This window comes from Ensifer adhaerens, assembly GCF_001270265.1.
GTDB lineage: Bacteria > Pseudomonadota > Alphaproteobacteria > Rhizobiales > Rhizobiaceae > Ensifer > Ensifer adhaerens_B.
Genome location: NZ_LGAP01000021.1, coordinates 1 through 57,671, shown reverse-complemented (window position 1 = coordinate 57,671; position 57,671 = coordinate 1). Strand labels below are relative to the sequence as shown.

Annotated in this window: 45 protein-coding genes and 1 pseudogene (1 of these 46 running past the window's edge); 27 read left to right on the top strand and 19 right to left on the bottom strand. The window is 62.6% G+C overall.

Annotated features, from left to right (window positions below):
- Both AC244_RS24190 and AC244_RS24185 read right to left on the bottom strand, forming a co-directional pair.
- Positions 1-279 carry the 5' portion of a DUF4142 domain-containing protein gene (locus tag AC244_RS24190; protein ID WP_053251376.1) on the bottom strand. 246 nt of this gene lie to the left of the window's left edge, so only the first 279 of its 525 coding nucleotides appear in the window; its start codon is at positions 277-279; its stop codon lies beyond the left edge, outside the window.
- Positions 280-370: 91 nt separating this feature from the next.
- Complete coding sequence (locus AC244_RS24185; protein WP_053251375.1) at positions 371-1,066, bottom strand: RNA polymerase sigma factor; 696 nt, start codon at positions 1,064-1,066, stop codon at positions 371-373.
- 346 nt (positions 1,067-1,412) lie between these two features.
- Here AC244_RS24185 and AC244_RS24180 point away from each other — a divergent pair, with 346 nt between their 5' ends.
- The 6 genes from AC244_RS24180 to AC244_RS24155 all read left to right on the top strand — a co-directional run bounded on the left by AC244_RS24180 (position 1,413) and on the right by AC244_RS24155 (position 8,350).
- Positions 1,413-2,303, top strand: a complete 891-nt coding sequence (locus AC244_RS24180; RefSeq protein ID WP_053251374.1) for a substrate-binding domain-containing protein — start codon at positions 1,413-1,415, stop codon at positions 2,301-2,303.
- Positions 2,304-2,478: 175 nt separating this feature from the next.
- Entirely contained in the window at positions 2,479-4,002 is a 1,524-nt protein-coding gene (locus AC244_RS24175; protein WP_053251373.1) for a sugar ABC transporter ATP-binding protein, read from the top strand.
- Positions 3,999-4,961: an ABC transporter permease gene (locus tag AC244_RS24170; RefSeq protein WP_053251372.1), complete on the top strand. Its 963-nt coding sequence runs from the start codon at positions 3,999-4,001 to the stop codon at positions 4,959-4,961. The genes AC244_RS24175 and AC244_RS24170 overlap by 4 nt, the downstream gene beginning before the upstream one ends.
- A 21-nt stretch (positions 4,962-4,982) precedes the next feature.
- Positions 4,983-5,924: a sugar kinase gene (locus AC244_RS24165; protein WP_053251371.1), complete on the top strand. Its 942-nt coding sequence runs from the start codon at positions 4,983-4,985 to the stop codon at positions 5,922-5,924.
- A 5-nt stretch (positions 5,925-5,929) separates the two neighbouring features.
- Positions 5,930-7,210, top strand: a complete 1,281-nt coding sequence (locus tag AC244_RS24160) for a D-tagatose-bisphosphate aldolase, class II, non-catalytic subunit (RefSeq protein ID WP_053251370.1) — start codon at positions 5,930-5,932, stop codon at positions 7,208-7,210.
- A 123-nt stretch (positions 7,211-7,333) separates the two neighbouring features.
- Positions 7,334-8,350 (top strand): LacI family DNA-binding transcriptional regulator, encoded by a 1,017-nt coding sequence (locus tag AC244_RS24155; protein ID WP_053251369.1) that lies wholly within the window; start codon positions 7,334-7,336, stop codon positions 8,348-8,350.
- A 39-nt stretch (positions 8,351-8,389) separates the two neighbouring features.
- On the opposite strand, the gene AC244_RS24150 is transcribed toward AC244_RS24155, so the two are convergent.
- From AC244_RS24150 to AC244_RS24125, 6 genes are all read right to left on the bottom strand, one after another.
- Entirely contained in the window at positions 8,390-9,631 is a 1,242-nt protein-coding gene (locus tag AC244_RS24150; RefSeq protein ID WP_053251368.1) for an MFS transporter, read from the bottom strand.
- On the bottom strand, positions 9,631-12,042 hold the full coding sequence (locus AC244_RS24145; RefSeq protein ID WP_053251367.1) for a TonB-dependent siderophore receptor: 2,412 nt from the start codon (positions 12,040-12,042) through the stop codon (positions 9,631-9,633). Before AC244_RS24145 ends, AC244_RS24150 begins: the two co-directional genes overlap by 1 nt.
- Positions 12,043-12,148: 106 nt before the next feature.
- Positions 12,149-13,099: a FecR family protein gene (locus AC244_RS24140; protein WP_053251366.1), complete on the bottom strand. Its 951-nt coding sequence runs from the start codon at positions 13,097-13,099 to the stop codon at positions 12,149-12,151.
- Between the two features lie 96 nt (positions 13,100-13,195).
- Positions 13,196-13,690 carry a sigma-70 family RNA polymerase sigma factor gene (locus tag AC244_RS24135; RefSeq protein ID WP_234717022.1) on the bottom strand — a complete coding sequence of 165 codons (495 nt, stop codon included), beginning with the start codon at positions 13,688-13,690 and terminating at the stop codon, positions 13,196-13,198.
- Positions 13,691-14,084: 394 nt separating this feature from the next.
- The gene (locus AC244_RS24130; protein ID WP_053251364.1) at positions 14,085-15,107 is read right to left on the bottom strand and encodes a serine hydrolase domain-containing protein; all 1,023 of its coding nucleotides are present in this window, start codon (positions 15,105-15,107) and stop codon (positions 14,085-14,087) included.
- Between the two features lie 109 nt (positions 15,108-15,216).
- Positions 15,217-15,801, bottom strand: coding sequence for a TetR family transcriptional regulator (locus AC244_RS24125; protein ID WP_053251363.1), 585 nt, complete (start codon positions 15,799-15,801; stop codon positions 15,217-15,219).
- 89 nt (positions 15,802-15,890) lie between these two features.
- Here AC244_RS24125 and AC244_RS24120 point away from each other — a divergent pair, with 89 nt between their 5' ends.
- Complete coding sequence (locus AC244_RS24120) at positions 15,891-16,799, top strand: SDR family oxidoreductase (protein WP_053251362.1); 909 nt, start codon at positions 15,891-15,893, stop codon at positions 16,797-16,799.
- Positions 16,800-16,830: 31 nt separating this feature from the next.
- Here the strand turns inward: AC244_RS24120 and AC244_RS24115 are convergent, their stop codons facing one another.
- The gene (locus tag AC244_RS24115; RefSeq protein WP_053251361.1) at positions 16,831-22,620 is read right to left on the bottom strand and encodes an alkaline phosphatase D family protein; all 5,790 of its coding nucleotides are present in this window, start codon (positions 22,618-22,620) and stop codon (positions 16,831-16,833) included.
- Between the two features lie 472 nt (positions 22,621-23,092).
- Here AC244_RS24115 and AC244_RS24110 point away from each other — a divergent pair, with 472 nt between their 5' ends.
- From AC244_RS24110 to AC244_RS38270, 3 genes are all read left to right on the top strand, one after another.
- Positions 23,093-24,805 (top strand): adenylate/guanylate cyclase domain-containing protein, encoded by a 1,713-nt coding sequence (locus AC244_RS24110; RefSeq protein WP_053251360.1) that lies wholly within the window; start codon positions 23,093-23,095, stop codon positions 24,803-24,805.
- Positions 24,806-24,839: 34 nt separating this feature from the next.
- Positions 24,840-27,122 (top strand): ATP-binding protein, encoded by a 2,283-nt coding sequence (locus tag AC244_RS24105; RefSeq protein WP_053251359.1) that lies wholly within the window; start codon positions 24,840-24,842, stop codon positions 27,120-27,122.
- A 115-nt stretch (positions 27,123-27,237) separates the two neighbouring features.
- Positions 27,238-27,492: a hypothetical protein gene (locus AC244_RS38270; RefSeq protein ID WP_053251358.1), complete on the top strand. Its 255-nt coding sequence runs from the start codon at positions 27,238-27,240 to the stop codon at positions 27,490-27,492.
- A 107-nt stretch (positions 27,493-27,599) separates the two neighbouring features.
- Here the strand turns inward: AC244_RS38270 and AC244_RS24095 are convergent, their stop codons facing one another.
- From AC244_RS24095 to AC244_RS24080, 5 genes and pseudogenes are all read right to left on the bottom strand, one after another.
- The gene (locus tag AC244_RS24095; protein WP_053251357.1) at positions 27,600-28,220 is read right to left on the bottom strand and encodes a pentapeptide repeat-containing protein; all 621 of its coding nucleotides are present in this window, start codon (positions 28,218-28,220) and stop codon (positions 27,600-27,602) included.
- A gap of 144 nt (positions 28,221-28,364) precedes the next feature.
- Complete coding sequence (locus AC244_RS37230) at positions 28,365-28,517, bottom strand: hypothetical protein (protein ID WP_161807895.1); 153 nt, start codon at positions 28,515-28,517, stop codon at positions 28,365-28,367.
- 71 nt (positions 28,518-28,588) lie between these two features.
- Positions 28,589-29,701, bottom strand: coding sequence for an ABC transporter permease (locus AC244_RS24090; protein WP_053251356.1), 1,113 nt, complete (start codon positions 29,699-29,701; stop codon positions 28,589-28,591).
- Positions 29,702-29,703: 2 nt separating this feature from the next.
- Entirely contained in the window at positions 29,704-32,490 is a 2,787-nt protein-coding gene (gene rbbA / locus AC244_RS24085; protein ID WP_053251355.1) for a ribosome-associated ATPase/putative transporter RbbA, read from the bottom strand.
- A pseudogene (locus AC244_RS24080) lies at positions 32,490-33,561 on the bottom strand (HlyD family secretion protein). Before AC244_RS24080 ends, rbbA begins: the two are co-directional and overlap by 1 nt.
- Positions 33,562-33,861: 300 nt before the next feature.
- Here AC244_RS24080 and AC244_RS24075 point away from each other — a divergent pair.
- The 10 genes from AC244_RS24075 (at position 33,862) to AC244_RS24025 (ending at position 45,220) form a co-directional block, all read left to right on the top strand.
- The gene (locus tag AC244_RS24075) at positions 33,862-35,340 is read left to right on the top strand and encodes a sugar ABC transporter ATP-binding protein (RefSeq protein ID WP_053251434.1); all 1,479 of its coding nucleotides are present in this window, start codon (positions 33,862-33,864) and stop codon (positions 35,338-35,340) included.
- A gap of 58 nt (positions 35,341-35,398) precedes the next feature.
- Positions 35,399-36,403 (top strand): ABC transporter permease, encoded by a 1,005-nt coding sequence (locus AC244_RS24070; protein ID WP_053251354.1) that lies wholly within the window; start codon positions 35,399-35,401, stop codon positions 36,401-36,403.
- A gap of 84 nt (positions 36,404-36,487) precedes the next feature.
- Positions 36,488-37,474 carry a substrate-binding domain-containing protein gene (locus AC244_RS24065; protein ID WP_053251353.1) on the top strand — a complete coding sequence of 329 codons (987 nt, stop codon included), beginning with the start codon at positions 36,488-36,490 and terminating at the stop codon, positions 37,472-37,474.
- Positions 37,475-37,533: 59 nt separating this feature from the next.
- Positions 37,534-38,307 carry an SDR family oxidoreductase gene (locus AC244_RS24060; protein WP_053251352.1) on the top strand — a complete coding sequence of 258 codons (774 nt, stop codon included), beginning with the start codon at positions 37,534-37,536 and terminating at the stop codon, positions 38,305-38,307.
- Between the two features lie 30 nt (positions 38,308-38,337).
- Positions 38,338-39,330, top strand: a complete 993-nt coding sequence (locus AC244_RS24055; RefSeq protein ID WP_053251351.1) for a dihydroxyacetone kinase subunit DhaK — start codon at positions 38,338-38,340, stop codon at positions 39,328-39,330.
- Between the two features lie 15 nt (positions 39,331-39,345).
- A complete protein-coding gene (gene dhaL, locus AC244_RS24050) occupies positions 39,346-39,987 on the top strand; it encodes a dihydroxyacetone kinase subunit DhaL (protein WP_053251350.1) in 642 nt (213 codons plus the stop codon).
- A 285-nt stretch (positions 39,988-40,272) separates the two neighbouring features.
- Complete coding sequence (locus tag AC244_RS35630) at positions 40,273-42,360, top strand: bifunctional sugar-binding transcriptional regulator/dihydroxyacetone kinase subunit DhaK (RefSeq protein WP_082367083.1); 2,088 nt, start codon at positions 40,273-40,275, stop codon at positions 42,358-42,360.
- A 57-nt stretch (positions 42,361-42,417) separates the two neighbouring features.
- Positions 42,418-43,065 carry a dihydroxyacetone kinase subunit DhaL gene (gene dhaL / locus AC244_RS24035; protein WP_053251349.1) on the top strand — a complete coding sequence of 216 codons (648 nt, stop codon included), beginning with the start codon at positions 42,418-42,420 and terminating at the stop codon, positions 43,063-43,065.
- 311 nt (positions 43,066-43,376) lie between these two features.
- The gene (locus AC244_RS24030) at positions 43,377-44,348 is read left to right on the top strand and encodes a L,D-transpeptidase family protein (RefSeq protein WP_053251432.1); all 972 of its coding nucleotides are present in this window, start codon (positions 43,377-43,379) and stop codon (positions 44,346-44,348) included.
- Between the two features lie 74 nt (positions 44,349-44,422).
- Positions 44,423-45,220 (top strand): L,D-transpeptidase, encoded by a 798-nt coding sequence (locus AC244_RS24025; RefSeq protein ID WP_082367082.1) that lies wholly within the window; start codon positions 44,423-44,425, stop codon positions 45,218-45,220.
- Between the two features lie 55 nt (positions 45,221-45,275).
- Here AC244_RS24025 and AC244_RS24020 read toward each other — a convergent pair whose 3' ends face one another.
- Together AC244_RS24020 and recX are read right to left on the bottom strand one after the other, a co-directional pair.
- The gene (locus AC244_RS24020; protein WP_053251348.1) at positions 45,276-46,010 is read right to left on the bottom strand and encodes a L,D-transpeptidase; all 735 of its coding nucleotides are present in this window, start codon (positions 46,008-46,010) and stop codon (positions 45,276-45,278) included.
- Positions 46,011-46,249: 239 nt separating this feature from the next.
- Complete coding sequence (recX, locus tag AC244_RS24015; protein WP_268750774.1) at positions 46,250-46,834, bottom strand: recombination regulator RecX; 585 nt, start codon at positions 46,832-46,834, stop codon at positions 46,250-46,252.
- Positions 46,835-47,280: 446 nt separating this feature from the next.
- Here recX and AC244_RS24010 point away from each other — a divergent pair, with 446 nt between their 5' ends.
- From AC244_RS24010 to AC244_RS23985, 6 genes are all read left to right on the top strand, one after another.
- Complete coding sequence (locus AC244_RS24010) at positions 47,281-47,952, top strand: class I SAM-dependent methyltransferase (protein WP_053251347.1); 672 nt, start codon at positions 47,281-47,283, stop codon at positions 47,950-47,952.
- The gene (locus AC244_RS24005; protein WP_053251346.1) at positions 47,949-49,001 is read left to right on the top strand and encodes an NAD-binding protein; all 1,053 of its coding nucleotides are present in this window, start codon (positions 47,949-47,951) and stop codon (positions 48,999-49,001) included. Before AC244_RS24010 ends, AC244_RS24005 begins: the two co-directional genes overlap by 4 nt.
- Positions 49,002-49,025: 24 nt before the next feature.
- Positions 49,026-49,550, top strand: a complete 525-nt coding sequence (locus AC244_RS24000; RefSeq protein ID WP_053251345.1) for a TetR/AcrR family transcriptional regulator — start codon at positions 49,026-49,028, stop codon at positions 49,548-49,550.
- 258 nt (positions 49,551-49,808) lie between these two features.
- Positions 49,809-51,875: an ATP-dependent helicase gene (locus AC244_RS23995; protein WP_053251344.1), complete on the top strand. Its 2,067-nt coding sequence runs from the start codon at positions 49,809-49,811 to the stop codon at positions 51,873-51,875.
- A gap of 100 nt (positions 51,876-51,975) precedes the next feature.
- On the top strand, positions 51,976-53,016 hold the full coding sequence (dinB, locus tag AC244_RS23990; protein WP_234717021.1) for a DNA polymerase IV: 1,041 nt from the start codon (positions 51,976-51,978) through the stop codon (positions 53,014-53,016).
- Positions 53,017-53,579: 563 nt separating this feature from the next.
- Positions 53,580-53,837 (top strand): hypothetical protein, encoded by a 258-nt coding sequence (locus AC244_RS23985; protein WP_152976079.1) that lies wholly within the window; start codon positions 53,580-53,582, stop codon positions 53,835-53,837.
- Positions 53,838-53,970: 133 nt separating this feature from the next.
- Here AC244_RS23985 and AC244_RS23980 read toward each other — a convergent pair whose 3' ends face one another.
- A complete protein-coding gene (locus tag AC244_RS23980; RefSeq protein ID WP_053251342.1) occupies positions 53,971-54,432 on the bottom strand; it encodes an Lrp/AsnC family transcriptional regulator in 462 nt (153 codons plus the stop codon).
- A 210-nt stretch (positions 54,433-54,642) separates the two neighbouring features.
- On the opposite strand from AC244_RS23980, the gene AC244_RS23975 reads away from it, so the two are divergent.
- Positions 54,643-55,896, top strand: a complete 1,254-nt coding sequence (locus AC244_RS23975; protein ID WP_053251341.1) for a D-amino acid dehydrogenase — start codon at positions 54,643-54,645, stop codon at positions 55,894-55,896.
- Positions 55,897-56,431: 535 nt separating this feature from the next.
- Here the strand turns inward: AC244_RS23975 and AC244_RS23970 are convergent.
- Positions 56,432-56,641 carry a hypothetical protein gene (locus AC244_RS23970; protein WP_053251340.1) on the bottom strand — a complete coding sequence of 70 codons (210 nt, stop codon included), beginning with the start codon at positions 56,639-56,641 and terminating at the stop codon, positions 56,432-56,434.
- Between the two features lie 179 nt (positions 56,642-56,820).
- Complete coding sequence (locus tag AC244_RS23965) at positions 56,821-57,240, bottom strand: VOC family protein (protein ID WP_053251339.1); 420 nt, start codon at positions 57,238-57,240, stop codon at positions 56,821-56,823.
- Positions 57,241-57,671 lie beyond the last annotated feature (431 nt).

The window sequence follows — 57,671 nt, the reverse complement described above, 5'->3', positions numbered from 1 at the left end:
GGTATCGTTGTCCTCCGGCGTCACCTTGAGCTTCTTGACGAGGTCGAGCGCCTGTGTGTTCACCGCCTCGTGGTCGCGCACCATGTCTTCGGCGAACGAAACGACAGCCTTGTTGCCGGATTTCGAAATCGCGAGCTTGGCGTTTTCCACGTCGATCACTCCGGCCGTATAGGCGATATGAGCGATCTGCGGATCGGTCGGCTTGTCTGCCGCCTGTGCCAGGGACGCAAGACCGAGCAGGCAAAGCGTGGCAAGCGCAGTCATTGGTCGCATGTTCATGGGTTTCCTCCCTCATCCGGCGCGCGTGGCGCGGGATCTGTTTGCAGTTGACAGCCATTGGATGCCGCCTGCTCGGAAAGGTTCCCGCAAATCAGTTGGAAAGGCCAAGTCGCCCCATGACGGATGCCGCCAATCGCGCGCAGCGTCGCCCGGCAAAAGGAAAAGCGTCCAGCAGTACCGGGCCGATCTGTTCATGCAACTGCTTGCGCACGAGATGCCGGGCCCGATGCAGCCGCGTCTTGACGGTCTCCGGGCGCAGGCCAAGCAGGTCGGCCGTCTCCTCGACGCTCAGGCCCTCGATCACCCGCGCAACAAACACGGTTCTGTAGATATCGGGCAGGTTGTCGGTCGCCCGTTCCACCAGGTTGAGGATCTGTCGCTGCGCCATCATGCGTTCGGGATCGTCGACGCTTGCCGGCAGAGGAAACTGAATGACCGTCGCGTCGTGGCTGTCACCGATCGGGCGAAGCACGTCGGCCTTGCGGCGCCCCGTGCGCAACCGGCCGAGCGCCTCGTTGATGACGATGCGTGACAGCCAGGTGCCAAGCGACGACTCGCCACGAAACTTTGCGAGATGCGCGAAGGCAAGCACATAGGCTTCCTGCACGATGTCTTCCGCTTCGCTGTCGTTTCGAATGATGCCCCTGGCAATACGATAGAGGCGTTGGTTGTGAACCTGCATGATCGTCATGAAGGCCTGCCCGTCACGTGCGATCGCCCGGCGCGCCAGTTCCATGTCCGCAGTCGCGTCCGTTATCGCAATCGTGCTTGGTCGAATATGTGTCATGACCGGGCCTCCCGCAGCATTAGATGCACGGTCGCGCCAAAGGTTCCCGTCATTTTTGTCCAATTGCAAGCACGTGCCCTCTCCTTGGAAACGTTTTCCGGAAAGGCGGTTGCGCCATTTAGCAGGTTTTCGCTTCGCCGCCCGACCGCCGAATTCACTGCCGACCACCAGGCGAGAGGTGGTAAAATTTCTCGCGCTACCCTGTTAATATTTTCATCGCGTATTTTTAAAAGTTGACGCGCGAAAAGTTTTGTGGTTTTTACGGCATCGCCAAGACGGTGATGGGAGGGCCCTCCTGCTTGGCCGCCAAGACCAAAGGCCCACGTCGTTTCCAGGGAGGAAACCCATGAACATGCCCCGTATTCTCAAGGCGCTTGTCGCCGGCACGGCACTGACCCTGATTGCAACGGCCGCATCGGCCGAAGGCATCGGCGCCTCGCTTCTGACCCAGCAGCACCCGTTCTACATCGAGCTTGCCGATGCGATGAAAGCCGAGGCGAAAGAGAAGAACGTCGCGCTCGAAGTTGCGATCGCCAACCAGGATCTCAACAAGCAGCTCGCCGACGTCGAGGACTTCATCGTCAAGGGCGTCGACGTCATCGTCATTTCGCCGGTCGATAGCCAGGGCGTGCGCGCCGCGATCGAAAAGGCCGAGAAGGCCGGCATCAAGGTGATCACCGTCGACGTACCCGCCAATGGCGCGACCGTCACCTCGCATATCGGCACCGATAATTTCACCGGCGGCGTCAAGGCCGGCGAACTGATGGCGAAGGTCCTGGACAATAAGGGCAAGGTCGCCGTCATCGACTACCCGACGGTCCAGTCGGTGGTGAACCGCGTCAACGGCTTCAAGGAAGCGATCGCCAAGCATCCGGAGATGGAAATCGTCGCCATCCAGACCGGCATCACCCGCGCCGAAGCGCTTGCCGCCGCCCAGAACATGCTCCAGGCCAACCCTGACATTACCGGTATCTTCGGCTTCGGCGATGACGCAGCGCTCGCCGCTGCCGTCGCCGTCAAGGCGGCGGGCCTCGAAACCCAGGTCAAGGTCATCGGCTTCGACGGCATGAAGGAAGCCCGCGATGCGGTCGACACCAACCCGGTGATGGTCGGTGTGATCCAGCAGTTCCCGGATCAGATGGGCAAGCAGGCGGTCGACACCGCCGTCAAGGTTGCCGCCGGCGAACAGGTTCCGGCCGAACAGCCGATCGTGCCCGGCGTCTATACCGCGAAGTAAGTCCTCCCAGGACAGCCGCCGCCTAAGGGCGGCGGCACCCATACGACGAACGTCTCCTGCCTGCTGCATAAAAACATGCAGCAATTCAAAGGCTGCAGCGATCTTTTCGCGTCTGACAAGACGTGCGGCGCTGTAGCTCCGGAGACGCTTCTCGGCGCGATCCAAGGAGGCCGCCATGCATGGTTCGACCACGGACACCGTTCTCAAGATCAGCAATGTCACAAAATCCTTCGGGCAGGTCGCCGCGCTGAAGAGCATGCGGCTCGATGTCCGCCGCGGCCGCGTGCATACGCTGCTCGGCGAAAACGGCGCCGGCAAATCGACACTGATGAAAATCCTTGCCGGCGTCCACAGCGCGACATCAGGCGAGATTACCCTCGACGATCAACCCTTTCGCCCCGCCAACCCACAGCAGGCGTCAGCCCTGGGGCTTGCGATCGTCTTTCAGGAACTGAGCCTCTGCAACAACCTGACGGTGGCGGAGAACATCCTTGCGACCCGCGAGCCGCGCAAGTTCGGCTTCATCAACGACACGGCGCTCGTTGCCAAGGCGAAAGCCATCGTCGCTGAACTCGGCCTGCCGATCGATGTCACCGAGAAGGTCGGCAATCTCTCGATCGCCCAGCGGCAATTGGTCGAGATCGCCAAGGGGCTCAGCCACGACGCAAAGGTCGTCATTCTCGACGAGCCGACCTCGTCGCTCAGCGACAGCGAGGCCGAGATCCTGTTCGACATCATCGGCCGGCTGAAAAGCCGTGGCGTCGCCGTCATCTACATTTCCCACCGCATGGAAGAGATCATGCGGCTCAGCGACGACATCACCGTCATCCGCGATGGCGAGTATGTCTCCACCCATGATCGCAACGACGTCACGATCGAGGCGCTGATTGCCCTGATGGTCGGGCGCCGGATGGACGAGATCTATCCCCCACCCATCCATGACCGGTCGAAGGCGAGTGCCGCGGATCAGCGGCCGGTGCTTGCGGTCGAGCGCCTGACGCGCGACGGCGAATTCGCCGATATTTCCTTCAAGGTCGACGCTGGCGAAATCCTCGGTTTCTTCGGCCTGGTCGGCTCCGGCCGCTCGGAGGTCATGAATGCGCTCTTCGGCATGAAGAATGCCAGCGGCACGGTTCGGCTCGACGGCCAGGACGTGCGCTTCCGCTCGCCGGCCGAAGCGATCGGCCGCGGCATCGGCTTCGTCACCGAGAACCGCAAGGAAGAGGGTCTCGTACTCGGGCACAGCGTCGAATGGAACATCTCCATGGCGGCCCTTCCCGATTTCACCGGTCCATTCGGCTTCACTCGTGGCGGCGCCGAGCGGAAGGCAGCGGCGGCCGAAGTCGGCCGGCTTGCCATCAAGACGCGCTCGCTCGACACGCCTGCGGGCGCTTTAAGCGGCGGCAACCAGCAGAAGATCGTGCTCGCCAAATGGCTCTTAACCCGGCCGAAGGTGCTGATCCTCGACGAGCCGACGCGCGGTGTCGACGTCGGCGCGAAATTCGAAATCTACAAGATCATCCGCCAGTTGGCGGCCGAAGGAACGGCAATCCTGCTGATCTCCTCCGAGCTGCCGGAGGTGCTCGGAATGAGCGACCGTGTCGTCGTCATGCATGAGGGCGTGCTCGGCGCGACCCTTGCCGGCACCGAGCTCACTCCCGAAACGATCATGGCGCACGCGACAGGTTTCCAATCATGACCCAGCAAACTGCAGCCCAGGCCGCCCTCGTCAGGGCATTGAAGCAATATGGCGGCATCTTTCTCTCGCTGGTGATGCTCTGCATCATCTTTTCCTTCCTCAATCCGCGATTCATGTCGGTTGTCAACTTCATGAACATCCTGCAGCAGGTGGCCGTGATCGCCATTGCCGCCTTCGGCATGACCTGGGTGATCCTGCTCGGCGAGATCGACCTGTCGGTCGGCTCGATCATCGCGGTGGCCGGCATGGTCGGGGCGCAATGTTTCGCCTTCGGGCTCGGCTTCGGCCCGGCCCTCGCCGTGACGCTCATCGCGGGCGCGCTGATGGGGATGCTCAACGGCGTGCTGACGGCGAAGCTCCTGCTGCCATCGTTCATCGTCACCGTCGCCACCATGGGCATCTATCGCGGCCTCGTCAGCCTGCCGACAAACGGCGCGCCGGCGATGATCGACAACGCCACCTGGACCGCCATCGGCACTGAAAGCTTCCTCGGCCTGCCCATTATCATCTGGGTCGTTGCCGTGCTCTTCGTCATCAACCAGATCGTGCTCAGCAAGACGAGCTTCGGTCGCCGTGCCTATCTCACCGGCGGCAACCGCGAAGCGGCGATCTATTCGGGCATCAAGGTCGACCGCCTCAAGATCATCATCTTCATGATCTCCGGCGTCATGGCAGCGATCAGCGGCGTGCTGCTCTCCTCGCGGCTCTTCTCCGCCCAGACCAATGCGGGCATGAGCTACGAGCTCGATGCCATTGCCGCGGCCGTTCTCGGCGGCACCTCGCTTGCCGGCGGCGTCGGCACCATGGTCGGCACGCTCATCGGCGCGCTGATCATCGGCGTGATGAACAACGGCATGAACATGCTTTCCGTCCCCTATTTCTACCAGCTCATCGTCAAGGGCCTCGTGATCCTTGTCGCCGTTTGGCTCGACGTTCGCGCCAAGCAGGCAAAGCGCTGACCCGACACGAGTGACAGACCCATGCACAAGATACTGACGATCGGCGAGATTCTCGTCGAGATCATCGCCACCGAAAAAGGCGACGGCTTCCGGCAGGCAACACCGCTGGTCGGCCCCTTCCCCTCCGGCGCACCGGCCATCTTCATCGATCAGGTCGGCAAGCTCGGCCAGGCGAGCGCGATCATTTCCCGCGTCGGCGGCGACGATTTCGGTCACGTCAACCTCGCACGCCTTGAGGCGGACGGCGTCGATATTTCCGGCATCGAGGTCGATGCACTCGCCACGACCGGCAGCGCCTTCGTTCGCTATCGCCATGACGGCAGCCGGGCTTTCGTCTTCAACATCCGTGACAGCGCCTGCGGCACCATTCGCCTCGATGAGAAGGCGATCGCGCTCGCTCAAAGCTGCAGCCACATGCATGTCATGGGGTCGTCGCTTTACGCGCCGAGCGTGGTCGAGAGCATTCTGGCGGCGATCGACATCGTCAAGGCGGCAGGCGGCACGGTCTCCTTCGACCCTAACCTTCGGGCAGAAATCCTCGAAAGCCCAGGGATGCGCGAGGCGCTGAGATCGGTCCTTGCCAAGACCGACGTATTCCTGCCGAGCGGGGCCGAACTCTTCCTGTTCACGCAGGCGAAGAGCGAGGCTGAGGCCATCGCAGAACTCCTCGCCTCCGGCATCAAGGTCGTCGTCGTCAAGCGCGGCGCCGATGGTGCCAGCTATTACGACGCCGAAACGGCATTCACCCTCCCCGGCTTTGCGGTCGAAGAGGTCGATCCGACCGGGGCGGGCGACTGCTTCGGTGCCACCTTCGTCACCTGCTGGCTGAACGGTGCGACACCCCGCGACGCGCTCGAGCTTGCCAATGCTTCCGGCGCCCGCGCCGTAATGATCTCCGGCCCGATGGAAGGCGCGTCGACGAGAGCGGAACTGGAAGCCTTCATCAGCGCGCGAAAGGATTGAAGACCATGAGACCGAACTATCTGATCGATATCGCCCAGTGGCGCGACCGTCCGGGTCTGCGTGGCATCCCCTCGATCTGCTCGGCGCATCCGCTGGTCATCGAGGCCGCGATGTTGCGGGCGCTGAAGGAAGGCACCCATCTACTGATCGAGGCCACCTGTAACCAGGTCAACCAGGACGGCGGCTATACCGGCATGACGCCGGCCGACTTCACCGGCTTTGTCGGAGAGATCGCCGCAAAGACCGGCTTTCCGATCGAAAACATCATCCTCGGCGGGGACCATCTCGGCCCCAATCCTTGGAAGCATCTGCCGGCCGATGAAGCGATGGCGAAGGCCGAAGCGATGATCCGCGCCTATGCCGAGGCCGGTTTCACGAAGCTGCATCTCGACACCAGCATGGGCTGCGCAGGCGAACCGATAGCGCTTCCCGACGCAACGACGGCGTTACGCGCCGCGAGGCTTGCCGCTGCCGCCGAAGACGCTATCCGTGGACGCGATGGCATCGCCCCGGTCTATATCATCGGCACCGAAGTTCCGGTCCCCGGTGGCGCGCTCGAGGAATTGGACACGCTGGAAGTCACGGCACCGGAAGCAGCCGTCGAGACCGTCGCCATTCACCGCCAGGCGTTCGAGCATGCCGGTGCCGGCGAGGCCTTTGCGCGTGTCGTCGGCGCGGTGGTCCAGCCCGGCGTCGAATTCGGCAACGAGAACGTCATTGCCTATGACAGGCCGAAGGCCGCCAAGTTGAGCGCTAGCCTGACGAAGCTCGACGGTCTCATCTTCGAGGCACACTCCACCGACTATCAAACGCAAGAGGCGCTTCGCGACCTGGTGGCCGATGGTTTTGCCATCCTCAAGGTCGGTCCCGGCCTGACATTTGCTTTGCGTGAGGCCCTTTACGGGCTCGACCAGATCGCCGCGTTCCTTTTTCCCGATGCACGGTCGAAGACGCTGGCCGAGATCACCGAAGAGGTCATGCGCGAGGAGCCGGCGAACTGGGGCAAATATTATCACGGCTCACCCGATGCACTGCGCCTTCAGCGCCATTTCTCCTACAGCGACCGCATCCGTTATTATTGGCCGCACCCGAAGGTCGCCAGCACCGTGGAAGAGCTTCTGCGCCTGCTCGATGGCGTCACCATCCCCGAGACGCTGATCAGCCAGTATCTCTCGGGCAGTTACGAGCGTGTGCGAGACGGTCAAGTGCCGCCGCAAGCAAAGGCGCTGGCGATTGCGGCCGTCGACGCGGTTCTGGAGGATTACTTCGCCGCCTGCAAAGGATAGAGCCGGCCGTTCATTCCGTGAATATTTCGCAGTCGACACTGCCTATCCCTCGGAAATAAATCTATAAACGAAACCCAAAAGAAGAATGAGGGCGCTTCGACCGTGGACAGACAAATCAAGACGATGGAGGATTTTTCGGAGTTCGTCGGTTTGTCGCGCCCCACAGTCTCCAAATATTTCAACGATCCAACTTCGGTTCGCAAGAAGACCCGCGACGCCATCGAGGCCGCGATCAAGCAATCGGGCTTCCGGCCCAACATCTTCGCCGTCAATCTCAACAGGCGGCGAACCAATATTCTTGGCGTCATCGTTCCCAATTCCACCGACCCGTTCTACATGGCGCTGACGCGGCGGATCGAGCATATCGCCAACCAGGCGGGCTTTCTGGCTTTCGTCCTTTCCTCGGACGGCAAGCCGGAGATGGAGGAGCGCGCCATCGAGACCTTCAAGTCGATGAACGTTGCCGGCGCAATCATCGCCCCGCTCGGCGTCCAGTCCCATCACCAGAAGCTCACCTCGCTCGGCCAGAGCATCCCGCTGATCTATGTCGACTCGCCGCTCGACGGCAGTTCCTCCTTCGTCGGCACCGACAACCGGCAGAGCTTCAAGCTGATGGTCGATTATCTCTGCCGATCCGGCGAGCCGCCCTGCTATTTCGGCATGCCGCCGGTCAATAATAACGCGTTGGCCCGCCAGCACGCCTATGAGGAGGCGATGCAGCAGCTGAAGATGGATCCCGTCATCGTGCCGACGGCGCCCAATGCCTCATGGGACTTCGAAAAATTCGGCTATGACGAGACACTGCGCATTCTGGGTGAAGGCGGTTTTCCGACGAAGACGGTGCTCTGCGCCAACGACCGCGTCGCCTTCGGCGTGATCGCGGCGGCCTTCCAGTCCGGCGTCAAGGTCGGCCGCGAACCGGACAGCGACCTGCGCGTGGCCGGGCACGACGACCATCCGCTGTCGCGCTACACCTGCCCCCCGCTGACCACCGTGGCGCAGAACTACAACGAGATCGGCCGGCTGGCGATCGAGCTTCTCTTGTTCAAGCTTGGCGAAACGGAAAATGCCGACCAGGCCTTTCCCGCCGACGAGCGCATTCTGCTGAGCGCCGAGATCATGCTGCGCGGCTCGGCGTAGACCCAGTTCTCAACGCCGACCGATCGGGGGAAGCCGACGTCAGGCAACGGCTTGGCGTGGCAAACGACGCTGGCGCACGAGAAGCACAAGCAGTGGCGCTGCCAGCGTCGAGACGATCGCGGCACTGAGGAAGAAAGCCGTATAGCCGAAGTGCTCGGCGATCCAGCCGGCCCCAAGGCCGCCGGCCATGCTGATGAGACTGTCCATGCACTGGAACAGGGTGAAGTCGACGCCCGCCTGCCGCGGATCCGCCCAGCCCATGAACTGGGCGTAAAGTGCGACGAAGCCAACGGCCATGACGCCGGACGAACTGGCAACAGCGATCGTGATCACCAGCGATCTTGGCAGCTCTCCATGAGAGGCGATGAAGGCAAAACCGCCCAGCATGACGACCTGCAGCAGCAGCGCGCCGACCAGAACCACGCCGGCACCCCACAGACGCACAAGCAAGCCGCCCAGCAGCGCTCCGCCGAAACCGACCAGCATGCTGCCGAGACCGTTCAAGATGCCGACATCGGCCAGGCTGAAACCATAGTCGATCAGGAACGGCCCGAGCATGGCGAGCCCCCATTTCTGGGCCGAGACGTAGATGGCAGCCATCAGCAGCCCCTTGCGAACTTCGGGTCGCCTGAGAGCCGCCGCAAGCGACGGTGTGTGGCCGCGCACCTCGCTCGAAGCACGCCGACCGGGCCCGAGCAGGAAGGGAAGTCCAAGGGCGAGCACGATCGCTGCCATGATCCATACGGCAGGCGCCCAGCCAAGCCGGTCGACGAACACGAGAAACAATCCCGCGCCGATCGCCGAACCGACATAGGCGCCGCCCACCTGGGCAGCGTTGCCCCAACCGTGGTGCTCCTTGGCGAGCGTTTCCACCGCATATCCATCGCAAGCGATGTCGACGGTGGACGTAACAAGGGCAATGAAGACGAGGCAAACAAGCATTAGGCTCAGTCGCTCGGGTCCGAGAATGCCGAGCGCCGCCAGGGCGAGTGCGCAGAGCACGCCCCCGAGGACAACGATGATCGATGATCGGTTGCGGCCGGCGGCCGGCAGGCGGAACCGTTCGACATAGGGCGACCAAAGAAATTTGAGCGCCCAGGGCAGTACGGTCAGGTACACCAGGCCGATCTGGTCGAGCGGCAGCCCCCGCTCCCGCAGGACTGCCGGCAGGCCCAGCATCGTCAGCCCGCCGATGACGCTCTGGGCGACATAAAGGCCGCCGACCGTAAGGAAGACCGCGACCGGAGACGGTGTCGCGGATGCCCGCTCTCGATGCGCCATCAGAAGCGGTACCGCAGGCTGGCGACGACCTTGCGACCCTCGTCGAAGTAGCAGAAGCCGGTGGTGCACAACTGCTCGACTTCGTTCAGCAGATTGGTGGCGTTCAGCTGCAGCCGAACGCCCTCGAAGGATGGGTTAACGGCACCGAGGTCATAACGAACCGAGGCGTCGACGAAGGTACGGGCCTGGTTGTTGAGGATCGGCGTGTGAACGTTGTCGCCGAAACTGGACCCGACATAACGGACACCCGCACCGACGCCGAGCCCTTCAAGCACGCCGGATTGTACCTCGTAATCCGCCCAGAGCGAGAACATGTGATAGGGCGAGGAGTTCAGCGTGTTGCCGAGCGTCTCCGACGTCAGCTTGGTGATCTCGACGTCATTATAGGAGTAGGAGGCGATGAAGCTCCAGCCGTTGTCGAGCGAAGCGTTGCCTTCGAGTTCGAAGCCGCGGGACTTGAGGTCGAGCTGACGCAGGAGGTTTATGCCCGAAGACGTCTCGTAGACGGTGGCGTTTTCCTGGTCGATGTCAAAGACCGCCGCGGTGATCGTCGCGTTCTGGCCGGGGATCTCGTACTTGACGCCCGCTTCCCACTGCTTACCGAGCGTCGGCATGGCCGCCTGGTTGACCCCGCCAAGGTTGATGATGACGCCTGGGTTGGAGACGAAGGCAGTGCCATAACTGACATAGGGCATGAGGCCGTTCGGCAAGACGTAGCCGAGTGCGGCGCGCGCGGTCGTTTCGCTGTCATCCCGATTGAAGGGCGAGCCGTCGACCGAATATTTGTTGTCCACCCAATCGTGGCGTAGGCCCGCCGTCAGGCGCCAGGCGTCATACTCGATCTGGTCCTGGACATAGATGCCGATGCCGCTCTGCGACTGCTTCTGCGTCGACGTCAGTGCCGGCACATAAGTGAAGTCGTCGGTGAAAAGATCCGGCCCGCTGCCCTGCTGCGAGGTGTACTTCATGTAGCTGTAATCGACGCCGGCGATGAGCTGGTGGGCAGCAGCACCGGTGTCAAAATCGAACTTCAGGTAGGTGTCGCTGGCAACGCCGGTGTTGTCTTCGACAGTCAGGCCCGGATAGGCGTCGAACACCCATTCCTGGTTCGTCGAAATGTCGGAATAGCGCAGCTTGTGATAGAGCGTGACGCTGTCGCTGAGTTCATGCTCCAATTCGTAGCCGATGCGCGCCTGCTTCTGGGTGAAGTCGTTGAAACGGGCGTCGCCGCCATAGGTTGGGATGGCGCCGATCGACTTGCCGTCAGGCCCGTAGCGATTGAGGTAGCCCCAGGTGCCCCCGGTCGTCGAATCCATGTATTCGCCGAGAAGGGTGAACTTGGTGCCCTCGTCCGGCTGCCAGGTGAAGGCCGGAGCGATGAACAGGCGATCGTCCTTCACCGCCTCGATCTCGGTGCGCCCGTCGCGGGCAAGGCCCGTCATCCGGTAGAGCATGGTGCCTTCGTCGTCGAGCGGTCCGGAGAAGTCGAAGGCACCTTGCACGCGGCCGTAGGAGCCGTACTGCACCTCGACCTCACGCAGCGGATCGCTGGTCGGCCGCTTCGAGACGATGTCGACGATGCCACCGGAGCTGCTGGCGCCGTAGATCGAAGCCGCCGGGCCGCGCAGGGTGGCGATTGCCTCGACGCCATAGGGCTCCAGGCGGAAGAGGGCGTTCGGGCTCGAAATCTGGCGCAGGCCGTCGCGGAAGATGCCGGTAAGGGTAAGGTCGATGCCGCGTACCTTGAAGGCATCGAAACGAGGCTCGGCGCCATACTGGCCGACGCGCGCACCGGGCGTGTAATTCAACGCCTCCATCAGGTTCTGAGGCTTCAGGTCCTGCAACTGCTTCTGGCTGATGACCGACATCGACTGTGGCGTCTGCATGACAGGCGTATCGGTCTTGGTGGCGGTGCGGGCGGATTTCGCGACATAGCCCTCGGTCTCGATGATGCCCTCGACACCTTCGCGCTTTCCGGTCGCAGTGATCTTCTCGAGTTGCGTCGCCCCATTCTTGACGACGGCACCGGTTACGATCGTCGCGTCGGTCGGGTCATAGAGCTGAACGGTCTTGGCGCCGGTCATGCGATATCTAAGACCGGTGCCTTCCAGCAACTGTGCGATCGCCTTGTCGGCGGCCATCTTGCCGCTCACGCCCTTGGTCAGCTTTCCCTGGGTTAGTGCGCTCGGATAGAAGAGCCGCAAGTCTGTCTGTTGCCCAAGCTTCAGCAGTGCCCCTTCCAGTGCACCTGCGGAAACCGAGACATCACGCTGGGACGACGAGACCGATGCGGGTGCTCCGACCGGCGTTTCGGCATGCAGCGCCGTCGCGCATGCAATGAGGGAAATGCCGGCCAGTGCCGAACGAGAGAAAAGCCGGCGCCGAAATCCGCGTGCCTCGAAAGATGTCATCCGTAATCCCCAACAGAATTCTGAGGCAGCGCATATGCTCGTCGCGCAGCCACTCGCTGTCTAAGAGTGCACGCGCGACGATCTCCTGACGTCGATCGGAAATTTTTTATCGGGAACGGACGACGACCATCAGATCCGACAGCCGCATGACGCTGAGCGGCAAGCTGGCTTCAAGGACGCGCAAGGCATCGTCGGTATCGTGAAGGTCGAAGATGCCGGAGACTTCCAGGTCGCCGACGGCACCGTCCATCAGCAAGATGCGGCCGTGGCGATAACGCTCAAGGGTCGCCAGCACCTGGCGCAGCGGGCGTCGCGAGAACACGAGCTTGCCGTCACGCCAGGCCGCCCGGGCCGCGACATCGGCTTTTGCCAATGCCAGCCGGCCCTCTCGATCGATCGTCGCAACGTCGCCCGCGCCGAGCACGACATCCTGCCCGGTCGTCCACACCTGCACACGCCCTTCTTCAACCTGCACATCCGGTGACAAGGAGCCGGTGGCCGCCTTGACAGAATAGTGCGTCCCGAGCGCCGTCGCTGTGATCGTGCCCTCCTCGACGATAAAGCTGCGCCTGGGATCTTTCATCACGTCGAAGAAGGCTTCTCCGCGCAAAAGCTCGATGCGTCTGCGCCCCTCGTCAAAGCGGACGGCAAGCGCGGTATCGGTGTTCAAGTCGACCTGCGTGCCATCGGCCAGCGTCACACGGCGAACTTCGCCAACGCCGGTATAATAATCGGCGCGCCAGCGGTCGGCATAGGGCGTGGTCATCAGTACCGCGGCGACACCTGCGGTCAGACAGAGCGCGACAATACCGCTTGTCTTGCGACGCCTTAAGGCACGCAACCTGCCAAGACGCTCGGGCGGTATCGGCACGTCTTCGAGGTCGGCCCATAACGTGCGCAAGTCGTCGTAGGCACGCGCGTGCTCAGGGTTCTCGACGCGCCAGGCCTCGAACGCCTCCCGATCGACCATCGTCGCGTCGCGCGATTGCAGCCTTGCCACCCAGGCGGCGGCGGACTGAAGGATGCTATCGTCTATGTCCTGGCGATTGTCGTTCATCGCGGTTCCGGTCGAAATGAATTTCAGGCAAGCGACATCTCAAGGATGCGCGCACATCATCTTAGAGTTGAAATGAAGACGCCACCTGACGTCCGATCAGAAAAAAATCTCGGCGCGCATTTTCCGGCACTCAAGCAATGCCCGAATGATGTGCTTTTCGACCATATTTCGAGAAATTCCCAACTGATCGGCGATCTCACCATTGGCAAGCCCGTGCAGGCGGCTGAGGATGAAAACCTGCTGGCAGCGGTTCGGCAACCCTTCGATCGTGCGCGCCATGATCAGCAGGCATTGACGCCCGTTGACGATGCGGTCCTGGATCGGCCTGTCCTCGGCGTGCTCCAGCCCCTCGCTTTCCGCGACGAACATCGTCATTTCGCGCGCCGCACGCTGTGATGCGACCCGCGCCACCGAACGGGCGACCTGGAACAGATAGGCCTGCGGGTTCTCGATCAAAGTAGAGCGCGACGCTTCGAGCATGCGCATGAACGTTTCCTGAGTGGCGTCGACCGCATCCTCGCGATTCCTGAGACGTCGGCGGAAGAAGTTTCGGACGCGACCTTCTTCTCGTTCGTGAAGCCGCCGCACCATTGCATCGGTCATCAGACTGCCGCCTCTTCATTGTCCATGGCAGCGGCGCGCCGCGTACAGGGACCGCCGCATTGCGCGCAGGTCGAATGGCCATCGGCCGATATCGCTCCACGCCACTTATGTTGAATATGTTACTCATGTTTGATAGGCGAAGTGGCACGGTGCTGCAATGCCACGGCAATGGGAACTTTGCCGCCGGTCGGCGATTGCCCGGAGAAGGCATTTCGCATTGATTTCCTGTCGTTTTTACCTATCAGGGCCGCGACAGGCGCCCTGTCGATGCACACGGACCGTGTGTTTTGACAATGGGTGTTGCACAGCAGCAACGGCCCGACAGCGGCCGCGAACCCGAGCCCAAACGGCGTTCAACAACCGGCGGATCTTGGCCGCACCATTATTCGCCGAGACGTGGCGCCGCCTTGACCGTGTCGATGATGTTGCCGAGCAGCAGATGCAGCGCATCGCGATAGCCGGTGCGTGCCGACGGGCCGCTCTCCTGCGAGGTCATCACAACGGTGAGGTCAAGCGCCGGAACGATATAGAGCATCTGACCGCCATAGCCCCAGGCGAAATGCACGGTCTCGCCGGCGATCTGGCGCTGAAACCAGCCGTAGCCGTAGATGTCGCCGGAGAACCGCGAATTGGTGCGCGGTTGCCAGGAAAGCGCAATCCACTGCGCCGGCACCACCTGTCGACCATCGGCGGTTTTGCCGCCGTTACGGTATGTCTCGCCGAAGGCAAGCAACGATCGTGCACTCATCGCCATCTGGTTGCCGCCGAGGTAGATGCCCTGGGGATCGCGGTCCCAGGCATCGATGCGAAAGCCCTTGATCGGACCGAGCCATTCGCGGGCCAAGGCAAGTGTCGACTTGCCGCTGACCTTGGTCAGGATTGCGGAGAGCAGATGGGTGGACGCGGTCGAATAGAGCATCGGCCCACCCGGATCATCGTCGAATGGCTGCGCCAGGGCGGAACGAACCCAGTTGCGGCTGGACACCCAACGTCCGTAATTGGGGCCGGACATCCGCCCAAGACCCGCCTGCATCGACAGCAGATGGCCGATGGTGATGTCCTCAAGCCGCGGATCCGGCGAAGCCGGCAGCTCCGCCTTGAGGATCGGAGCGATCTTCTGGTCCGGCCCTTCCAATAAGCCCTTGCCGATCGCGATGCCGACCAGGGTCGATACGATCGATTTGGAGGCCGACTTGATATTGGTGGTATCCGTCGGGCGGTTGCCCTGGTAGCCGCGTTCTGCAACGACAGAGCCGGCCCTGGCGACAATCACCGTTTTCAATGGCCCGAGGTCGTCGCGCGCCGCAAGTCCGTCCAACAACGCCGAAAGCGATGGCCGATCCTGCGCGACGGCCAAGGAGCACATCACCAGCAGAGAGAAAAATGCAGCAGCAAACCTGATCATGCATTCCGATCTAGGGTGAATGGGCGGCCACGTCATGGCCCCGCGAACAATGTCACGGGGATTTGAAGCCGGGTGACCGGCCCCGTTGTGGCTCAGTCGCGCAAAGGCTTCACGATGCGTGTGGGGCCGATGCGCCTGTGGCAAGGACTGACACAAACCGACGCAAGCTCTGCTTGACGAAATCGGCAACCGGGGTCTGCGGGTCGAAACTCCACCAAAGCAAGGCCCCCTGCCAGTGGGACGCCATCAGGAGACCGATGCCGGGCACCGGCGCCGACGGGCCAGCGAAGCACTCGTCCAACGCCTGGGAAAGCACATCGCGCCACATCGCACCTCGGGCGCGAAGCGCAGGGTCGCGCAAATCCTCGCGCAGGATCCGAAGGCCGTCGGCATAGGTTTCGATGCCGCCATAGTCGCCTAACAGTCCGACGAGCAGATCGACGGCGCCGTCCGGTGTCTTCGGCAGGGTTGCCGACAGCTCGGCGGTCAAGCGGTCGAGCCCGTCCCAGGCCTGCAGAAGTGCGCGCTGAACGAGCTTCTGCTTGTTCTCGAACCGCTGGACCAGGGTGGAGGCCGAAAGCCCCGTGCCCGTGGCAAGGGCGGCAAAGGTCAGGCCCTCCGGCCCGCTCGCATGCATGATTGCCAGTGCGGCGGCCAATACGTCTTCATCAGGCATCGTTTTGGGACGTGGCATCTTGACTCTCATTAATAACCGAATAATCGTTTATATATTCTATTGCCGCAGCCATGGCCAGATGGCTTTGATCGCCAAAGGAGGAAAATATGACGCTTAGGGGAAAAATTGCATTGGTCGCAGGCGCCACCCGCGGCGGCGGACGCGGCATCGCCGCCGAACTCGGTGCGGCGGGTGCCACCGTCTATGTCACCGGCCGCACCACGAAAAGCCAGCAATCGGAATACAAGCGCCCCGAAACGATCGAGGAAACGGCGGAACTCGTCAGCGAACTCGGCGGTCAAGGCATCGCGGTGCAGGTCGATCATCTGCAGTCCGCGCAGGTGAAGGCTCTCGTTGAACGCATCCGCCGGGAGCAGGGTCGGCTCGACATTCTCGTCAACGACGTCTGGGGCGGCGAAAACCTGTTCGAATGGAACAAGCCGGTATGGGACCACGATCTCGACAACGGTTTGAAGCTGCTTCGCCTGGCGATCGACACGCACCTCATCACCGCCCATCACGCCCTGCCCCTGATGATCGAAAATCGCGGTGGGCTGCTTGTCGAGGTGACGGACGGTACGGCCGAGTACAATGCCGAGCATTATCGGCTCTCGCCGTTCTACGACCTCGCCAAGGTCGCGGCCAATCGCATGGCCTGGGCGCACGCCAAGGACCTGGAGCCGTACGGCGCCACGGCCGTCTCGATTACGCCTGGCTGGATGCGATCGGAGATGATGCTGGAGCATTTTCAGGCGAAGGAAGAGACCTGGCAGGAAGCAACGAAGATCCAGCCGCATTTCGTCATTTCCGAAAGCCCGCGCTTCGTCGGCCGCGCCATCGCGGCGCTAGCCGCGGACCCGCAAAAGGCGCGGTGGAACGGGCAGTCGCTGTCGAGCGGCGGCCTTGCCCAGGAATACGGCTTCACCGACATCGACGGCTCGCGCCCCGATTGCTGGCGCTACATGCGCGAGGTGATGGAGCAGGACAAGCCCGCGGATGCGGCGGGGTATCGCTGAGCCATCTCGCCCGAACCCGTTTGGTGGTCCATCAGATCGTCAGCGTCTGCACCGCGCCATCGCCGAACTCGCAATCCAACTCCCAGCCGGTTCCCGCCGGACGGACATGGAAGAACGTCGCGCCGTCTCCCGGCGCCGGGCGCGCTGCATTGACGACGCAGCGGTATTTCCTGGCGCCATGCCGGATTTCGATTGTCTCGCTGTCGACGATCTCCTCGTCGATGCCGTTGGCGAAGGGATAGGGCGCAAACATCGCCGCCGTGTGGATCGAGTGGAGACGGGTGACGGAGCCATCCTCATCGCAAAGATCGACCGTCGCGACGCAGGCCCGGTGTTCGTCGCCCGAGAGAAACACCACATGCTCGATCCGGTTCTCGGCGATGTAGGCAAGCACCTCGCGAAGCGTGTTGGGATAGCCGTCCCAACCGTCGGAATGCAGCGCGCTCAGGTTCGTCCAGGAGAGGCTGCTGTCGCGCTGGATGGCACGCCGGTGCCGTGGCAGCAACATCACCGGTGACACGACGAATTTCGGCGCCGGCGCCAGCAGCAGCCATTGCTTCAAACTCTCCATCGTCGCCGGTGCGATCATCGCCGCCGACTTTAGGCCGTCGCCGACCTTGCGGTGCGTTCGCTGCGTCCGCGTGTCGAGCATGAAAAAATGGAAGCCGTCGAAATCGAACATCTCAAGCTTGGCATGCATGCCGCGCTGATACTTCCAGTAGGCGTCGATACCGCGCGTCGCCTTTTCGGCATTGACACAGTCGTCGGGCTCGGCGATCGGCTCCCAATTGTCGTCGATCTCATGGTCGTCAAGCAGCATGAAGGACGGAATCTGCCTGAGCACGTTGCGCACACTGTCCTGGCTGAGCCAGGCTTCATAGGGCAGGCGGTAACGATCGTCCCGTCGTGTCGGATCATAAAGCCCCGCAGTCGGGTCGACATAGACCTGATCGCCGACGAAGAGCGCGAAGCGTGGCGTGATCCCGGCTTTGGCCTCCAGCCGCGAGCCGATGCGGCCATAGGAATGGTAGGCGACCGCCTCGTCGAGAAAGCCGGCCGGATACTGGCACGAAGAGAGCGTAAAACTGGTGCCGTCCGATGTCGGCTCCAGGGGCGGCTGTACCGGCGGATTATAGGGGATGATGCCATCCCGGAGGGCAAAATCCTGTTCGACAACCGGCGGACGCGCCGTCTGCTTGACGCCCTGGCGCCTTGCATTCGGAGGCGGAAAGGCGATTGCGCGCGCCACGGCAGCGGCCATCTTTTCAAACCGGCTGAAGGCGAATGCGACCGCCTGCCCGCGTGAGGCATTGCCGGCCCCTGTCGGATCCAGCCGTCGCATCCGTTTCTGCCCGATATCGGCAACGAAATAGCCGTAGGCAGGCCCTCGCGCGACACGACCGGGCTGTGCCAAGTCCCTGTCAAAGTCAAAGGTCGGCAGCGACAGACCTCCTCCAACATCACCGGTTGGCCCAACGTCACCCGTCGGGTCAAGGGGAGCCGCAGTCTCGCGGAACACGATCACAGGCGGTGGTGCCGCGACGGGTTCGAGCGGCGGCGGAGGCTCCTCGTGCTCCAGGTCAGGCGCAGCCAGCGCGGCATCCTCGTCATAGACCAGCAGGACCAAAAGGGCATTGCTGCGATCTGCACCGCCGTTGCCCGGCATGCGGGCCGGCAGCGGGACTTCGAATGCATCCCAGCCATCGTCTTCAAGCGCCTTGGAAGCATAGGCTACCAGGTGTTCCATGAGATACCCGGTATCCCAGGGCAGCGCCGGATCATCCGGCCGGCAGATACGATCATCGACCAGCCGGATGCGCAGGAGTAAAGCGGCTTCGGTTGCCCGATGCGAGGGCGCCGAACCAAGGCGGATAACCAATGCCGGGGTCTTTGGGCGCTCTTCGGTGAGGATCGGGCCGATCCAGGGCGGATAGACCACTTTTTCACTGTCGGCCTTGACTGCACCCGCAGGAATGTCGGCGTCGAGAAACTGCTGGATCTGCTGCAGGGTCGCGTGACGCGTCGTTCCGACCAGAGCATCCTGATGGCCGGCGCCCGGATTGACGAATGGCGGGGTATAGATCCGCCCGGCATCTCCAAAAATCTGCCGCATGCGATCGACGGTCGACACATGCGACAGGCCGTTTTCTGCCCCATGCACGCTGAAGGTCGGGAACGACCAGTGCTTTTCCAGGTTCTGGCGCGACACCAGACGGTTGCGCCCGTGAAAGTCCGTCATCGTTGAGTAACGCACGAAATGCAGGGTCGACGACACCGTCGACAGGCTCAGCGGACCGAAGTGCTCGTCGATATGGCGCAGCATCTCCGGCTCCATGTTGCGCACGTTGAAGTCGCGCCCGTAAAGCGCGTCCATGCGATGCCGCGTGCGCGTCCAAGGCGTTCGCTTCGTTGGCCACAGCGGATTCTCGACGTCGAACTCCTCGACCGGATAGGGCAGCGTCGACAGCAGCCGGTCGAGAAGATCATCGGCCAGGGTCGGGTCCTTCGGGTGGAAACTGTAGCTGTCCGGCAGGAAATCGATGAGATAGCGCACGACATAGGCGCGAAAGATGTTGGCCGGCGCAAAGACCACGAGCGGGCCAACCTGCGTGAACACTGCACGATTGACGAGCCCGGCGGCATGGCCGTTCAGCACCGCGATGCTGAACACGACGGTACCCATGCAATGGGCGATCACATCGACCGTCCCGTCCAGCGACGTCGCCGCCACTGCCTTCAGCGCTGCCGGTACGTCGACATTGCCGATCTGGTCGAAGCTCCAGGCTTCCGTCGCCGTCGGCTGGCCGGCACTGGTTCTGAGATCAGCGATCCATATGTCACGGCCCGTGCACCAGAAATGGCTGGCGAAATTGGGATTGACCGCATGGTGGGCAAAGGTCGTGCCGCTGGCGCTATAGCCGTGGAACATCACCAGTGGGCGCTTTTTGGTGTTGGGATGGCGGTAGCGCGTCAGCCGCACTTCGCCGGGAATGTCGTTGCCTCCGCCATCCGGTCGTTCGGGGGCAATTGCGATGCGATGCAGTTCGGCCGTAATCGATGCACCGCCGGGCAGGCTGAGCGTGCTCGGCGGTAAACGGTTGACGATTGCCTCCCGTGGCCGCCTGTCCTGGTCAGGAGCACGGAAACTCCAGATGTGCATACCAAGCAGAAGCCGCGTCACGAAGCCGAAGAACATCAGCAGTTCGCCGATAGTGTTGGCGCCATCGCGTTGATTGACGATCCGGAACAACGGCACGCCGATCCGCGCGAGATAGCCGGCATCGAGTTTCAGCACGCGCTCGCCGCCGTCGGGGCTCAGCCCGGGAAACCTGTCGAGCGTCACCTCCATGAGCTGGCGCCATGGATTGCAGCGCCTCTCATAGGTAAAGGTCTTGGTGCCGACGATCCGGTTGCCGGCAAGCGCGATCTTGCCGCCGACGTCCGGCGGTCCAATGGTCAGATCATAGCGCAGCGCCCTGATCTCGCCAGAGCGGCTGGCGATCGAAAAGGCCGATTTGACCCGCGACCAGATGCCGGGTCCGCCATCACGGTCGACGAGAGCCTGATAGCTGTCGCGAAGACCCCGGTTCAACGTCCAGGCCTTGCCGGCGCGCCACACGCGCCCGAGCACGGAACTCTGCTGCCGCTCGAAGATCCGCAGGCTGCCGGAGATCGGCGCGCTGAATTCGACGGCTGCATCGAGCTTTTGCTCCTTCACATGCAAAGGCAGCCAGGTCCTTTCGAGCGTTTCCCATACCTCCCTGGGGAAAATCCGGATCTGGCTCCGGATGGCGCGGTCCGGCACTTCGGTCGCGACACGAATGATCGGATGGCTGCCATTGTTCGGCGTCAACTGACCGAGCGTCGTGGGTGTGAACCGCATGGTCAGCTCGACGATCCGGGTTTCCTCGACCCCACCCTTCGGCGTCAGGCAAACGGGGCCGACGAGCCGTTCGATGATCTCCACCTCGCTCGACTGCGCTCGCGCGGCGATATCGGTGCTGCGAAAGACGGGCCGCACCAGCGGTACGCCGACAGGCCGGGTTTCGGCCGCTGCATAATCCCATTCGGCCGCCAGCGCCTCGGCAGCACGCAGCGCAATCGCTGCAATCGTCAGCGCAGGGTTCGTCGCAAGCGCCGTCGGAACAATCGACCCGTCAAGGACAACCAGACCGTCATGCACCGCATCGGAATCCGTCGATGTGAACACGCGGCCAAGATGGTCGACCACGCCATCCGTGCCGGTATCGGCCATCGCGCAGCCGCCAAGTGGATGAACGGTTGCCAATGGTCCGCGCTGATCCTTAAGCAGCCAGGCCAGGTCGGCCGGCAACAGCTTCCAGACCGGATTGGGAATGAGGCGACCGCCTGAGTTCCTTGTCAGTGCGGCGAGCGCCTCGACCTCCTGGTCGAAGATGGGCAGGTTTTGCAGCTTGTCCCAGCGGATCCGGGCAATGCCATCGCGACCGACATCAACTGGATCACCGTCGAGCTCGATCCTGCCCGCCGCGCCGTCGTCGGCCATGACGGCATAAAGCGCCGAGCGCCCGATGCGCGCCGCCGGCACCGCATAGATATCGTCATCCGGAAACCCTTGCCGGTGCCTGGTACCGTCATATCTTGCAAGACCGTGCAGCGTATTGAGCGTGGCAAAAACCTCGGCGAAGGCGATGCGCAAGGCTGCCGGCACCGACATTTCCTCGATCATCACACCGGCGGAGGCACGCAGGTCGATCACGCCGGTGATCGTCGGCCCTATGGCCCGGATCGATGGCTTGACGGTTTCGTCGGCGACGGTGTTGACGTCAGCACCGGTGGCATAGTCGGCAACCAGCATGTCGCCATTGGTCGAGCACCGCGTGCCGAGGTTCTTGTCCGCCAACCGCAGGCCTGCACCCCGAGACCGCATGAGAATTTCGCTCGAGCCCAGCGTGCCGGCGGCGAGCACGACCTTGCGTGCCCTTATCAGCACCGGATCCGCGTCGCGCTTGCGTAGTTTCGCGTTGGTGTGAACGCTTCTGATGATCCACCCGGCATCTCCATCCCTGGCTATGCTGAGCACCGTTGCGCCGCTGAAGATTTCGGCGTCGTATTCATTCGCCCGTACAAGCAAATTGACGTCGAGCGAGTTCTTCGCGCCACCATTGCAGCCGGTCGCGCAGTCGCCGCAGCGCACGCATTTGTTCAGGCGCACATTGCCCGAGCTGGTGGTGTCGCTCATCGCGACCGTAATCGAAGCCGGCCGGAAATTGCCGTCAGGCGCGATGGCGCGCACCGAACGAAACTTTTGCGGCACACCATCGACATGATCGGCGATGGTGTTGGGGGCGCCCTTGATGGTGCTGCCGAGCAGATCGCGGGCACGATCGAAATAGGATTTCCAGTCCGAGAGGTCCTTGAGTGCCGCCGGCCATCCCTCGTGAAACACGCTTGGTAGCGGCGTTTCCATGACCCCGGCATTGATCAACGAACCGCCGCCCACACCATTGGCAACGACGGCAACGACCTCCTCGCCAATTCTGATGTCGATCAGCCCCTCTTTGTTGTTGTCGCCCCGAATATGGCGCGGCAATTCACCGAGCCCTGTCGGAAACGAGCCCGGCAGATATTCCCGCCCGCGCTCGAGCACGCCGACGGAGATTGGTCGGCCCTCATGCGTGCGGCCGGCGAAGGTCGACGCGGCGATGGAGCCGCCATAACCGCTGCCGATGATCAGGACATCGAAGTGCACATCGGCCGGCGCCTTGCGCACGCGATCAACCAGCCGTTCGAAGCCCTGCGATATCCAGGCCGTTTTCGATTCCGTGTCGAGGTCGCTCATGCCGACCTCCGCGGCGAGCGGCCGCAGCACCCAGGGATGGGATATCGCAACGCCTCGTCGATGGCGGCCGCCGATCGGTTGTCGACCTGCGATCTGTCTTTGCCGATGTCGCTTCTCTGCATAGTGTTCCCCACCAGATATGCAGCCACCTCGATCGCGGCCGCTTTTCTTCCGGTCTTTCCACGCCTGCAAAATATGTTCGCATCCGTTCCATGCTTCGAAGCCGAGAAATGTCGACTTAACCTTGGGTTGCATATGGGCACAAAGCAACACATCGGCCCTTCCGACCCATACCCTTATTCCGACTGAGGTTGAGAGACCCCTCTTAGCGCCGGGCGAATTATATGCGAAAGTCTGCAGATACGTGAGTGGGGGCACACTAATCCAGAAGTAGTAGGCTCCTCACCCCATCGTATGAGCAAACTGGGCGCCGACGCTTCCTCCGTCTTTCTGCGGCCGTGAGAAAGAAGTCATGGGAAAAAACGATCCGCTCCTGGAGGGCTTCCTGCCGCTGGAATTGCTCGGCAGGATCCATGGCGCCAACGGCGACCGCCCCGCAGCGGTCGAGTTTCCGGCCGCGGTGCTGTTCGTGGATGTGTCGCGTTACACGGCCCTCGTCGAACAATTGGCCCGGCGTGGACAGGAAGGCCTGGAGCAGATCCCAAAACTGCTGACGCTTTCCTACGCCCGCTGTGCCGAGCAGATCTGCAGCCGTGGCGGCGAGGTCCTCTATTTCTCCGGCGATTCCCTCCTTGCCTACTGGGCCGCGGGCGATGTCGGCCTTGGCCATGCCGTGCGATCCGCAACCGACTGCGCAGAAGCGATCTGCCGGGACCAAGGCGCTCGACCGGAGGCGGCCACGGGTGAAGTCGGGCCTGCACTTCACGTCGGCGTCGGAGCGGGACAGCTCTGGGCCGCGGCACTCGGTGGCCAGCCGGTTTGGAACCTGATTGCCGGCGGCGACGCCGTGATGCAGGCAGCGAGAGCGCAGAGCCAGGCCCGTCGCTGGGAATATGTGCTGTCGGACGGCGCGACGCAGGCGATCGCGCTTGCGGAAACCACAGGCGCTGCGGACGTCTCTCATAGTGCGCGTTCCATGCCGTCGGCGCTGCCGACCGAATGGCTGGCGGGCTTCCTGCCGCCGCAACTGCAAGACATCGTCCGGGCCACCGAGAAGACGGCGGTCGTCACACATAACGGTTTCTCGCATGACGAAGGCAATGGCTTGAGATCAGACGCACGGCTGGACCGGCTTGCCGAGATCCGGCCAATTTCGGCCTTGTTCGCGCGGATCGCCGGGCTCGATCACAGCGACCCTATGGCACTTTCCCGCCACCATGACCTCTGCGCTTCGCTGCAAGCCGACCTGCAGAATTCAGGCGGGCCACCTGGTGAACTGCTCTTCGATGACAAGGGCCTCGTCTTCATCGCGGCTTTCGGCGCCCGCGGGACCTTTCACCGCGACGACCCGCAGCGCGCCGTCGATGCGGCACGGGCCATCTGTCGAACTGCCCAACGCTTCGACCTCGCCGTATCGGTAGGCGTGGCGACGGGCGACGCACTCTTTCGCATCGTCGGCAGCCCCCGCAGGCGTCAACTGATGGTTCTCGGGCCGCCGGTCAATCGGGCCGCGCGTCTGATGGCCGTCGCTGCGGATGACATCCTCTGCGATGCGCCGACCGAGCGGGCAAGCCGGGCGGCGTTCTCCTTCGAACGACGTGGCGCCCTGCAACTGGAAGGCCTCGGCGACATGGCGCCGGCGTTCCGCCCCCAGACGCGGTCCCCGGCTGCACCCGTCCCGACGAGCCTTATCGGCCGCGAACGCGAACTGCGGTTCCTGCGAGCCACATTTGCCAGCGTCAGCGGCGGCACCAACAGCCTCGTCGTGGTTCTCGGCGAACCGGGCATCGGCAAGACCAGGCTCGTCACCGCCTTCACCAACGAATTGCGGGCAAAGGGCGCGGTCGTCGCCGTTGCCCCCGCCGAACGGGATGATCGGCGCACCTCGCTTTGGGCATGGCGCCGGGTCATCGAGAGCCTGCTTGGCCTGCCCGCGGACTGTGATGGTACCCGCCTGTTTGAACGTATTCATGAGCGCGTCAAGACAAACGCCGCCATCTTGGCGCGGCTGCCCTTGCTTGCCGACGTCCTGGCCGTCGACATCCCCCCAAAACGAAGGCACTAGGCACCTCGACGGCGCACACAGGGCGGACGCGACCATGCGTCTGATGGGCGACATCATCGCCACGGCAGCACCACATCCGCTGACCCTGGTGCTGGAAGACAGCCAATGGCTCGATTCGGCCTCCTGGCGGCTTGTGGAATGGGTACTCGGATCGCACTCCTCACTGCTGGTCATCCTTTGCGTGCGCTCCGAGGAGATCCCGGACGAGGTGAAAAGCCTCAGGCGCAGGGCCGAATCCGCCCGCATGAGCGCCGGGACATCGGAGAGCGACGATCCGGCGCGCTTTTGTCAAATCCTGGAACTTGACGAGCTGAACGATGCCTCGATCTGCAAGCTGGTCGAGCGGACGTTGGGCAAGGCGCCGCCGCATGACGAACTGGCGCATCGGATTTCAAAGCTTGCCGGCGGCAATCCGTTTTTTGCAGAAGAAATCGCCTTGACGCTGAAGAGCGAGGGCCTGATCGCCATTCGTGACGGTTTCTGGCGCTCCATCCGCCCGCTCGACGACCTCAGATATTTCGAGGGCGTCGAGCGGGTCATTCGCGAGCGTCTCGATCGCCTGACCGGCTCGGCCCAGGACGTGATCAAGGCTGCGGCCGTGGTCGGGCGCTCGTTCACCGCCACGGAGCTCGAGGCCTTGCTGGAGCCGGAGCTGGACGGCGAGAGCGTCTATGCCGCGCTCGAAACGCTTGTGGCCGCACATCTGGTGCGCGCAGAAGAGCAACCGGGAAACTATGCGTTTCGCCACGACCAGACGCGCGACGTCGTCTATGGATCCATTCCGGGGGACCTGCGCAACCGGCTTCATGGTGCGCTCGCAACCTGGATCGAGGCAGGTCGGAAGGATGCGGTAGGCGCGGACGTCGCGGTCCTCGTCCAACATTTCGAAGCGGCGGGCAACAACGAGAAGGCGGTGAAATATGCCGATCTCGCCGCGACCAACGCGCTGCAGATCGGCGCCTTCCGCGAGGTCGAGGCGTTTGTCGGCATCTGCCTCAGCCACGAACCCCGGAAGCACCCGTGGAGCGACGATCAACGACTGCAGGCCGTCCGATGGCGCCGGCAGCTCGCCGAAGCCCACTATAGCCGGGGTGATATCCACGCGCAGGGCGTTGCCGTCCGGCGTGCGTTGAAGGCGGCCGGCGCCCCCGTGCCGACCTCGGCGAGCGGGACGCTGGTTGGCCTGATGCTGCGGGGTACCCGGCTTGCCTACCAGCAGGCGTTCCCGCCGTCACCGGACTGGGCTGGAAAACAGACCCGCTTGCGGTGGGAGCGCGAAATGGCCCGTTGCCTTAACCAGGCGGCGATGGTCGACTATTTCGAGCTGCGCTTCTCGCGCGGGATGTGCAATCTCGTCGGCGCCGTCACCCATGCGGAACGCACCGGCTCTTCGGTCGAAACCGCGGTTGCGTCGTCACAACTCGCCTGCGGCTTCGGCATGATGGGCTGGCGGCGCGTATGCCGCCACTTCATGTCGAGGGCCGAAAAGGTCGCGATCGAGATCGCCGATCCCGCAATCCATTCGCATGTCTGCAATCTCGACGCGCTCTGGCGCATCGGCCAGTGCGACTGGGAGATGGTCGATCGCCGCCTCGACCAGTCGCAGGATCTGAGCCTCAGGGCCGGAGACCAGCTGCGCTGGTGCAATGCGCAGGGCATGCGCTTCTGGTCGCTCTACTATCGCGGGGACTGGAGCGCGCTGGAGCCGACGGCGCTGACGCTTTTATCTCGGGCCCAGAATGCGGGAAACATTCAGCAGGAAATCTGGGCCTTGCGTTGCAAGGCCCTTTGCGTGCTGCACATGGATCGACCGCGCGAAGCGGTGGAGGTGCTCAGGCTGATCACGTCGGCCATGCTCGGCTCCGTCGATCTTGCTGCGCAGATATCGGCGCGCGGGGCGCTGGCGCTGGCGCTCGCCCGTGTCGGCAGACACGGAGAAAGCGTCGAGGCAGCCGTCGATACGCTTCGCCTCCTGCGCGCCATGCGCCGCCCCTCCTCACACAGCACGCTGATCGGCATTTCCGGCGTGGCCGAGGTCCTGTTTCGTGGACGGGAGGCGGGTTTGTCGCGCGAGTATGAACAATGGAGTCATTGGGAGCGCCAGGTGCTGCATGAGCTTTCGCGCTATTGCCGGGTCTTCCCGGTCGGCACGGCGCAATACGGGCTGTGGTGCGGCCTGGCGCACTGGCTGGACGACAGCAAGGACCGCGCGCTGTCGACGTGGCAGCAGGGTCTGGCCGCAGCCAAGCGCCTTTCGCTCAGGCAGGACGAGGCGACCATCGCTGCGGAGATACGGCGTCGGCAGGACAATGTCTGATCGGCAACAGGCGGCCCTCAAGACGGCCTCGGCCTGGCGCTGTTTCGGTGGACGGCCTTGAACGCACCCCTCGCCTCCTATAGTTCGGGTCCCGAGTTGATTTTGGATTGGGACAATCGTGTCGAGAGATCGTTATTCGAGAAAACTGGAATGCTCGAAATGTGGGGCGTCCGGCTTTGCCGAGGCCTCGGAAAACGACGATCCGAAAAGCAGGACCCGTGGTTTCCTCATCGATCATATGCCAACCGGCTTTTCAACGGAGCGCCCGTCGAGCGACCCTTCCAAACACATGATGCGGTGCCGCTGCGGCAATATCTTCGCCTTCAAGCAGAAGACGGTCTATGCGCCGAGCGGCGAACCGCGAAATTAAACGGAGTTCGCTGCCTGCACCCGCAGGTATCGTGGAAAAGCTCTATCGCTTTGATCTTACGCATTTCCTGATGGAAAACCGCTTCGCACTTTTCCTGGAAATGCTCTCTAAGACGCCCGGACCACCAGGCCCATGGCCTCACAGATCATCACCGACTGCTCGATCGTGATGACGGCGCGCTTCAGCGTCACCGTTTCAGGCTCGATTGAACTTATATCGCTGCCGCGCAGATCACATCCGCTGAAATTGGCACTGTGAAGCCAGGCACCCGACAGGTCGAGCCCATTCATGGTTCCGCCCTCGCAACGCGCCCCGGTAAGGTCGGCCTCGCGCATGACCGTGTCGGCGAAAACGGCGCTGCGAAGGTCCGCGCCCGGCAATCCGACGAAGGACCAGTTCCCACCCTTGACCCTCGTCGCGTCGAACTTGCAGCCGTCAAACATGCTGCCGACGAATTTGCAGTCGTTGAAGGTGACGTCGTAGAAATTGCAGCCGACAAAGGTGCAGTTAATGAAGGCGCTGCCCTCATGGCGCGAGCAATTGAACTTGGCGCGACGGAAGGTGCATTCCTTGAAGACGGCACCGGCGCTTGTTGCCTCGATCATATCAAGATCCGAGAAAAGTGTACGGCTGTGGTTACGGTCGGAGATATCCAGACCGTACCAGTCTGCGCCCGCAAGAGTGGTTTCCGTTGCGGGGGCTGCTTCTCCGTGTTTACGTTCGGCCATCTTCCCTCCGCCCTTCCCCATTCAAGCATTGTCACCGCGCACGATCGCGGCCATTGCATCGGCCTTGACTGCCGTTGCCGGTCTATTGCTGTAGAGCACTCCGTCAGCGCCTTCAACGGCCTGTACAAACCGCACCGGCGAAGACTAGCCCGGCCAGCGCCAATCCTGGATTTCAGGCATGTCCTCGCCATATTCGCGGACATACCGATGGTGTTCGTCGAGCTTGCCATGAAGCTCGGGGCCGATCTTCACCGTCGAAGATCCGGCGTTGAAGGTGATGAGCAGTCCCGGTGCCATCACGGCCGCCCCTACGTCCAATCACACATCGCATCATGCGCCACAGGCGAGAGCCGCCTGTGGCGCATGCGCTATTTCAGAAACGCCCGGAAACGGCGCATGGCGAAGGCAAAGAGAATGGCGCCGATCACCAGCAAGGCAAGAAGCTGCGGCCAGACCACGTCCAACCCCGCATCGCGGAAAAGAACCGCCTGTGCCAGAATGACGAAGTGGGTGTTCGGCGCCGCCAGCATGATGTTCTGGATGATTTCAGGCATGCTTTCGCGTGGCGTCATGCCGCCGGAGAGCGCCTGCAACGGCAAAAGCACGAGCATCAGCAACAGGCCGAACTGCGGCATCGAGCCGGCGATCGTCGCAAGCAGGATGCCCATCGACGTCGTTGCGAACAGTTGCAAGGCCGTCGCCAGCAGGAACAGCGCAAACGAGCCCTGCACCGGCACCGCCAGCACCCCCTTGACGATGAAGACGAGCGAAACCGCCGAGGCCAGCAGCACCACCAGCCCCATCGACCAGACCTTGCTGACCATGATTTCGAACGGGGTCACGGGCATCACCAGCAGGTGCTCCACCGTTCCATGCTCGCGCTCGCGGATGAGGGCCGCCCCGGTCAGGACGATCGACAGGATGGTGATATTGGTGATGACGTTCATCACGGCGCCGAACCAGCCCTTGTTCAGTTCGGCATTGAACCTTGCGCGCAGGACGAGGTCGACCGGCAACTTCTGTTCGCTGCGGTGGCGGTCGAGGAAGCCCGAGACCTCGCCGGTGACGATCTGCTGGATATAGCCGTTGCCGGAGAAGGCCTGGCTCATGCGCGTCGCATCGACATTGAGCTGGATCGTCGGCGAGCGTCGGGCCAAAAGGTCCGTCTGGAAATTCGGCGGAATGTCGAGCGCGAAGGTGTCGAGCCCCTGGTCCATCCGGCGGTCCATTTCCGCCGGCGTGATCATCTGCGGCGGCACGAAATAAGGTGGATAGAAAGCCGTCGAGACCCGCGTCGACACCGGCGAACGATCCTCGTCTACGATGGCGACCGCCGCGCGGTTGAGCGTTTCCGGCATGGCCGTCGAGCCGGTATAGACCGACAGCGTGAAGGAATAGACGATCAGGATCAACAGGATCGGGTCGCGCCAGAGCCCCCAGAGTTCCTTGATGCCAAGATGGTAGATATGGGACAGGCGCATCGTCACCTCGCCTGCTTCTTGAGGGACAGGGTGCCGATGACAAGCAACACCGGCACCGCAATCAGCATCGGCACGAAGGCGCCAGCGAGATCGCCGAAGCCCAGCGCCTTGGAGAAGGTACCGCGGGCGATCGTCATAAAATGCGTGGTCGGGTAGATCTGGCCGATGAAGGCGCCTGCCCCCTCAAGCGAAGAGACCGGATCGATCATGCCGGAATACTGGATGGCCGGAATGAGCGTCAGGATCGCCGTGCCGAAGATCGCGGCGATCTGGCTCGACATGAAGGTGGAAATGACAAGCCCCATCGCCGTTGCCGCTGAGACATAGATCAGTCCCGCAACCGTCCAGGTCAGCAGGCTGCCGGTAAACGGCACCCGAAAGACGAAGATGGCGAACGCCGTCAGCAGCACGAAGTTGAGCATCGCCAGGGCGATGTAGGGTATCTGCTTGCCGACCAGGAATTCCAGCCGCGTTACCGGCGAAACGTAGAGATTGACGATCGACCCCAGTTCCTTCTCGCGCACGACGCTGAGCGCCGACAGCATGGCCGGGATCAGCATCAGCAACAGCGGGATGACCGCCGGAACCATGGCGACGATGCTCTTGACATCAGGGTTGTAGCGAAAGCGCGTTTCGATCTTGAAGCTGCCGGTGGTCGCAGCGGCCCCGTAGCGTTCGCGGATCTTGCCGGTCAGCCAATGGGCGTGCAGCCCCTGCACGTAACCCTTGACCGTTTCAGCCCGGCTCGCCATGGCGCCATCGATCCAGGCGGCGATCTCCACCGTGTTACCACGGGCCGCGTCGCGGGCAAAACCCGGCGGGATCTCGATCGCCAGGCTGAGTTCGCCGTTGCGCATGCGTCGGTCGAGGTCGGCATAATCGATGATCGGGTCCTTCTCGATGAAGTAGCGCGAGCCGGCGATCTCGAGAATATATTCGCGGCTGGTCGTCGTCTGATCATGATCGAGCACCGCGAAGGTCAGGTCCTCGACATCCATGTTGATGCCGTAGCCGATGACGAACATCAGGATCACGGTGCCGATGGTGGCAAGCGTCGCACGGATGGGGTCGCGAACCAGTTCCAGCGCCTCGCGGCGAGTGTAACTGAACATCCGCCCGATATCGAAAACCCTGGACTTAGAGGACCGCCTCGTCCCGGCCTGTCGCTCGGCTACCGGCTCCAACGGCGCTTTGGCTCGCACCACCGCGGGAGCCGCCTGTTTCGCTCCGGCAATCGCCTCTTCCAGATAGGCGATGAAGGCTTCTTCCAGTGTCGATGCCGAACGGCTCTTCATGATGCCGGCGGGCGTATCGCTGATGAGCACCTTGCCGGCATGCATCAGCGACATGCGATCGCAGCGCATCGCCTCGTTCATGAAATGGGTGGAGATGAAGATCGTCACCTGCTCGTTGCGGGAGAGGTCGACGAGGATCTGCCAGAAACTGTCGCGCGCCACGGGATCGACGCCCGATGTCGGTTCATCGAGAATGAGGATGTCGGGCGAATGGATCAGGGCGACAGCGAGCGAGAGCCGCTGGCGCACGCCGAGCGGCAAGGCGTCTGGCAAGGCCTCCATCACGCCAGTCAGGTCGAAGCGCTCCGCCAGCTCCTCGATTCGATCAGGAATGGTATCCGCCGCCATGCCGAAAAGCTTGGCGTGCAGCTCGAGGTTCTGCAGAACCGTAAGCTCGGTATAGAGCGAGAAAGCCTGCGACATGTAACCGACGCGATGGCGCACTTCCATGTCGCGCGGGTCGACCTCGCGTCCGAAAAGCTTTGCCGTGCCTTCGCTGGCGGCAAGCAGGCCCGTCAGCATCTTCATCGTCGTCGTCTTGCCGCAGCCATTGGAGCCGAGGAAGCCGAAGATCTCGCCGCGGCCGATGCGGAAGCTGACATTGTCGACCGCGACGAAATCGCCAAAGCGCATGGTGAGATTGTTCGCCTCGATGGCGATATCATCGCTTGCGCCTTCGGGACGCGGCGGAATGACGACATCGTGGTGCTCACGCCGCAGCTCCTCAGGAAGCAAGGCGATGAAGGCGGCATCCAGCGTGTCGACGCCGGTCTTTTCAAGAAGTTCGTCGGGCGTGCCCGTTGCCAGAACCCGGCCCGCATCCATTGCGACCAGCCAGTCGAAACGGGCCGCCTCTTCCATATAGGCGGTCGCCACGATGACGCTCATGCCCGGCCGGTCGGTGCGGATCTCGTCGATCAGCTCCCAGAACTGCCGTCGCGACAGCGGGTCCACGCCCGTGGTCGGCTCGTCGAGGATCAGCAGATCGGGATCGTGGATCAACGCGCAGCAAAGCCCGAGCTTCTGCTTCATGCCGCCGGAAAGCTTGCCCGCGGGACGTTCGGCGAAGGGGGCAAGGCCCGTGCTTTTGAGAAGGCTGGCGATCCGCCTTTCGCGCTCTTTGCGATCGTGGCCGAAGAGACGGCCGAAGAAGTCGACGTTTTCGAAGACCGAGAGCGTCGGATAGAGGTTCTTGCCGAGGCCCTGCGGCATATAGGCAATGCGCGGGCAGATCCGGCGCCGGTGGCCGGCATCGGCGATGTCGCCGCCGAGCACCTCGAGCCGTCCTGCCTGCACGGCGCGTGCCCCGGCAACAAGAGAGAGCAGGCTCGATTTTCCCACCCCATCCGGTCCGACCAGACCGGCCATGCAGCCGGACGGTATGTCGAGCGTCACATCATCCAGCGCCTTCGTCTTCCCGTAGGAAAGCGTGACGGCGTTCAGACGAACCACGAGCTCTGCCGGCGGCAAGCCGGCCCGGTCGGGATCTGCCATCACTGCACCAGCGTGCCGGTCTGGCTCGCCGGCCACTCCGCATTGGGATCGACCTTCACATAGGCAACGCCCGGAAGCCCTGTTTTCACCATGCGGATATATTTCTTCAGGAGTTCCTTCGGGATCTGCGCCTTGATGCGGAACGTCAGCTTCTGCCGCTCTTCGGCCGTCTCGACGGTCTTCGGCGTGAACTGCGCGACATCGGCGACATAGGACACCTTGGCGGGAATGATGTATTGCGGCGCGGCATCGAGCACGAGCCGGACCTCGCTGCCGATCGACAGGCGGCCCGCCTGATCCGTCGGCAGGAAGAACGTCATGTAGACATCGCCGAGATCGACGAGATTGAGAACGCGGCCGCCGGCCGCCAGCACTTCGCCGGGCTGGACGACGCGATACTGGATGCGGCCATCGCGCGGTGAGACCAGGGTGCTGTCGTTGATGTCGGCGACGATGCTCTCGACCGATGCCTTGGCTGCCTCGACCGAGGCTTCGGCATCGACGACCTGGGATTTGGCCGAGTTGATCGCCGCATTCGAAGCGGCGAGCGAAGCTTCCGCGGCACTGGCCGCAGCCCTTGCGCCCTCTGCGGTCGCCCTGTCGTCGTCAAGCACCTGCTGCGAAACCGTGCTTGTCTTGACGAGCTGCTCGGAACGGGCGAGCCGTCGTTCGGCAGCGTCCAGTTGTGCCCGCCGCTGCGCCAGGCACGGCCTCGGCTGCCGCCTTTTCCGCCTCGCGCTGGGTCACCAGATTCTTTGCCGCCTCTACGCCGATGATGGCGCGCTGCTGCTGTGCTTCGGCCTGCCGCTTATGCGCTTCCAGTTGCACAGTATCCATTTGAGCGAGCACCTGACCGGCGGTGACGAAGTCACCCTCGTCCACCAGGATCTCTTTGATTCTGCCCGGCGTTTTGGTCGAGATATCGATCTCGACGGCCTCGATGCGTCCGTTGCCGCTGGCGATCCCGGCGGGCAGCGCGTTGCGATCCATCTTCTGCCAGGCGTAGTAGCCGCCCGCCAGGGCAAGAACGACCCGACCGACCACAAGCCAATTCTTACGGGCTTTTTCCATTTCAGCGTCCCACCTTCAAATGCACACCACGACAATAGTCCGCGGTCATTCAAACACAACCGGGAATAGGCCTGAGATGACGAACGGTCACCGCGGCGTAAACGGATCGCTAAAGCAGGCCCGAAGGACCAGGCCATTGCATTGACTCATGTCAATTCCCCTCCGACCCGCATCGAAGTTTGACAAAAGACGAAACAAAAAATCAAAAGTAAAATCCCGATATTGACATATGTCGATCATTCTGTGATTTTTGTCGAAATCGATAGCGGCAAAATCGCCATCGCAGCGTGGGAGGACACCATGCAACCGCTTTTGAAGGTTGAAGGACTGAAGAAATCATTCGGTGGCGTCGCCGCGTTGCGCGACGGCCGCCTGGAGCTTCAAGCCGGCTCCGTTCACGCGCTTTGCGGCGGCAATGGCGCCGGAAAGTCGACGTTTCTGTCGATCCTGATGGGCATCCAGCAGCGCGACGGCGGCACGATCTGGCGGCGCGGCAAGGAAGTGCACTATGTCAGCCCCGCCGAAGCGCTGGCCTCCGGCATCGCCATCATCGAGCAGGAACTGAGCCCCGTCCCGCATATGACGGTGGCGGAAAACATCTATCTCGGCCGCGAACCATCAGGGCGCTTCGGCGGCATCGACTTCAAGAAGATGAACCAGGATGCCCAGCAACTGCTGGACCGGCTGGAATTCGGCATCCGCGCCACCCAGACGATGATGAACCTTTCGGTCGCGCAGATGCAGCTGGTCGAAATCGCCAAGGCTTTCAGCCACGAAGCCGAGGTTATCTTCATGGACGAGCCGACATCGGCGATCGGCGAGAAGGAAGCGCAGCATCTGTTTGCCGCCGTCGCCCGCCTCAAGGCCGAAGGCAAGGGCGTCGTCTACGTCTCGCATAGGCTGTCGGAAATATTCCAGATCGCCGACAGCTACACCGTCTTTCGCGATGGCGGCTATGTCGGCAGCGGCCTCATCGCCGACATCGATCGCCCCGGCCTGATCAAGATGATCGTCGGGCGCGAACTCGGCGAAGAATATATCAAGACCAACGACCCGACCGACGAGATCGGGCTGGAGGTCTCAGGCCTGACGCTGCCGGGCAAAATCGAGGACATCTCGTTTTCGGTGCGCAAGGGCGAGATCTTCGGCATCTACGGGCTGATGGGCTCTGGCCGCACCGAGATCTTCAACTGCCTGTTCGGCCTCGACCGCCCGACGCAAGGCGACATCCGGCTCGAAGGCGAGCAGATCGTTGTCACCAAGCCGGCCGACGCGATGGCAAACGGCATCGCCTTCGTCACCGAAGACAGGAAAGTCACGGGTCTCAACCTCGCCGACAGCGTTCGCGGCAACATCTGCCTTGCGAGCCTTCCGGAGATGAGCCCGAGCTTCGTCATGAAGCGGCGGGACGAGGCCGCGGCGAGCGCCGAGATGATTGCCCGCTTCGGGATCAAGGCTGCACGCGACACGATGCCGGTGTCGGGTCTTTCGGGCGGTAATCAGCAGAAGGTCGTGCTCGGCAAATGGTTCCTGCGCGAGCCGAGATTGCTCTTGCTCGACGAGCCGACCCGTGGCGTCGACGTCGGGGCGAAGCGCGAAATCTATCGCATCATCTGTGACTTCACCGCATCCGGCGGCACCGTCGTCATGATCTCCTCGGAGATCGACGAGGTGCTCGGAATGTCCGATCGCATCCTCGTCATGCGTCAGGGAAAGTCCGCCGGCATCTACGATCGCCGGGCGACGGACGCCCAGTCGCTCGTTCATCTGTCGACCTGAACCACCCGCGAGATCGACGCCAAAGGCGATTGTCCGACATCAAAGGGGCCTGAGAACCGTGTCCAACATCGAAAACAATTCATCCAGAAGCTGGTTCACCGCCGAAAACCGCGGCACGCTGATCCAGGAATACGGCATCTTTCTCGCCTTCCTGCTGCTGGCGTTCATCCTGTCGCTCTCCAACGAATACTTCCTGACGCCGGGCAACATCTCGAACGTGCTCCTGCAGACGTCGATCAACGGCGTGCTCGCCATCGGCATGACCTTCGTCATCCTGACGCGCGGCATCGACCTGTCCGTCGGCTCGGTGGTCGCCCTTGCCGGCATGGTGAGCGCCAGCTTCGCGACGACTTCGATAACAGCCGGCGTCGCCGGCGCGCCCTACCCCTTCTTCGTCGCGCTTGCGATCGGCATTCTCGTCGGCGTCGCTTGCGGCATCATCGTCGGCTTCATCGTCTCGCGCTTCTCGGTTCCGGCCTTCGTCGCCACGCTCGGCATGCTGTCTGCCGCCCGCGGCATGACGCTGATCTACGGCGGCGGCAAACCGGTGCCGGCGCTGACGCCTGAGTTCCGCTGGATCGGAACGGGCAGCATTCTCGGCATCCCGATGCCGGTCATTCTACTGGCGATCGTCTTTCTGGCGTCCTGGTGGGTGCTGACCCGCACGCGCTTCGGCCGCTACATCTACGCCGTCGGCGGCAACCCGCATGCGGCCAAGACCTCGGGCATCAACGTCACCCGCATCCGGTTCCTCGTCTACGTCATCTCCGGCGGTCTTTCAGGCCTTGCAGGCATGATGCTCTCGGCCAGAACGGGCTCCGCCCTGCCGCAGGCCGGCATCGCGTATGAACTGGACGCGATCGCCGCGGTCGTGATCGGCGGCACCAGCCTTTCGGGCGGCGTCGGCCGGGTGACGGGAACGCTGATCGGCGCACTGATCATCGGCGTGATGAACAACGGCCTCGATCTGATGGGTATCCAATCCTACTACCAGCAGGTCCTCAAGGGCGCGCTGATCGTCGGCGCCGTGATGCTCGACCAGAAACGCAATCAGGGTCTCTGACCCCGAGAAATGGCCGCCCCGCGGCGGCCGTCAACCAATCCGTACGCCATGAAGGCGGCGGAAACCACAAAATGGAGGAGTAGCATGAAGAAACTCGTGATCGCCCTGGCTTCCGCCACGGCCCTCTTCGCGTCGTCGGCCGTCGCGCAGGAGAAGCTCAAGATCGGCGCAGCCCCCTACGGCCTCAATGCCGAATTCATGCAGATCTGGTCGGCGGCCCTTGAAGAGCATCCCGCCGTCAAGAGCGGCGAAGTCGAACTGACCGTCTTTGACGGTCGCTACGATGCGCTGGTCCAGCAGGAACAGTTCAACACGATGATCACGCAGAAGTTCAATGCGATCATTTTCGTTCCGATCGACATCGAAGCCGGCGCAACCGCCGTCCAGGCGGCACACGACGCCGGGATCCCGGTCGTCGGTTCCAACACCCGCGTCAACTCCGACCTTCTGACCGCCTATGTCGGCTCCGACGACACTGTGTCCGGCTACATGGAAGCCAAGACCGTGCTCGACAAGATCGGCTGCAAGGGCAATGTCGTCATCATCGAGGGTCCGATCGGCCAGTCTGCCCAGATCTCCCGCCTTGAGGGCAACAAGAAGGCGCTTGCCGAATGCCCTGACGTCAAGGTTCTCGAACAGCAGACGGCCAACTGGTCGCGCGCCGAAGCCCAGACCCTGATGGAAAACTGGCTGACGGCCCATGCCGGCCAGATCAACGGTGTCATCGGCCAGAACGACGAAATGGCGCTCGGCGCGATCGAAGCGATCAAGTCGGCCGGCCTCAAGGTCGACGACTTCGCCATTGCCGGTATCGACGGCGTGACCGATGCTCTGACGGCCGTCAAGGAAGGCACGATGACATCGATCCTGCAGGATGCCCGCGCCCAGGCACAGGGCGCGCTGGACCTCGCAATCCTCCAGGCGAAGAAGGGTGACTACAAGCCGCAGTCCGACATCTGGGCGCAGTATCCGGACATGCCGTTCAACGACGGCAAGGACAAGGAATACAACGTTCCGTGGACGCCGGTCACGACCGAGAACGTCGACAAGCTGCTCGAAGCCCGCAAGTAACGCCATCACGGGCGGGGCGGCTTGCCCCCCCCGCTTTCAAACCGCCGAGGGAACACGACATGACCGAGACCACACCCCAGATCGACCTCAACTTCCCGCTGACGGGCAAGATTGCCCTCGTCACCGGCGGTGCCTCCGGTATCGGAGCGGCGATTGCCAGCGCTTTTGCAGCAAAGGGTGCGAAAGTGGCCGTGCTCGACATCAACGAAGATGTCGCACGAGCAAAAGCCGAGGCTCTTGGGGGGGACGCAAGACCCTTCGTCTGCGACGTTTCGGACCCGGCCTCGGTCAATGCGGCCGTGTCGGGCGTGGTCGCCGCCTTCGGCGGCATCGACGTCGCCGTCAACAGCGCCGGCGTCGTGTTCCTGGCGCCTGCCGAAGAGCTGTCGCTCGACTACTGGGACAAGACCATCGCCATCAATCTGAAGGGCAGCTTCCTCGTCACCCAGGCCGTCGGCCGGGCGATGATCGCCGCCGGCAAGGGCGGCAAGATCATCAACCTCGCCTCGCAGGCCGGGACCGTCGCTATCGAAGACCATGTCGCCTACTGCGCGTCGAAGTTCGGCGTCATCGGCATGTCGAAGACCTTTGCGGCCGAATGGGGCAAATACGGCATCTCCGTCAACACCATCTCGCCGACCATCGTTCTGACCGAACTCGGCAAGAAGGCCTGGAGCGGCGAAAAGGGCGAAGCTGCCAAGAAGCGCATCCCGACCGGCCGGTTTGCCTATCCCGAGGAGATCGCGGCCGCCGCCGTGTTCCTGTCGTCGGCGGGAGCCGACATGATCAACGGCGCCGATCTTTTGATCGACGGCGGCTACACCATTCTCTGACGAAGCACGACCCCATCTACAGGAGACACCATGCAAAGGTTCATCAACAATCCCGACGAGGTGGTCGAGGACACCGTCAAGGGCTTCGTCAAGGCTCACTCCGACATCGTGCGTCTGGCTGACAATCCGCGCGTGGTCGTCGCCAAGGGCGCACCGGTCGCCGGCAAGGTCGGCGTCGTCACCGGCGGCGGCTCCGGCCACGAGCCAGCCTTCATCGGCTACACCGGCCGCAACATGCTGGACGCGGTCGCCGTCGGCGAGCTCTTCTCGTCGCCGACCGCCAAGAGTTTCCACGACGCCATTCGCGAAGCCAATGGTGGCAAGGGCGTCGTCTGCCTCTATGGCAACTACGCCGGCGACAACATGAACGTGAAGATGGCGATGAAACTCGCCGCCAAGGACGGCATCGACGTTTTGACCGTCGTTGCCAATGACGACGTCTGCTCGGCACCGCCGGAGGAGCGCGAGAAGCGCCGCGGCGTGGCGGGCGAGATCTTCATGTGGAAGATCGGCGGCGCCAAGGCGGCGCAAGGCGCGAGCCTCGAGGACGTCCGCGCAACCGCGCAGAAGGCGATCGACAATTGCCGCTCGATCGGTGTCGGCCTTGGGCCCTGCACGCTTCCGGCGGTCGGCCATCCGAACTTCCAGATCGAGCCCGGCACGATGGAAGTCGGCATCGGTCACCACGGCGAACCGGGCGTACGCGTCGAAGCGCTGAAGACCGCCGACGAAGTCGCCAAGGACATGTGCCAGATCGTGCTCGACGATCACAACCTCGCTTCGGGAACCGAGGTCGCGGTATTGGTCTCCGGCCTCGGTGCCACACCGCTCAACGAGCTCTACATCCTGAACGACACGATCGAGAAGGAAATCACCGCTCGCGGTCTTAGCATCCACCGGACCTATATCGGCAACTACTTCACCTCGCTGGAGATGGTCGGCGCGACGCTGACCGTGCTGGCGCTCGACGACGAACTCAAGGCGCTCCTCGACGTCGAGGTTCGCTGCACCACCATCCTGTGACGAAAGAGGCGCATCATGCAGACGTTTAGCAACGCCAATGCCGGCGCGATCGTGCTGTCGCTCGCAGAGCGCATCATCGAGAACCGCGCCTACTTAAGCGAAATCGACGGCAAGATCGGCGACGGCGACCACGGCGTCAACATGGCCAAGGGCTTTGGCCTGGCGGCCGATCGGCTGAAGGGCAAGGAAATCACCCTGTCCGAGGCGCTGGACACGCTCGGCACCGTGCTGATGACCGAGATCGGCGGATCCATGGGCCCACTCTACGGGGTGATGTTCACCGAGTTCGCCGAGAAGCTCGACGGCGTTCCCGCCATCGATGCGGCAACCTATAGCCGTATGCTGCATGCTGGTTTGGAAGGCATCCAGTCGATCGGCTCGGCCAAGGTTGGGGACAAGACGCTGATCGACACCCTCGTTCCAGCCGTGGACGCCTTTGACGGCGCGACCGCCAGTGGCAAACCGTTCGACGAGGCGCTCGACGCGCTTGTTGCCGCGGCGGAAGCAGGTCGTGATTCGACCTTGAACCTGGTGGCAAGGGTTGGACGCGCCAGCCGCTTGGGTGAACGGTCGCTTGGCGTGCTCGACGCAGGCGCGACCTCCTGCGCGATCATCCTGAAGGAGCTTTCGCTCGGCGCGCGCGCGCGCCTGGCATAACGCCTGACGAAGGCGACGGCCCGAGATCGTGCCTTCGCCAAGGCATCATCGCCTCCCAAGGCCGGCACGATCCCGCTGAAAGACAGCGGGATCGTGCACCGCGACGACAGGCATTTCAGAAAGTGGTGCCGGGCGGCATCCGCCACGGAATGGGCGACATTCCAAATCTACTGTATAAACTCGGCACTTCAATCAGGCCCGGCCGAAGTAGCGGCGCAGTAAGGTTGCAAAAGCACGACGTTGCTTCCATGTTCACGATCCAAAACAGGGAACGAACGCAACCAGATGACATCGAAGACATCCTCACCACGCAAGGGCGGTGCGAGCAGGAGCAGCGCGGCCGATACGTCGGATGCCATCCCTCTGCGCTATGGTGACGATCCCTACGTCTGGGCCTGCTGGCTCTACTACGAAGATGGAATGACCCAGGGCGAGATCGCCGATGCGATGGGCGTCTCGCGTGCGACTGTTAACAGCTACCTCGCCGAGGCCCGGGAAAAGGGCATCGTCAACATTTCGCTGGAGCCGGCGCGCCTTGCGTCTCTCACCATCGCCCAGGAACTGAAACGCCATTTCGGCCTGGCCGACTGTCTCGTCGTTCCAAGCGACGACAATGCCCGGCCGCTGATCGACCGGCTCGGCGTGGCCGGTGCCAGGGCACTGCAGAAGCTGGTGAAATCCGGCGACACGCTGGCGGTGTCATGGGGACGAACCGTGATGTCCGTTGGCGAACATGCGGACGTGCACGCACTCCAGGACACCACGGTGGTGCAGGCGACCGGCGGCACGACGGCCGCGTTCTCCTATACGCCGGAACTCTGCGCCGCTTCGATCGCCCGGGCGATTTCCGCGCGCTGCGTCGGCATAACCGCGCCGGCGATCGTCAAGTCGCCGGAATTGCGGCAGATGCTGCTCGACGAGCCGCTGCTGCAGGAACAATTCGCCACGCTGGCGCAGGCGAACCGCATCCTTTTCGGCATTTCGTCGTTGCGGCCCAACTCGACCATCCATACCAGCGGTTTCTTCGAGTCCGTCTCACTGCAACATTATCTCGCCGCCGGCGCGGTCGGCGTCGTCGCCGGGCGCTTCATCGATGAGCGCGGCCGGCCCGTCGCGGGTTCGCTCGACGACAGGACCGTCGGCATTTCGCTCGACATGCTGCGCCGGATCGGCACGCGCATTGCCGTTGCCGGCGGCTTCGACAAGGTGCCGGCCCTGCTCGCGGCACTGCGCGGCGGATACGTCAACGTGTTGATCACCGACGCCGCGACCGGCCACGGCATCCTCCGGGCCGATGGCGTCACCGACCTCGATACCCGGATATCGCAGCGGCCGAAGCTTGCGCAGACACCCAGCTCCTACCGCACCCACGTCAAGAAGTTCCTCAACAATCCCAACGAGGTTGTCGAGGAAATGCTCGACGGCGTCGTCAGGGCACACCGCGATTACATCGAACCGATCAACGGCTCGCATCGCGCGCTCGTGGCCAAATCCGGGCCGCGCCCAGGCAAGGTCGGCCTCGTCATCGGCGGCGGCACGGGTCACGAGCCCTGCTTCCTCGGCTATGTCGGCAAGGGACTGGCCGACGCCGTGGCGGTCGGCAATATCTTCTCGTCGCCGCCGCCGGACCCGATCGTTCAGTGCGCCGTTGCAGCATCGGGCGGCGAAGGCGTGCTGTTCGTCTACGGAAACTATGCCGGCGACGTGATGAACTTCGAGATGGCGGCCGAGATCGCCGAGGAAAAGGGCATCAAGGTCCGCACGGTGCTGACCACTGACGATATCGCCTCCTCGCCGATCGAGGATCGCGAAGGCCGGCGCGGCGTTGCCGGCAATTTCTTCATCTTCAAGATCGCCGGCGCCGCCTGCGACCGGGGTCTTTCGCTCGACGCATGCGAGGCCGTGACGCGGAAGGCGAACTTGCGAACCTATACGGTCGGCGTTGCGCTCGAGCCCTGCTCGATGCCGCAGACGCGGCGGCACAATTTCGAGATTGGTCCTGACGACATGGAAATCGGCATGGGCATCCATGGCGAGCCCGGGGTAACGCGCGAGCGCATCAAGCCGGCCGACGACATCACCGATGCCATCATGGACAACATCTTCAAGGAGATGAAAGCGACGGCCGGAGATCGCGTCGCCGTTCTCATCAATTCGTTCGGCGCGACACCGCTGATGGAACTCTACATTCTATACCGGCGCGTGGCGCAGCGCCTTGCCGCCAAAAACATAGTGATTGAAGCCAACTGGATCGGCCATTATTGCACGTCTCTCGACATGGTCGGCGCATCGATCTCGATCCTTCATCTCGACCAGGAACTGACCGATCTGCTGCACCACCCTTGCGAAACGGCTTTCCTGCGTATCAATTAGCGTTCCGTCACGGACCCATGATCAAGCATGGCAACCGGGCGTTCTGGGAGGACAGCGATGTCGGAAAATGCGGCGCGCCGCTTGGTCAGCATGTTTCAGGCGATTTCCGATGCCGTGGAAGCCGAGAAGGATCATCTGTCGGAACTCGACGGCGCCATCGGCGATGCCGATCACGGCACGACGATGTCGCTCGGTTTCCTGGCGGTCAAAGCCGAACTGGCAAAGCTAGACCTCGACCAGGCGCAGATCTCCGACGTCATGGCGACGGCGGCAAGTGCCTTTCTCAATGCGGTCGGCGCCTCGACCGGACCACTCTATGCCACGGCCTTTCGCCGTGCCGCGCAGGCGGTCGCCGGCAAGACCGAGCTCGATCTCGCCACCTGCGCCGCCATCATCGATGCCATGGGTTCGGGAATGCGCGAGCGCGGCAAGGGGCAACGCGGCGACAAGACGATGCTCGACGCCTGGTTGCCAGCCGCCGATGCCGCCGCAGCAGCCCTTGCCGAAAACAAGGGCGCCGACGGTTTCTGGCGCGATGTCGTCGCCTCGGCCGAGGCCGGCGCCAACGCGACACGCTCGATGATCGCCACCAAGGGACGCGCCGCTCGGGTACGCGAACGCTCGCTTGGACATGTCGATCCGGGAGCCGCCTCGTCCGTCGTCATTCTGCGCGCCATGGCGACATCGCTCAACTCGGCAGCCTAGCCGCCCTCGCCGAACGCACGACACCCGCTGCCCGACGGGTAACGCCCATGTGATGCCGCTGTTTGGACAAAATTTACCATCACATGCCAAGGCTGGTGAGCAGTGGGGATGTCCGGTGTTCAAGTTTTATTGAACTGCCGACAGACGAAAGCCAACGGCAAGCGCTTGCAGCTAAAGCCGCTAGAGGTTTTATGGTCCGGTCGCCATTTCAAGGAGCCCGCATGCGGCGCATAACGAGACACCTTCTTTCCCTGTCGCCCGCAAACGCCGGCGATTTCCTGGGCAAGACGAAGCCCGCCCGACGCGCCGCCATGGCCGCAACGATCGCCATCGCCCTTTCCGGCTGCATGTCGGCCTTTGACGACGTTCGTGCGCCGCCGCCGATCCCGGCGAAGCTGATCAGCGCCATGGCCAAGAACGGCTCCAAGCCGGAAAGCCCGGTGCTCGTTCGCATCTTCAAGCAGGAAAGCGAACTCGAGATCTGGAAACAGAACAAGGCCGGCCAGTACGCATTGCTGAAGACCTATCCGATGTGCCGCTGGTCAGGAAAGCTCGGGCCGAAGACCAAGGCGGGCGACCGCCAGGCGCCGGAAGGCTTTTATCATGTCTCGGCGAACATGCTGAACCCGAAGTCGCAATATTACCTGTCGTTCAATCTCGGCTATCCAAACCGGCTTGAGTCGGCGCTCGGCTATACCGGCGAGGCACTGATGGTGCATGGCGCGTGCTCGTCATCCGGCTGCTACGCATTGACGGACCAGGGGGTCGGCGAAATCTATGCGGTCGTCCAGCGCGCGCTTGCCGGCGGCCAGGGACAATTCCAGGTGCAGGCCTACCCGTTCCGCATGACGGCGGCGAACATGGCGAAGCACGGCAGCGACCCGAACTTCAATTTCTGGAAGAACATCAAACAGGGCTACGACATCTTCGAGGCGACGAAGCGCCAGCCGAAGGTTTCCGTCTGTGACGGTCGATACGTCTTCAACACCGAGTTTGCCAATGGCGAACCGACCGATCCGCTTGCCGCCTGCCCCGCGACCACCGCAACACCGGACGCCGGGCTGATGGCCAGGCTGCAGACGGAAGATGCCAAAATCACAGGGCTGGTCGCCAATCAGACACCCGCCCCCGTCAATGCCTATGTCGACGGCGGCATGCATCCAAGTTTCCGGGCGCTGCTTGAGAAAAACGGCGCGGAAAAGCTGGCCGCCAAGATTTCGGCAACTAAATACCCCATCAGCCGACCGGACGCGGCGCTGGCAGATCCCTATGCCGGCCTATGATCGGTGGCGACGGGCGATGACAGCAAATTCGTCATTCGCCCGGTGGTCATCGAACACAGGTATTTGAGGTTCCCATGCCGCAACGTGACGTCTGTCGCCGATCCTTTCTCAAGCTTTCCGCCGGCATGGCGGCGCTCGGACTGGCGGGGTGCGGCTCAACGCGCGAGCGGGTTTCGCAGCAATACGCTCCCGAGCCGGAACCGGTGCCGGCCGCCAATACCTTTCTTTCCGAGATGTACGGCGAACGGCCCTCAGAGCTCTATCCCCTGCCTGCGATCCCCTACGAGAAGATCGACCCTCGCTACTACAGGCAGATGGTTGCCGATCCCACGGGCGAACAGCCCGGCACGCTGGTCGTCGATGTCGGCAACCATTTCCTTTATCGGGTTTACGAGAACGGCCAGGCGATGCGCTACGGCGTCGGCCTCGGCCGGGCCGGTTTCGCCTGGGCCGGCCGCGGCGTCATCCAGTACAAGCGGCCATGGCCGCGCTGGAAGCCACCGAATGAAATGGTAGCGCGCCAGCCGGAGCTGCAGCAATACAGCATCGAGGCCGGCGGCATGGAGCCGGGGCTGAAAAACCCGCTCGGCGCCCGCGCCATGTATATCTTCCAGAATGGCGAAGACACGCTCTACCGCATCCACGGCTCCCCGGAATGGTGGACCATCGGACAGTCCGTCTCCTCCGGTTGCGTGCGCATGATCAATCAGGACGTTGTCGATCTCTACGATCGGGTGCCGAACGGCACGCCGGTCGTCGTGACGGACCTGTTGGGCGGCGGAATGGCGGCGCAAGGACAAGTACAGGCACAGGACAATCTCTTGCCCGGCGAAGGCGGCATCCCCGGCGCAGCTCCAGCCCCGCTTTATTAAGGCGGGCCGCGCCGACGTGGGAGCATCCGTTGCTCCCACGCTTGAAGGCAGGGCCTCAGATGACGAGGAGCGGCGTCTTTCCGCGAACGCGGTTGTAGAGATCGATCGCATCCTGCTGCAGCATCCGCACGCAGCCGGCCGAAGCATTCTTGCCGATCGAGCGCCATTGCGGCGAACCGTGGATGCGGTAGAGCGTATCTTGGCCGTCCTGGAAGATGTACATCGCCCGCGCGCCGAGCGGATTGCTGAGGCCCGGATCCATGCCGCCTGCCTCGATCCCGTATTTCTTCAGGTGCGGCTGGCGCGCGACCATGTCGTCCGGCACCGTCCAGCGTGGCCATTTGCGCTTCCAGTGCACAACGGCCCTGCCCTTCCAGGCACGCCCCTGTGCGCCGAGGCCGACGCCGTAGCGGATCGCCTTGCCGCCTGGCAGTACCCAGTAGAGAAACATCTTCTGCGTGTCGACGACGATCGAATAGGCCGGCTCGTTGGTGGCGTAGGCAACCTCCTGCCGCAGGAATTCCGGCTTGATCGCATCGAACTCAACCGCCGGAACGTCATAGCCCTCATCCTTTACCGGACCATAAATCTGCGCGTAATCGAGCTTCGGCGCAGGCTCGTCCTTGCGCTCAAGCTCGACCGGAGCCTTTTCCGGCGGGGTGATGACGCTCTTGTTGGCTTTGTCGGCGGCTTTTGCCTCGAGGCCAGGCTTCGGGACCTGGGTGCAGGCGCTCAAAATAGAGCTGGCGACCACTGCGAGCAGTGATCGGCGGGACAATTGAAAAGACACTTTTTCTATTCCGGGTTGGGGTCATGCGAGGAGAGAGTTGTGGCTGTTGGTCCCATTCGTGACCGAAATGTGGTCAAAGCCGATCTCTTTGGTGGATGATCCTCGCCAGCCGTTTGCCATCGCCGCAGTGTTGCATAATTCACTCGGTCAGATGCTCGTGGGAGGCCATTTGGGTTCCGAAGACCGGATGCCGAAACGGCAAGTCGCGCGCAGCCCAGCAGCCACATATCGCCGTCCGTCTAGGTGACGGCATCCTTCCGCAGCACGCTTTCGGCCTGGCCCAAGCTCATGTCGAACACTTTTCTGCCGATATCGAAGCCGAAGCCGTTGCGGGCGAATGCGGACAGCTCCTTGGCCTTGCGCTTGTCGTCGAGCTCGCCGCGGCGGAAGGGCCCGAAACCGCGTTTTCGGGCGAAGACGACGGCGGCGAACAGATCGTCGGTCTCCTCCAGCGCCACTGCTGCAGTTTCCCTGTCGATGCCTTTCGCCGAAAGCTTCTGGGCAATCGCCCGTTTTGACTTTCCGCTGCGCACCGCCGATTGGGTGCTGATCTGCGCATAATCGGCGTCATTCAGCGCATTCAGGTCATAGGCAAACTTGACCGCGAACTCGGCAACGGCCTTCAGCTGCTCCTGGCTTATATCCTCGAACTTCTGTCGCGCTTTTCTGGTGATGGCGTCGAACAATTGCTTCTCCGTCATCATCTGTCGCTCGAGGCGATAGACCGCCGAGTTGCGCGCCCAGGACAGCATGCGCGCGGTCGGCGTATCGGAAGGCGACGCGTCAAAAGGCGGATTGTCGGCTTGCAGATCGTTTGATGTCACGGGGCGGGTGGGCTCGTTGCGGTGCACTTGATGGGCGAGATGTCGCCCACAGAGATAACGGCAAACATAACGCTTCGGTAGTCGTTGCAAACCGGATTGATAGTTGTGCGGGCAATCTGTTCGCCGGGCGAGCGTTGGCGCAACAGAGGATGCGCCTGTCCCGCCGCAATCGTCAGAATGGCGTACTGATGGAGCTCGGCCGACTGCCGAAATTGGATTGCCACACGAAGACGTCTTTGTTAAATCGAAGATCTTGGTAGGCTACCAACTAAATGAAAATGAGCAACGACACCACGCGCCTCGGGCGCGCAAAGGAACGAAGGATATCGCGGCCACAACCGACCCGACATTCCGGCGCCTCCTGCGCCCGAGGTCGAAGTCCGTAAGGACGCAATCTCGCGCCGGACCACCATCCTCTCGCCTAGTTCTCCAAGGGAGCAAACGACATGACCGCCTTCCCCGATCAGGCCGCCGACGATTATGACGAACGCATCGTCAGGAGAGTGCCGGGCTACCGGCTCGGCCAGGAGCTGGCCGCCGCTGTCTTGGCGAACCGGCTCAAGGGCGATGCCCATATTCTGGTCGCCGGTTGCGGCACCGGCGGAGAGGTGGCTGAGCTTGCCCGTGCGCTGCCTGCCGCCCGCTTCACCGCGATCGATCCCTCCGCCGGCATGTTGGAGCAGGCAGCAACGAAGGCCAGCGACCAAAGCTTTGCAGACAGGGTAAAATTCCTGCAGGTGGCTGTGCATGATGCGCCCGCCGAAACCTATGACGCGGCCATCGCCTTCCTCGTCCTGCATTTCCTGAGGGATGACGGCGCGAAGGCGAACTTCCTGCAAGCCCTTGCCAACCGGCTCGGTGACGGAGCACTGCTTGTCCTTGTCGATCCGGCTGATTCATCTGCTTTCGACGACGACTACCGGCAATGGATGGTGCAGCAAGGGCTCGGCGCCGAAGCCGCCGACGAGGTCGTGGCCCGCACCAAAAGCGCCTGGTTCTGTGTGATGCCGGAACGGCTGTCGGCGCTGCTTCTGCAAGCCGGTTTTGAGGTGTCCGAACCGTTCTTCACGGCGTTCGGCTACCGCGGCATCATTGCCTCAAGGAGCCGCAAGCCATGAGAGAGGAACAGACAATCCTCATTGTCGGCGGTTATGGCCATGTTGGCACCCGTATCGCGCGACGCCTGATCGACCGAAGGACTGGCGCGGTTGTCATTGCCGGCAGGGACGTCGACAAAGCCAGCCAAGCGGCTGCACAATTGGGCTGCTGCGCAAGTACCATCGATCTATCCGATCCTTGCCACTGGGAACATGCTCTCGCCGATATCGACATGGTCGTTGTCTGCATCGACCAGGACGAGGTCGCGTTTGCTTCCTTCGCCCTCTCCCGCGGCCTTATCTATATCGACGTGACCGCCAGCGACGACTTTTTCAGAAAGGTCGAGCAACTGGAGGATCTGGCAAGGGTGAACCGCGGCTGCGCCGTCCTGTCGGTCGGGTTCGCGCCGGGCCTTACCAATTTGATGGTCAAAGCCTGCGCCGAGCGGCTGGATCGCGTGCACAACGCGGCGATCGGCATCATGCTCGGGCTCGGTGACGATCATGGTCCCGCCGCGATCGCCTGGACCCTCAACAGGATCGTCGCTGCTGAGCAATCGTCCAAGGTCGTCGAGCTTCCGTTCGGGCTGAAGAGAAAGAAACATCCGGCTCTGGCTTTCGATTTCGCCGACCAGCATGTCCTGCGTCGCACGCTCGCAATCCCTGATACCGCGACCTACCTCACCTTCGATTCTGCCGCGATCAGCCGCCTGACGTTTCGCGCTTTGCCGTTGCTGCGCGGCCGTGTGGCGGCCGTGCCAATTCTGACCAGCCTCTTGTCGCGGATGCGCTTCGGCTCCAAACGTGCGGCACTTTCGATCACCGTTACCGGCACCCGCAAGGGTGAGCCATGGTCCGTCACGACCCTCTACGAAGGGCAGCGAGAAGCCGAGATAACCGCTGAGGTCGCTGCGCTGGCCGTCGAGCGCGTGCTGTCAGTTCGCCCCGCCGCCGGTGTCCACCACCTCGAAACGCTGATGAAGCTTGACGACATCGCTGCACAGCTTCACGACGAAGGCGGCATGACCCATCTCAGCGAGGGCCGTTGTTGCCCGCCGTTTATCGGCTAGAAATCGGCTGAGGAAAGAGAGACCATGCCCAAACCGGACAACACGACCCGCGAGCGCATTCTGGATGCAGCGCTCGACATCATCGAGACGCAGGGCATGAAGGCCTTGACGCAGCCGAAGATCGCCAAGGCGACAGGCCTGCGCCAGTCGCACCTCACCTACTATTTCCCGCGCAAGGCCGATCTGTTCATCGCCCTGCTCGATGCGTCCCACAACCGCGCCGCACGACGGGCACCGGCGGCCGAGCCTTCACTCGAAGACATGCTGTCGCGTTTGCTGTTCGATCGCGAGCGCATGCGCTTCCTGCTCGCGATCATGCTCGAAATCGATGAAGACCGAGAACTGCAGGCGGTGCTGCACGGCCACCTGGCCGAACTTGCGCACGTCGTCGCAGCCCGGCTCGGTCGGCATGCCGACGACGCGGCCGTACGGTCCTTCGTCGACGAGCTGCGCGGCATCGGCCTTCGCCATCTCAGCGACCCGGCAGCCGGCGAGTTGCCCTCCATCCACACGGTCGCAGAGAGGCACGGGCTGTCAATCGCGCCTTGACGAGCGAAGGGTGCGTTTGGCCGCGATCTCCGATCAAAAAGTCCGACTTCGCGAGCAGAAACCGATGGAGCATTTTAGCCATGGCCGATGGGGCCTTTGCAATATGGTCTCCGGCTGATATGTTCCTTATTCGTTCCTCGCCATGAATCTCTCATCTTGAGCGCGGGGATGCCTCGGCATCGCCCGTAGGGCCGGGCAATTGATGCCGGCGCGCGGCGCAAGGGGTAGAATCGGCAGAGACTTACCGGGGACTTCGGCGTGGCGGCGGCCTATCTGGAAAAATTGAATGACCGACAGCGCGATGCCGTCGAGTTTGGCGTAACCGCACCGGGCGAAACGATTGCAGGGCCGCTGCTGATTATCGCCGGCGCCGGGTCTGGCAAGACGAACACGCTTGCCCACCGCGTTGCCCACCTCATCGTCAATGGCGCCGACCCGCGCCGCATTCTGCTGATGACGTTTTCGCGCCGTGCTGCATCCGAAATGGCGCGACGGGTCGAACGCATCTGCGCCCAGGTGCTTGGGACAAACGCCGCTGTCGCCACCGACGCGCTCACCTGGGCCGGAACATTTCACGGCATCGGCGCGCGCTTGCTGCGCATCTACGCCGAGCAGATCGGGTTGAATGTCGACTTTACGATCCACGACCGCGAAGACAGTGCCGACCTCATGAACCTCGTCCGGCATGAGCTTGGCCTCTCCAAGACCGAGAGCCGGTTTCCGACCAAGGGCACATGCCTCTCGATCTATTCGCGGGCGGTAAATTCCGAGACGCCACTGAGCGAGGTCTTGCGAGCCCATTATCCCTGGGTCGCCGGTTGGGAGGAGCAACTGAAGCAGCTGTTTTCCTGTTATGTCGAGGCAAAGCAGACGCAGAACGTGCTCGATTACGACGACCTGCTGCTCTACTGGGCGCAGACTGTCAGCGTCCCGGAACTCGCCGAGGACATCGGCAACCGTTTCGATCATGTGCTGGTTGACGAATATCAGGACACCAACCGCCTTCAATCATCCGTGCTGATGGCGTTGAAACCGGGCGGCAGGGGCCTGACGGTCGTCGGCGACGATGCCCAGTCGATCTATTCGTTTAGGGCTGCGACGGTGCGCAACATCCTGGATTTTCCAGGCGAGTTCACCCCGCCGGCGGACGTCATCACGCTCGATCGAAACTACCGTTCCACCCAGACGATTCTTGCCGCCGCCAATGGCGTCATCGATCTCGCCCGGGAACGCTTCACCAAGAACCTCTGGACCGAGCGGCAATCGGCGGAAAGGCCAAAATTGCTGGCGGTCGCGGATGAAACCGACCAGGCACGCTATATCGTCGAGAAGGTCCTGGAGAACCGTGAGATCGGCATGACGCTGAAGCAGCAGGCGGTGCTGTTTCGCTCGTCGAACCACAGCGGACCGCTTGAGGTGGAACTGACCCGGCGCAACATTCCCTTCGTAAAGTTCGGCGGGCTGAAGTTTCTCGACAGCGCCCATGTCAAGGACATGCTGGCGGTCCTCAGGTTTGCCCAGAACCCGAAAGACCGGGTCGCCGGCTTTCGCCTGCTGCATATGATACCGGGCGTCGGCCCGCAGACCGCCGGCAAGATCCTTGACGCAATTGCCGCGGATCCAGAACCGCTGGCAGCACTTGCTGAAATACCCGCGCCGCCCCGCTCCGGCGACAACTGGAACGCTTTCGTGACCCTGATCGAAGGGCTGCGCAAACAGGCGGGCGGCTGGCCGGGCGAAATAGCCCAGGCGCGCGAATGGTACGAGCCACATCTAGACCGCATCCATGAGGATGCGGACACCAGAAAGGCCGACCTCCTGCAGTTGGAGCAGATCGCCGGCGGCTATCCCAGTCGGGAACGGTTCCTCACCGAACTGACGCTCGACCCTCCGGACGCGACCAGCGACCAGGCTGGCGTGCCGCTGCTTGACGAGGACTACCTGATCCTTTCGACCATCCATTCGGCCAAGGGGCAGGAATGGCGCTCGGTCTTCATGCTCAATGTCGTCGACGGCTGCATCCCCTCCGATCTTGGCGTCGGCACCACGCACGAGATCGAAGAGGAACGCCGGCTGCTTTACGTCGGAATGACGAGGGCAAAGGACAGCCTGACGCTCATCACCCCGCAGCGGTTCTTCACAAGCGGGCAACACGCGCAGGGTGATCGCCACGTCTACGCCTCGCGCACGCGTTTCATTCCGGCAACGCTCCTGCAGTTCTTCGAAACGGCATCCTGGCCGATCGTCAGTGCCGCCGCTTCCGAGCGCAGCGCCCGACAGATCCGCATCGATGTCGGGGCGCGCATGCGGACCATGTGGAAGTAAGGAGCGGCACGTGGCCGAGCCCAGCGACACTGTGGTCGAAAGGCAGCCTGCAGCCAATGCTGCGGACGCAGAGCGGCAGCGCAAGATCATCCACATCGACATGGATGCCTTCTATGCATCGGTCGAGCAGCGCGACAATCCGGAGTTGCGCGGCAAACCGGTGGCGGTCGGCGGAGCGGCAGCACGCGGCGTCGTCGCGGCGGCAAGCTACGAGGCGCGCAAGTTCGGAGTCCATTCCGCCATGCCGTCCGTCACGGCAAAGCGAAAATGCCCCGGCCTCATCTTCGTCAAGCCGCGCTTCGACATCTACCGGGCCGTGTCGCAACAGATCCGCGAGATTTTTGCCGAGTATACGCCGATGATCGAACCACTGTCGCTTGATGAAGCCTATCTCGACGTGACGGACAACCTGAAGGGCATGGAGATCGCGACCGAGATCGCCGAGGAGATCCGCGCGAAAATCAAGGCGACGACGAACCTGACGGCCTCGGCCGGGATCAGCTACAACAAGTTCCTCGCCAAGATGGCGAGCGACCAGCGAAAACCGGACGGGCTGTTCGTCATCACGCCCAAGAACGGGCCGGCCTTTGTCGAGGCGCTTCCGGTGAAGAAATTTCATGGCGTCGGACCGGCGACGGCCGAGCGGATGAAGCGCCTGGGCATCGAAACCGGTTTCGATCTGCGGCAGCAGACCCTGGCATTCCTGCAGGAACATTTCGGCAAATCCGGCCCGTATTTCTACGGCATTGCCCGCGGCATCGACGACCGCCGGGTGCAGCCCGACCGGGTGCGCAAATCGGTTGGTGCGGAGGACACCTTCGTCGAGGATATTTTCGAGTTTGAACCGGCATGCGCCGAGTTGCTGCCATTGGCCGACAAGGTCTGGCGCTATTGCGAGGCGCACGGGATGAGCGGCAAGACGGTGACCGTCAAAGTGAAATACTCGGACTTCACCCAGGCGACGCGAAGCAGAACGCTCAGCGCACCAGTCGACGGAGTGCCTGAGATACTCGAGGTGGCAGTCGCGCTACTCAGATCGGTCCACCCATTCAAGCGCGGCGTGCGCCTGCTTGGCGTCACCCTGTCATCGCTCAACGGCAATGATGAGGAAGCCCGCTCGCAGCTGGAACTTTCTTTCTGAAGGTCGGTCTGCCCCGAAACGAAAAAGCCTGCCGCGGGAGGAGGTGCGGCAGGCTCTTAAATAGACTGAATGGCAACCGGGAGGAGGAGTGTCGCCATTCCGGCAAGCGCTCGTTGGGAGGAGGAGAAAGCGCCTGCACTATCGAAGTCCTGCGGGAGGAGATGCATCGCTTCGATGAGTTGACTATACAAGAACCCGCCCGACTTCGTAGATCGAAGTTCGCAGACCAGCCATGCGCTCAGCGCCGATCGAATGTCCGATCGCACCAGGTGATGCGCAGCAGCCGCTTGCGCTTTGGGTGAAGAGAGGGCCGAAATGCCGGCGGACAGTTGCCTCTTGCACGGAGGCACCCGCCAATAGCGGACCGAAAAAGCGGCATCTTATCAAATTGTTATCTGCATTTTAACGACTTCCATTTTGCCCGTCACGCCCATGTCACGGGAACGGCCCCACAAACCATGTTATAAAATGCCGTCATCGCGTGTCTCAGACATCCCTCCGCCATCGGTTGTGGATGCGAGAAGCATTGAAAGCCCATGCAAATCGGAAAGGAGCGGCGGACTATGCCCCGCTACATGTACCATATCCATGCGGCCGGCGTGACGAGCCGCGATCCGGCCGGCAAACAGCACCCCAATGACGGTCGCGCGGTTGCTTACGGACAGCTCATCGTCGATGAGCTCGCCGAGGATTACGAATATCGTGGCGCGATCGTCGACGTCCTCAGTCCAAGCGGGCGCCTGATCCCCCGTCTGGTTTCGGGCGGGGCTTCCCCGCGGTGGCTGCAACCACCCCCGCCAGCACAGCGCGCGCTTCACTGATCCCGGCGCCGGCAAGACCAGTTGACGGGCGGCACGGCGAAATTCGCTTGGTCAGCACCGCCCGCTGCTTTCCACAACGCCCGAAGCAGCACCCGGTTCAGCTATAGCAACACGATCGAGCGAGCGTCAGGGCTTAGCGCCGCCTTGATCGCGACACGAGGACGTTGCGGATCGAAAAGCTGGAATGAATCCGTAGGACGCCCGGGAGCTTTGCGAGGATTTCCTTGTGGATGCGCTCGAAATCGCCGGCAGTTTCGACCTCCCCCCGCAACAGATAATCGGAACCGCCGGTCATCAGGTAACACTCCTGGATTTCCGGGTGTTTCCTCACCGCCGCCTCGAAGCGATTGAGGTGCTCCTCGGTCTGGCGCTCGAGCGTGATGTTGATGATCACCGCGATGGCGTTGTCGCCGTCAGCATTTCCGACCAGCGCCGTATAGCCGCGAATCACGCCCCCCTGCTCCAACAGATTGATGCGCCTCAGGCAGGCCGAAGGCGACAGTCCCACCTCGGCCGCGAGCTTGGTGTTGCTCATGCGCGCATTGAGGCGCAGCAGACGAATGATGTTGCGATCGATAGCATCAAGACCGGACATGCAGATTCTTTCATTTTTCCGCCGATCATTCTTAAAATCAGCGAATTCTCGAATTATCAAGCGCTAGTTCGCATGATCACGCTCGATTATTTCACTATGTTCTAGCGCAGTTCTGCCGGTGTTGGGGATCCGGGAGGTGGGCTGGCAACAGCAGGCACCTTGCGCGCGCCTCAGCCTTTTTGACGATCGATCTGTGATCCTGAGGATGCGATGAAGATTACTATTTTGGGCGCCGGCGTGATCGGCGTGACCTCCGCATATTATCTCGCCAAGGCCGGGCACGAGGTGACCGTCCTCGATCGTCAGTCCGGTCCTGCGCTGGAGACAAGCTTTGCCAATGCCGGCGAAATTTCTCCCGGCTATGCCTCCCCCTGGGCGGCACCCGGCATCCCGCAGAAGGCGCTCAAGTGGCTATTCATGAAGCACGCGCCCTTGATCATCCGCCCGATGGTGGACGCTGCCACCTGGCGCTGGATGACGGCGATGCTGCGCAACTGCACGTCGGCGCGTTATGCCGTCAACAAGGGTCGTATGGTCCGCCTTGCCGAATACAGCCGAGATTGCCTGATTGCGCTTCGCGAGGAAACGGGCATCGCCTACGACCACCGCACACAAGGCACGCTGCAACTGTTTCGCACCGCCAAGCAACTCGACGGCATCGGCAAGGATATCGAGGTGCTGAAGGCCGACGGCGTGCCCTTCGAGGTGCTGGACCCGGCGGGCTGCGTGACTGCAGAGCCGGGCCTTCAACCGGTCCGCGGCAAGATCGTCGGCGGTCTCCGGCTGCCCAATGATGAAACCGGTGACTGCTTCAAGTTCACCAACGAGTTGCAGAAGCGCGCCGAAGCCCTCGGTGTCCAGTTCCGCTTCGGCGTCGATATCCGCCGGCTTCGACAGGAGGGCAACCGCGTCGTCGCCGTCGAAACGGCAGAGGGCGAGATCCGTTCCGACATCTTCGTCGCCGCACTCGGCAGCTATACGCCGGCGCTTCTGAAGCCGCTCGGCCTTCGCCTGCCCGTCTATCCCGTGAAGGGCTACTCCATCACCGTGCCGATCGTCGACGAGACGCGTGCGCCGGTATCGACGATCATGGACGAGACCTACAAGATTGCCATCACGCGGCTTGGCGATCGCATTCGTGTCGGCGGCATGGCGGAGATTGCCGGCTTTAGCAACGATCTTCCTCAGACACGTCGCGCGACGCTCGAGCATTCGGTCGAGGACCTGTTCGGCGGCGCGGGCAATCAGAAGGAAGCGACCTTCTGGTCTGGATTGCGGCCGATGACGCCGGATGGAACGCCGGTCGTCGGCGCCACCCGCTTTGCCAACCTGTTCCTCAACTCCGGTCACGGGACGCTCGGCTGGACCATGGCCTGCGGCTCGGGCCGCGTGCTGAGCGATCTGATCAGCGGCACCAAACCCGAGATCGAGACGGCGGGTCTGGCGATCAGCCGGTATCACTGAGGGGCATTGGCATCGCTCTGACGCTGGGTACGCCGGCCGGGAGCGATCGTCAGAATGTTGATACCCTGTCGGGCCCTCATCGGTCCGGCTCGCCGGAGGCTTGGCATCGCAAGCGGCAAGCCCTTGCCCGCGCCTTGCAGGAACTGTCGAGCCCGGATCCCCGATGAGAAGCCGCCGGCCGAGGCCGGAGAGAAAGCTGACATCGGCCGACTTCAACGTCAGGCCGTTGTGTAGCCGCATGATGCGTTTTGCCGTTGGCGGGTCGGCGATATCCGCCAGAGCCAGGCGACAATACCGACATCGAGATCGCGGCAGCTCCTGCTGGAACCTTGGCTCGCGCAACGCCATTTGACGAGGTTGAGCCGAGGCGGGCAATCGATTTTGCGGACCATCGAAGACGAAGATCAGCAACTGCCGAAGCCGTCGCGCGTAACAGGACGCGCTTGCGGCGCTGGAGGGCTCATCCGATGCGGCAGACTCTCTCCGCCGCTTCTTCGGCGACCGCACGCGCCACCGATCCCGGTGGCTCTCGGGGTCAATGGGACTTTGTCTTCGTCAGCTCGGACCGTTTCCGGCCGCCCTCCAGATTCAAGTTCAGTTGCACGCCTCGGCTCAACTTCGGCAAAGGCGTAGTGAGGTCGATACGGCCAAAAATCTGCTTGCGGCGCTCGCTGTCGCGCTCTCGCTTCAAGCGGGAGTCGGCGACTGCGGCCAGTGCGCGATTAATGATTTCAGTGCGGGTCATGGTTCATCTCCACATCTGTTCTCTTTTTGTTCTATTTTTTGAGGAATGTCAAGTGAACGGGTTCGCAGGCGCGCTGTGCGCTCCGCCCCGCCCGTCGCTGCCTGCGGACGGGACTGCAGGCATTGCATCTGGATATCGACGCCACGCAGCGCTCGAGCAGCGCCGTGGCCCGGCCGCCGCTAGAACGTGATCATTACCGAACTGGCGCTGCGGTTGGCCGGCCCGTGAAACACGGCCTCAATGTTGTTGCCATCCGGGTCGAGCAGGAACGCAGCATAATAGCCGGGATGATAGGGACGTTCGCCGGGCCGACCATTGTCCTTCCCGCCATTTTCCAGACCGACCTTGTGAAAGGCGTCAACCATCGCGCGGTCGCGGGCTTGGAAGGCGATGTGATGGCGCCCGGTGAGCTTGCCCTGGGCCGCCTCGCTGTCGGCAGTCGAGACGAACAGCTCGTCGACCCAGAAATAATCTTCGCCCTCGCCTCCCATCGGCACCTCGAGAGCCCGAAACACGCCGTCATAGAAACGCCGACTTGCGCCCAGGTCCTTGATCACAAGCTGAATATGGTCGATCAGCCGCCCACGATGCAGTTCCATCCTGAAATCCTCCGTTCGCAATCGGCAGGAATTTAGGTCCGACCAGAGGTCCGTCAATGGCGGCCGGGCGCGAGCACCTTGGCGGCCCGCATCTCTGGGCGGGCCGGATAAGAGATTATTGACGACGTTGTTGTCAGGGCTTGAAATAGCCGCAATCGCCCGCCATATGCGGCATAACAAATTGATCGTTGAGCATAGACAGTCTCGGTGAGACGGATGTGTTCCGGTCAGAGTTCGCGCTCAACCGCTGACCACGGATGTACTGGCAGGGTAAAGCAGCGAACGGGAAAAGGTCGGCATCGCCGGCCTTTTTTGTTTTCGGGATCGCCCCTGCCTCAGCAAAATCCGAACAGATCGGTTGCGCTCAACTGCCTTTGTCTGGCAGAAGACCCGGGAACGCGACCGCCATCAGTTTTAGGGTGGGGTCGGGC

What these genes read in the sequence shown, in the direction of transcription:
- AC244_RS24115 (WP_053251361.1), bottom strand. Translation starts at nt 22,620, where the DNA reads ATGAGCGACCTCGACACGGAATCGAAAACGGCCTGGATATCGCAGGGC.
- AC244_RS24025 (WP_082367082.1), top strand. Translation starts at nt 44,423, where the DNA reads ATGCCGCAACGTGACGTCTGTCGCCGATCCTTTCTCAAGCTTTCCGCC.
- AC244_RS23975 (WP_053251341.1), top strand. Translation starts at nt 54,643, where the DNA reads ATGAAGATTACTATTTTGGGCGCCGGCGTGATCGGCGTGACCTCCGCA.
- AC244_RS24150 (WP_053251368.1), bottom strand. Translation starts at nt 9,631, where the DNA reads ATGGCGCATCGAGAGCGGGCATCCGCGACACCGTCTCCGGTCGCGGTC.
- AC244_RS24095 (WP_053251357.1), bottom strand. Translation starts at nt 28,220, where the DNA reads ATGGCCGAACGTAAACACGGAGAAGCAGCCCCCGCAACGGAAACCACT.
- dhaL (WP_053251349.1), top strand. Translation starts at nt 42,418, where the DNA reads ATGTCGGAAAATGCGGCGCGCCGCTTGGTCAGCATGTTTCAGGCGATT.
- AC244_RS24030 (WP_053251432.1), top strand. Translation starts at nt 43,377, where the DNA reads ATGGCCGCAACGATCGCCATCGCCCTTTCCGGCTGCATGTCGGCCTTT.
- dinB (WP_234717021.1), top strand. Translation starts at nt 51,976, where the DNA reads ATGGATGCCTTCTATGCATCGGTCGAGCAGCGCGACAATCCGGAGTTG.
- dhaL (WP_053251350.1), top strand. Translation starts at nt 39,346, where the DNA reads ATGCAGACGTTTAGCAACGCCAATGCCGGCGCGATCGTGCTGTCGCTC.
- AC244_RS24155 (WP_053251369.1), top strand. Translation starts at nt 7,334, where the DNA reads ATGGAGGATTTTTCGGAGTTCGTCGGTTTGTCGCGCCCCACAGTCTCC.
- AC244_RS24165 (WP_053251371.1), top strand. Translation starts at nt 4,983, where the DNA reads ATGCACAAGATACTGACGATCGGCGAGATTCTCGTCGAGATCATCGCC.
- AC244_RS23970 (WP_053251340.1), bottom strand. Translation starts at nt 56,641, where the DNA reads ATGACCCGCACTGAAATCATTAATCGCGCACTGGCCGCAGTCGCCGAC.
- AC244_RS24005 (WP_053251346.1), top strand. Translation starts at nt 47,949, where the DNA reads ATGAGAGAGGAACAGACAATCCTCATTGTCGGCGGTTATGGCCATGTT.
- AC244_RS24090 (WP_053251356.1), bottom strand. Translation starts at nt 29,701, where the DNA reads ATGCGCCTGTCCCATATCTACCATCTTGGCATCAAGGAACTCTGGGGG.
- AC244_RS37230 (WP_161807895.1), bottom strand. Translation starts at nt 28,517, where the DNA reads ATGGCACCGGGACTGCTCATCACCTTCAACGCCGGATCTTCGACGGTG.
- AC244_RS24000 (WP_053251345.1), top strand. Translation starts at nt 49,026, where the DNA reads ATGCCCAAACCGGACAACACGACCCGCGAGCGCATTCTGGATGCAGCG.
- AC244_RS24010 (WP_053251347.1), top strand. Translation starts at nt 47,281, where the DNA reads ATGACCGCCTTCCCCGATCAGGCCGCCGACGATTATGACGAACGCATC.
- AC244_RS24135 (WP_234717022.1), bottom strand. Translation starts at nt 13,690, where the DNA reads ATGGTGCGGCGGCTTCACGAACGAGAAGAAGGTCGCGTCCGAAACTTC.
- AC244_RS24075 (WP_053251434.1), top strand. Translation starts at nt 33,862, where the DNA reads ATGCAACCGCTTTTGAAGGTTGAAGGACTGAAGAAATCATTCGGTGGC.
- AC244_RS24065 (WP_053251353.1), top strand. Translation starts at nt 36,488, where the DNA reads ATGAAGAAACTCGTGATCGCCCTGGCTTCCGCCACGGCCCTCTTCGCG.
- AC244_RS24110 (WP_053251360.1), top strand. Translation starts at nt 23,093, where the DNA reads ATGGGAAAAAACGATCCGCTCCTGGAGGGCTTCCTGCCGCTGGAATTG.
- AC244_RS23965 (WP_053251339.1), bottom strand. Translation starts at nt 57,240, where the DNA reads ATGGAACTGCATCGTGGGCGGCTGATCGACCATATTCAGCTTGTGATC.
- AC244_RS23980 (WP_053251342.1), bottom strand. Translation starts at nt 54,432, where the DNA reads ATGTCCGGTCTTGATGCTATCGATCGCAACATCATTCGTCTGCTGCGC.
- AC244_RS35630 (WP_082367083.1), top strand. Translation starts at nt 40,273, where the DNA reads ATGACATCGAAGACATCCTCACCACGCAAGGGCGGTGCGAGCAGGAGC.
- AC244_RS24125 (WP_053251363.1), bottom strand. Translation starts at nt 15,801, where the DNA reads ATGCCACGTCCCAAAACGATGCCTGATGAAGACGTATTGGCCGCCGCA.
- AC244_RS24105 (WP_053251359.1), top strand. Translation starts at nt 24,840, where the DNA reads ATGCGTCTGATGGGCGACATCATCGCCACGGCAGCACCACATCCGCTG.
- AC244_RS24145 (WP_053251367.1), bottom strand. Translation starts at nt 12,042, where the DNA reads ATGACATCTTTCGAGGCACGCGGATTTCGGCGCCGGCTTTTCTCTCGT.
- AC244_RS24180 (WP_053251374.1), top strand. Translation starts at nt 1,413, where the DNA reads ATGAACATGCCCCGTATTCTCAAGGCGCTTGTCGCCGGCACGGCACTG.
- AC244_RS24160 (WP_053251370.1), top strand. Translation starts at nt 5,930, where the DNA reads ATGAGACCGAACTATCTGATCGATATCGCCCAGTGGCGCGACCGTCCG.
- AC244_RS23985 (WP_152976079.1), top strand. Translation starts at nt 53,580, where the DNA reads ATGCCCCGCTACATGTACCATATCCATGCGGCCGGCGTGACGAGCCGC.
- rbbA (WP_053251355.1), bottom strand. Translation starts at nt 32,490, where the DNA reads ATGGCAGATCCCGACCGGGCCGGCTTGCCGCCGGCAGAGCTCGTGGTT.
- AC244_RS24055 (WP_053251351.1), top strand. Translation starts at nt 38,338, where the DNA reads ATGCAAAGGTTCATCAACAATCCCGACGAGGTGGTCGAGGACACCGTC.
- AC244_RS24130 (WP_053251364.1), bottom strand. Translation starts at nt 15,107, where the DNA reads ATGATCAGGTTTGCTGCTGCATTTTTCTCTCTGCTGGTGATGTGCTCC.
- AC244_RS24120 (WP_053251362.1), top strand. Translation starts at nt 15,891, where the DNA reads ATGACGCTTAGGGGAAAAATTGCATTGGTCGCAGGCGCCACCCGCGGC.
- AC244_RS24060 (WP_053251352.1), top strand. Translation starts at nt 37,534, where the DNA reads ATGACCGAGACCACACCCCAGATCGACCTCAACTTCCCGCTGACGGGC.
- AC244_RS24185 (WP_053251375.1), bottom strand. Translation starts at nt 1,066, where the DNA reads ATGACACATATTCGACCAAGCACGATTGCGATAACGGACGCGACTGCG.
- AC244_RS24175 (WP_053251373.1), top strand. Translation starts at nt 2,479, where the DNA reads ATGCATGGTTCGACCACGGACACCGTTCTCAAGATCAGCAATGTCACA.
- AC244_RS24140 (WP_053251366.1), bottom strand. Translation starts at nt 13,099, where the DNA reads ATGAACGACAATCGCCAGGACATAGACGATAGCATCCTTCAGTCCGCC.
- AC244_RS24170 (WP_053251372.1), top strand. Translation starts at nt 3,999, where the DNA reads ATGACCCAGCAAACTGCAGCCCAGGCCGCCCTCGTCAGGGCATTGAAG.